The 57671-nt window shown below is 60.4% G+C and carries 49 protein-coding genes (1 of these 49 running past the window's edge); 30 read left to right on the top strand and 19 right to left on the bottom strand.

The window, feature by feature from the left end; all coding sequences use genetic code 11:
• Positions 1-558 carry the 5' portion of an acetate--CoA ligase gene (acs, locus tag BM438_RS38165; protein WP_093645381.1) on the bottom strand. It extends 1416 nt beyond the left edge of the window, so 558 of the gene's 1974 nt are visible here — the first part of the coding sequence; it begins with the start codon at positions 556-558; its stop codon lies beyond the left edge, outside the window.
• 519 nt (positions 559-1077) lie between these two features.
• Here acs and BM438_RS38160 point away from each other — a divergent pair.
• The 6 genes from BM438_RS38160 (at position 1078) to BM438_RS46430 (ending at position 8338) form a co-directional block, all read left to right on the top strand.
• Positions 1078-1428, top strand: a complete 351-nt coding sequence (locus BM438_RS38160; protein WP_093645379.1) for a DUF4148 domain-containing protein — start codon at positions 1078-1080, stop codon at positions 1426-1428.
• Positions 1429-2048: 620 nt separating this feature from the next.
• Positions 2049-3812: a S53 family peptidase gene (locus BM438_RS38155; RefSeq protein ID WP_093645376.1), complete on the top strand. Its 1764-nt coding sequence runs from the start codon at positions 2049-2051 to the stop codon at positions 3810-3812.
• A gap of 392 nt (positions 3813-4204) precedes the next feature.
• A complete protein-coding gene (locus tag BM438_RS38150; protein ID WP_093645374.1) occupies positions 4205-6550 on the top strand; it encodes a TonB-dependent receptor in 2346 nt (781 codons plus the stop codon).
• A 27-nt stretch (positions 6551-6577) separates the two neighbouring features.
• A complete protein-coding gene (locus tag BM438_RS38145; RefSeq protein ID WP_093645372.1) occupies positions 6578-7231 on the top strand; it encodes a MotA/TolQ/ExbB proton channel family protein in 654 nt (217 codons plus the stop codon).
• Positions 7228-7626, top strand: coding sequence for an ExbD/TolR family protein (locus BM438_RS38140; protein WP_093645370.1), 399 nt, complete (start codon positions 7228-7230; stop codon positions 7624-7626). The genes BM438_RS38145 and BM438_RS38140 overlap by 4 nt, the downstream gene beginning before the upstream one ends.
• A gap of 262 nt (positions 7627-7888) precedes the next feature.
• On the top strand, positions 7889-8338 hold the full coding sequence (locus BM438_RS46430) for a TonB family protein (protein WP_244179543.1): 450 nt from the start codon (positions 7889-7891) through the stop codon (positions 8336-8338).
• Positions 8339-8379: 41 nt separating this feature from the next.
• Here the strand turns inward: BM438_RS46430 and BM438_RS38130 are convergent, their stop codons facing one another.
• The 5 genes from BM438_RS38130 to BM438_RS38110 all read right to left on the bottom strand — a co-directional run bounded on the left by BM438_RS38130 (position 8380) and on the right by BM438_RS38110 (position 14944).
• Positions 8380-9231 (bottom strand): carbohydrate ABC transporter permease, encoded by an 852-nt coding sequence (locus tag BM438_RS38130; protein ID WP_054039020.1) that lies wholly within the window; start codon positions 9229-9231, stop codon positions 8380-8382.
• Between the two features lie 10 nt (positions 9232-9241).
• Positions 9242-10234: a carbohydrate ABC transporter permease gene (locus tag BM438_RS38125; RefSeq protein WP_208620745.1), complete on the bottom strand. Its 993-nt coding sequence runs from the start codon at positions 10232-10234 to the stop codon at positions 9242-9244.
• A 224-nt stretch (positions 10235-10458) separates the two neighbouring features.
• Entirely contained in the window at positions 10459-11712 is a 1254-nt protein-coding gene (locus BM438_RS38120) for an ABC transporter substrate-binding protein (protein WP_093645364.1), read from the bottom strand.
• A 74-nt stretch (positions 11713-11786) separates the two neighbouring features.
• A complete protein-coding gene (locus BM438_RS38115) occupies positions 11787-13775 on the bottom strand; it encodes a beta-galactosidase (RefSeq protein WP_093645362.1) in 1989 nt (662 codons plus the stop codon).
• Between the two features lie 11 nt (positions 13776-13786).
• Positions 13787-14944, bottom strand: a complete 1158-nt coding sequence (locus tag BM438_RS38110; RefSeq protein ID WP_093645360.1) for an ABC transporter ATP-binding protein — start codon at positions 14942-14944, stop codon at positions 13787-13789.
• Between the two features lie 196 nt (positions 14945-15140).
• Here BM438_RS38110 and BM438_RS38105 point away from each other — a divergent pair, with 196 nt between their 5' ends.
• The 6 genes from BM438_RS38105 (at position 15141) to BM438_RS38080 (ending at position 21888) form a co-directional block, all read left to right on the top strand.
• The gene (locus tag BM438_RS38105; RefSeq protein WP_093645358.1) at positions 15141-16175 is read left to right on the top strand and encodes a LacI family DNA-binding transcriptional regulator; all 1035 of its coding nucleotides are present in this window, start codon (positions 15141-15143) and stop codon (positions 16173-16175) included.
• A 251-nt stretch (positions 16176-16426) separates the two neighbouring features.
• Complete coding sequence (locus BM438_RS38100; RefSeq protein ID WP_093645356.1) at positions 16427-17191, top strand: flagellar brake protein; 765 nt, start codon at positions 16427-16429, stop codon at positions 17189-17191.
• Between the two features lie 469 nt (positions 17192-17660).
• Positions 17661-18665 carry a sugar ABC transporter substrate-binding protein gene (locus BM438_RS38095; protein ID WP_093645354.1) on the top strand — a complete coding sequence of 335 codons (1005 nt, stop codon included), beginning with the start codon at positions 17661-17663 and terminating at the stop codon, positions 18663-18665.
• A 162-nt stretch (positions 18666-18827) separates the two neighbouring features.
• Positions 18828-19814: an ABC transporter permease gene (locus BM438_RS38090; RefSeq protein WP_093645352.1), complete on the top strand. Its 987-nt coding sequence runs from the start codon at positions 18828-18830 to the stop codon at positions 19812-19814.
• 19 nt (positions 19815-19833) lie between these two features.
• A complete protein-coding gene (locus BM438_RS38085) occupies positions 19834-20631 on the top strand; it encodes an ATP-binding cassette domain-containing protein (protein WP_093645350.1) in 798 nt (265 codons plus the stop codon).
• Positions 20632-20661: 30 nt separating this feature from the next.
• Positions 20662-21888, top strand: a complete 1227-nt coding sequence (locus tag BM438_RS38080; RefSeq protein WP_093645348.1) for an ROK family transcriptional regulator — start codon at positions 20662-20664, stop codon at positions 21886-21888.
• Positions 21889-21898: 10 nt separating this feature from the next.
• On the opposite strand, the gene BM438_RS38075 is transcribed toward BM438_RS38080, so the two are convergent.
• Both BM438_RS38075 and BM438_RS38070 read right to left on the bottom strand, forming a co-directional pair.
• Positions 21899-24979: a transglycosylase domain-containing protein gene (locus BM438_RS38075; protein WP_093645346.1), complete on the bottom strand. Its 3081-nt coding sequence runs from the start codon at positions 24977-24979 to the stop codon at positions 21899-21901.
• Positions 24980-25174: 195 nt separating this feature from the next.
• A complete protein-coding gene (locus tag BM438_RS38070; protein ID WP_093645413.1) occupies positions 25175-26146 on the bottom strand; it encodes a LysR family transcriptional regulator in 972 nt (323 codons plus the stop codon).
• A 172-nt stretch (positions 26147-26318) separates the two neighbouring features.
• On the opposite strand from BM438_RS38070, the gene BM438_RS38065 reads away from it, so the two are divergent.
• The 5 genes from BM438_RS38065 to BM438_RS38045 all read left to right on the top strand — a co-directional run bounded on the left by BM438_RS38065 (position 26319) and on the right by BM438_RS38045 (position 30942).
• Positions 26319-27251 (top strand): dihydrodipicolinate synthase family protein, encoded by a 933-nt coding sequence (locus tag BM438_RS38065; RefSeq protein WP_093645343.1) that lies wholly within the window; start codon positions 26319-26321, stop codon positions 27249-27251.
• A 196-nt stretch (positions 27252-27447) separates the two neighbouring features.
• Entirely contained in the window at positions 27448-28017 is a 570-nt protein-coding gene (locus tag BM438_RS38060) for an RNA polymerase sigma factor (RefSeq protein WP_093645341.1), read from the top strand.
• Entirely contained in the window at positions 28017-28811 is a 795-nt protein-coding gene (locus tag BM438_RS38055) for an anti-sigma factor (RefSeq protein ID WP_093645339.1), read from the top strand. The genes BM438_RS38060 and BM438_RS38055 overlap by 1 nt, the downstream gene beginning before the upstream one ends.
• 15 nt (positions 28812-28826) lie before the next feature.
• Positions 28827-30143, top strand: a complete 1317-nt coding sequence (locus BM438_RS38050) for an NAD(P)/FAD-dependent oxidoreductase (RefSeq protein ID WP_093645337.1) — start codon at positions 28827-28829, stop codon at positions 30141-30143.
• A gap of 118 nt (positions 30144-30261) precedes the next feature.
• Entirely contained in the window at positions 30262-30942 is a 681-nt protein-coding gene (locus BM438_RS38045; protein WP_093645335.1) for a TetR/AcrR family transcriptional regulator, read from the top strand.
• Positions 30943-31032: 90 nt separating this feature from the next.
• On the opposite strand, the gene BM438_RS38040 is transcribed toward BM438_RS38045, so the two are convergent.
• Genes BM438_RS38040 through aroQ form a run of 3 tightly spaced genes read right to left on the bottom strand, consistent with a single transcriptional unit; the run spans position 31033 to position 33807 of the window.
• Positions 31033-32403 (bottom strand): MFS transporter, encoded by a 1371-nt coding sequence (locus tag BM438_RS38040; RefSeq protein ID WP_093645333.1) that lies wholly within the window; start codon positions 32401-32403, stop codon positions 31033-31035.
• 46 nt (positions 32404-32449) lie between these two features.
• Positions 32450-33355, bottom strand: a complete 906-nt coding sequence (locus BM438_RS38035; protein WP_093645330.1) for a shikimate dehydrogenase — start codon at positions 33353-33355, stop codon at positions 32450-32452.
• Positions 33352-33807: a type II 3-dehydroquinate dehydratase gene (gene aroQ, locus BM438_RS38030; RefSeq protein WP_093645328.1), complete on the bottom strand. Its 456-nt coding sequence runs from the start codon at positions 33805-33807 to the stop codon at positions 33352-33354. The genes BM438_RS38035 and aroQ overlap by 4 nt, the downstream gene beginning before the upstream one ends.
• Before the next feature lie 320 nt (positions 33808-34127).
• Between aroQ and BM438_RS38025 the strand changes: the two genes are divergently transcribed.
• The 3 genes from BM438_RS38025 (at position 34128) to BM438_RS38015 (ending at position 36975) form a co-directional block, all read left to right on the top strand.
• Entirely contained in the window at positions 34128-36011 is a 1884-nt protein-coding gene (locus BM438_RS38025) for a bifunctional sugar phosphate isomerase/epimerase/4-hydroxyphenylpyruvate dioxygenase family protein (RefSeq protein ID WP_093645326.1), read from the top strand.
• A 214-nt stretch (positions 36012-36225) separates the two neighbouring features.
• Positions 36226-36558: a hypothetical protein gene (locus BM438_RS38020; protein WP_093645324.1), complete on the top strand. Its 333-nt coding sequence runs from the start codon at positions 36226-36228 to the stop codon at positions 36556-36558.
• 156 nt (positions 36559-36714) lie between these two features.
• Positions 36715-36975 (top strand): hypothetical protein, encoded by a 261-nt coding sequence (locus tag BM438_RS38015; protein WP_093645322.1) that lies wholly within the window; start codon positions 36715-36717, stop codon positions 36973-36975.
• 19 nt (positions 36976-36994) lie between these two features.
• On the opposite strand, the gene BM438_RS38010 is transcribed toward BM438_RS38015, so the two are convergent.
• The 6 genes from BM438_RS38010 to BM438_RS37985 all read right to left on the bottom strand — a co-directional run bounded on the left by BM438_RS38010 (position 36995) and on the right by BM438_RS37985 (position 41910).
• Positions 36995-37324 carry a hypothetical protein gene (locus tag BM438_RS38010; RefSeq protein ID WP_093645319.1) on the bottom strand — a complete coding sequence of 110 codons (330 nt, stop codon included), beginning with the start codon at positions 37322-37324 and terminating at the stop codon, positions 36995-36997.
• Between the two features lie 12 nt (positions 37325-37336).
• Complete coding sequence (locus tag BM438_RS38005) at positions 37337-38104, bottom strand: AraC family transcriptional regulator (RefSeq protein WP_093645317.1); 768 nt, start codon at positions 38102-38104, stop codon at positions 37337-37339.
• 141 nt (positions 38105-38245) lie between these two features.
• Positions 38246-39526 carry an FAD-dependent oxidoreductase gene (locus BM438_RS38000; protein ID WP_093645315.1) on the bottom strand — a complete coding sequence of 427 codons (1281 nt, stop codon included), beginning with the start codon at positions 39524-39526 and terminating at the stop codon, positions 38246-38248.
• The gene (locus BM438_RS37995; RefSeq protein ID WP_093645313.1) at positions 39523-39837 is read right to left on the bottom strand and encodes a 2Fe-2S iron-sulfur cluster-binding protein; all 315 of its coding nucleotides are present in this window, start codon (positions 39835-39837) and stop codon (positions 39523-39525) included. Before BM438_RS37995 ends, BM438_RS38000 begins: the two co-directional genes overlap by 4 nt.
• Positions 39830-40957, bottom strand: coding sequence for an NAD(P)/FAD-dependent oxidoreductase (locus BM438_RS37990; RefSeq protein WP_093645408.1), 1128 nt, complete (start codon positions 40955-40957; stop codon positions 39830-39832). The genes BM438_RS37995 and BM438_RS37990 overlap by 8 nt, the downstream gene beginning before the upstream one ends.
• Positions 40954-41910 (bottom strand): 4-hydroxyproline epimerase, encoded by a 957-nt coding sequence (locus BM438_RS37985; protein WP_093645411.1) that lies wholly within the window; start codon positions 41908-41910, stop codon positions 40954-40956. The genes BM438_RS37990 and BM438_RS37985 overlap by 4 nt, the downstream gene beginning before the upstream one ends.
• A 347-nt stretch (positions 41911-42257) precedes the next feature.
• Between BM438_RS37985 and BM438_RS37980 the strand changes: the two genes are divergently transcribed.
• On the top strand, positions 42258-43163 hold the full coding sequence (locus BM438_RS37980; protein ID WP_093645311.1) for a dihydrodipicolinate synthase family protein: 906 nt from the start codon (positions 42258-42260) through the stop codon (positions 43161-43163).
• 79 nt (positions 43164-43242) lie between these two features.
• On the opposite strand, the gene BM438_RS37975 is transcribed toward BM438_RS37980, so the two are convergent.
• Positions 43243-43962: a response regulator transcription factor gene (locus tag BM438_RS37975; protein WP_093645309.1), complete on the bottom strand. Its 720-nt coding sequence runs from the start codon at positions 43960-43962 to the stop codon at positions 43243-43245.
• Positions 43963-44369: 407 nt separating this feature from the next.
• Here BM438_RS37975 and BM438_RS37970 point away from each other — a divergent pair, with 407 nt between their 5' ends.
• From BM438_RS37970 to BM438_RS37930, 9 genes are all read left to right on the top strand, one after another.
• The gene (locus BM438_RS37970; protein WP_093645307.1) at positions 44370-45671 is read left to right on the top strand and encodes an MFS transporter; all 1302 of its coding nucleotides are present in this window, start codon (positions 44370-44372) and stop codon (positions 45669-45671) included.
• Between the two features lie 868 nt (positions 45672-46539).
• The gene (locus tag BM438_RS37965) at positions 46540-47655 is read left to right on the top strand and encodes a hypothetical protein (RefSeq protein WP_093645305.1); all 1116 of its coding nucleotides are present in this window, start codon (positions 46540-46542) and stop codon (positions 47653-47655) included.
• Between the two features lie 1183 nt (positions 47656-48838).
• Positions 48839-49312, top strand: coding sequence for a hypothetical protein (locus BM438_RS37955; protein WP_093645301.1), 474 nt, complete (start codon positions 48839-48841; stop codon positions 49310-49312).
• 279 nt (positions 49313-49591) lie between these two features.
• A complete protein-coding gene (locus tag BM438_RS37950; protein ID WP_143131831.1) occupies positions 49592-50191 on the top strand; it encodes a hypothetical protein in 600 nt (199 codons plus the stop codon).
• 221 nt (positions 50192-50412) lie between these two features.
• Positions 50413-51150, top strand: coding sequence for a hypothetical protein (locus BM438_RS37945; RefSeq protein WP_143131830.1), 738 nt, complete (start codon positions 50413-50415; stop codon positions 51148-51150).
• Between the two features lie 941 nt (positions 51151-52091).
• Positions 52092-52226, top strand: a complete 135-nt coding sequence (locus BM438_RS46790) for a hypothetical protein (RefSeq protein WP_279630577.1) — start codon at positions 52092-52094, stop codon at positions 52224-52226.
• Positions 52227-52639: 413 nt separating this feature from the next.
• Positions 52640-54367 carry an SIR2 family protein gene (locus BM438_RS37940; protein WP_093645295.1) on the top strand — a complete coding sequence of 576 codons (1728 nt, stop codon included), beginning with the start codon at positions 52640-52642 and terminating at the stop codon, positions 54365-54367.
• A 616-nt stretch (positions 54368-54983) separates the two neighbouring features.
• Complete coding sequence (locus tag BM438_RS37935) at positions 54984-55616, top strand: hypothetical protein (RefSeq protein ID WP_143131829.1); 633 nt, start codon at positions 54984-54986, stop codon at positions 55614-55616.
• Between the two features lie 222 nt (positions 55617-55838).
• Entirely contained in the window at positions 55839-56420 is a 582-nt protein-coding gene (locus BM438_RS37930) for a helix-turn-helix domain-containing protein (protein ID WP_093645291.1), read from the top strand.
• 549 nt (positions 56421-56969) lie between these two features.
• Here the strand turns inward: BM438_RS37930 and BM438_RS37920 are convergent.
• Positions 56970-57179 carry a hypothetical protein gene (locus tag BM438_RS37920; RefSeq protein ID WP_093645287.1) on the bottom strand — a complete coding sequence of 70 codons (210 nt, stop codon included), beginning with the start codon at positions 57177-57179 and terminating at the stop codon, positions 56970-56972.
• Between the last annotated feature and the right edge of the window lie 492 nt (positions 57180-57671).

Genomic DNA, 57671 nt, shown 5'->3' with positions numbered 1-57671 from the left:
CGCGCCCACGTTGACGATCCGTTCATTGAGCGATTTCGACGAAAAGCCGCCGAACACAACAGAGTGCGTCGCGCCAATGCGCGCGCACGCCTGCATCGCCACGATGCCTTCAATCGACATTGGCATGTAGATCACCACGCGGTCGCCTTTCTTCACGCCGCGCGTTCGCAAAGCGTTGGCAAAGCGGCTCACTCGTTCGAGCAATTGCTGGTAGGTGACGTGCGTGACGGTGCCGTCGTCGGCTTCGAAGATCACCGCAACATGCTCACCGTTGCCGGCTTCGACGTGACGGTCGAGGCAGTTGTAGGACGCATTGAGGGTGCCATCGTTGAACCATTCATAGAACGGCGCACGCGATTCATCGAGAACCGTAGAAAACGGCTTTTTCCACTCGAGCGTTTCGCGCGCGAGACGCGCCCAGAATCCTGTGTAATCGCGCTCAGCTTCGGCGACCAACGCGCGGTAGGCATCCATGCCGGAGATCGCGGCGTAAGCCGCCACGCTGGCGTGAGGAAGGAAGGCTTGCGGCTCCTCCAGAATCGAATCGCTGGTTGACATTTTGTGTCCCTTGCACGCTTTCGTGCGTGCTTGATAGATGTGTTGCGCTCGTGGCGGCGCCCCTGCTGCGCCGGGCGTGACATGGCATTCCGCGTGATCGGTTCGATCAAGCGGTTGGCCGCTCCGGGCGAAATGGGGATGGCGCACAAATCGGTCAGGGAAGCCTTGTCACACGAAACTGTTTCGATCCGCGGTGACGGAGAAAAGCAGAGGGCTTGTAACGACGGTGCTCGCGTAGGAGGGGGAAGTCGGTACGGTGGCGTACAGGGTTTCGTCTGCGCCTTCAGGCAAATGTAAGTTTTGTACCATTCCACCGGGGCTGCAGAAAAAATCTGGAATAAGCCGCCCGGCGATGTGTTTGCCCTTATGTGGACGGCAGCAAACAGACGGTCTACGAGCGAAAGCAGAAACGCTTCTGCGCAGCTTCAGCAGTACGTAGATCACATTGGTGGACAGGTAAAGACGTAGTTCTCAATCACATAGATCGTTAGATTCAACCAACCTTAATTAGGCATCCAAATGAAGCTCAATCTTGCAGTGACCCTTTCGATGATCCTCCTTGCGTCGGCCGGCGCAGTCACCCATGCATCGGCGCAGGAAAAGACCCGCGCGGAAGTGCGTCAGGAACTGGTTCAGGCAGAAGCTAACGGCTCGAACCTCGTGACCGACACGTCGTATCCCGAGATCAACCCGATCTTCGCGCAGCAGGCCACACGCCTGAAGATGAACACGAGTGGCGAAGGTCCGGCGATGTCGGGTTCGACGGCGGCAGGCCAACGCTCGTCCAGCACACCCGCTCGTTCAGCAGGCGCGGCGATGCCGGCGTGTGTCGGCCCCGTAAGCTTCTGCTCGCCGTACTTCGGCAGCTAACCGCTGACGATGCGCTTCTGGAAGTGGTTTGGGATTCAACGAATGACTGGCTGGCTGTCGAATGCCTATGCCGGGGGCGAGCGGACGGTGGCCTTATGAGGCGTCCGTCCGTTCTAACAACCCGGTCACAGGCCGCATCGCTTTTTGATTTCCCTTTGACGATACAGCCCAATTAATTCCAATTTAACAGACATGCCTTTTAATTGAAAATTACTCAAATCCCGACGCATCATTATCGAATTAGCATAAAGAAATGATTTTGTAATTAATGACTAAGCGGCAGCGTCATTAAATCAATTAGAGTCCTACCTCCATTGCAGCACGCCATGCACTTAGGTTTGTCGAACAATCAACGGCTCCATAACCGACTGATAATAATAATATTTTCAAGCAACCACCCTCGTTCAGTCGCGACTTCCCCTCCCTCTCAACTATCTATTCTGATAGGTACCGATAATCTGTAATGAACGGTAATTTGGCGGCGCTCACGGATTTAACTGAGTGCCCCTATTAACCGTTCAGAACAGCGCTTCCAGACGAAATTCCTATTTATTTGACTCGACCGGAAACAGCCACCGGAAGATTCGGCGTCTCGTTGCGCTGTTATCTCAGGAGGTCACATGAAGTCGTCAGCCGCAAAACAGACGGTCCTATGTCTAAACCGTTACGCGGTCGTTGCTTTGCCTCTCGCTATTGCTTCGTTCGCCGCATTCGGCGCCTCACCCGCGTCCACGCTGTGGGCGCCCACCGACACGAAGGCGTTTGTGACGCCCTCCCAGGTCGAGGCGCGCAGTGCGACGCCGCTGCTCGAACTCGCCGCCGGCGAGACCGCACATGTCGTGGTCAGTCTCAAGCTTCGCGATGAGACGCAGTTGAAGCAACTTGCGCAGGCAGTCAATCAGCCGGGCAACGCGCAGTTCGGCAAATTCATCAAGCGTCAGCAATTCCTCTCGCAGTACGCGCCGACCGAAGCGCAAGTGCAGGCCGTCGTCGCGCATTTGCGGAAGAACGGCTTCGTTAACATTCACGTCGCGCCGAACCGTCTGCTGATTTCCGCCGACGGCAGCGCCGGTGCAGTCAAAGCGGCCTTCAATACGCCGCTGGTTCGCTACCAGTTGAACGGCAAGGCCGGCTACGCGAACACGGCGCCGGCACAAGTGCCGCAGGATCTCGGCGAAATAGTCGGTTCGGTGCTCGGCTTGCAGAACGTCGCGCGAGCCCATCCGATGCTGAAGGTCGGCGAGCGTTCCGCCGCGAAGACGCTGGCCGCCGGTACGGCCAAGGGCCACAATCCGACCGAATTCCCGACGATCTACGACGCCAGCAGCGCGCCCACCGCGGCGAACACGACGGTCGGCATCATCACGATCGGCGGCGTCTCGCAGACGCTGCAGGATCTCCAGCAGTTCACCAGCGCGAACGGTCTCGCGCCCGTCAACACACAGACGATCCAGACCGGGTCGTCGAATGGCGACTACAGCGACGATCAGGACGGCCAGGGTGAATGGGACCTCGACAGCCAGTCGATTGTCGGTTCCGCAGGCGGCGCCGTGCAGCAACTACTGTTTTATATGGCCGATCAAAGCGCGTCCGGCAACACCGGCCTCACGCAGGCGTTCAATCAGGCGGTGTCCGATAACGTCGCGAAGGTGATCAACGTGTCGCTCGGCTGGTGTGAAGCCGATGCCAACGCGGACGGCACGCTGCAGGCCGAAGACCGCATCTTCTCGACGGCGGCTGCACAAGGGCAAACCTTCTCGGTGTCGTCCGGCGATGAGGGCGTGTACGAGTGCAACAACCGCGGCTACCCGGACGGCAGCACCTATTCGGTATCGTGGCCGGCCTCGTCGCCGAATGTGATCGCCGTCGGCGGCACGACGCTTTACACGACGTCAGCAGGCGCCTACTCGAGCGAAACCGTCTGGAATGAAGGGCTCGACAGCAACGGCAAGCTCTGGGCGACCGGCGGCGGCTACAGCGTGTACGAGGCGAAGCCGTCGTGGCAATCGGCGGTGAGCGGCACGCCGAGCCAGCGCCTGCTGCCCGACATCTCCTTCGACGCGGCGCAGAGCACCGGTGCACTGATTTACAACTACGGTCAGCTGCAGCAGATTGGCGGGACGAGCCTCGCTTCGCCGATCTTCGTCGGACTGTGGGCACGTTTGCAGACCGCGAATTCGAACAGCCTGGGCTTCCCCGCAGCCAGCTTTTACAGCGCCATTAGCTCGACGCCTTCGCTGGTGCACGACGTGAAATCGGGTAACAACGGCTACGGCGGCTATGGTTACAAGGCGGGAACCGGTTGGGACTATCCGACCGGATGGGGCAGTCTGGATATCGCGAAACTGTCCGCCTATATCAAGAGCAATGGCTTCGCACATTAAGTCCGCTGGCCGATTGATGTGAACGCCTGAACGCTCGCCGATGACTTCGCGACACGCGGGTCATCGGCGGCTACGGGTAAACCGTTCGTCGAAACCACCGCGCGCGAGCGTCCCTCCCCTCGCGCCGAACGATTGCGGCGGTCCGAATCCGAGCCGCCCCTCACGCGTAAAACGCCCCTCCTCGCTTTCCCCAATCGCTCGCCGTGCCCTCCATTGGGTTGTCATTTTTGTTTTGCGATGTAATGATATAACATTCCTCGTGACGAATGACGACAAGGTGCCCGCTTGATCGGGACCGGTCGGCGCACGCTTGGTCATCCGTATTTCGTCCTGGAAAAACGGCGGCAAGACAGAAAACACATCCACCCAGTGCTCACCCTGAATAAATAACGATGAAAAACCGCACGCGTGTCTCCCATGCAGCCCTGCTGCTGTTCGCTATCGCCGCTCACGCCCATGCCGCGCCCGACGAAGGTTCGGTAACAGGCGCCGTCACCGACGCAGCAGGCAAGCCCGTCCGGAACGCGACCGTGAGCGTTCAGAACGCAAGCGGCGCCGCGGTCAATGAGGCAAAGACGGATGCGGACGGCCGTTTTGCGATCGGCCATGTGACGCCGGGCACTTACGCGATCGTGGTTACGGCACCGGGATTTGCGAGCGGCAGCAGCGTGACGACCACGACAGCAGGTGCAGAAAGCGCAGTAAGCGTCAAACTCGCTCAAAGCGACACGCTCGACGTTCAGGTGAACGCAAAGCGTCTCGATCGAGCCCGCAACGGACTACTGCCGGAAACCGGCAGCAGCGTGTACCGTTTCAGCCAGGCCGATATCAATGCGCTGCCCGCGGGGCAAGACACGCCGTTGAACCAGGTGTTGCTCCAGGCGCCCGGCGTGGCGAGCGACTCGTACGGACAACTGCACGTGCGCGGTGATCACGCGAATCTGCAGTACCGCATCAACGGCATCATCATTCCCGAGCCAATCAGCGGTTTCGGCCAGGCACTCGACACTCGCATCATCGACCAAGTGAACCTGCTCACCGGCGCGTTACCGGCGCAGTACGGCTACCGCACGGCAGGCGTGGTTGACATCCGCACGAAGACAGGCGATGCCGGCAACGGCGGGTCCATCGACGTGTTCGGCGGCAGCCATCAGACGATCAAGACCAGCGCGGATGTATTCGGCAGTGAAGGGCCGTTCAGCTACTACTTCAGCGGTTCGCTCGGCATGAACAACCTCGGGATCGAGAATCCCACTGCGAGTGCCAACGCGATTCACGATCACACCCGTCAAGGCGACGCGTTCGGTTACATGTCGTACATCATCAACCCGCTCACCCGCGTGAGCGTGATGTTCGGCACGACGAGCAACCAGTTCGAGATTCCCAACACACCCGGCTTGCCGACCAACTTCACACTCAACGGCAGCAACACGTTCGATTCGAGCCAACTGAACGAAACGCAATCGGAGTTGAACAACTTCGCGGTGGTGGCCCTCCAGGGCACCAATGGCGGCGCACTCGACTATCAGGTTGCCCTGTTCACTCGCTACACGCGGACGCAATTCAATCCCGATCCGGTCGGCGATCTGCTCTTTAACGGCGTGGCGTCGCAGGATTTTCACAGCAACTCGGCCAATGGCGCACAGGTGGACACGACCTGGCGGCTGAACGATAAGCATACGGTGCGGGCGGGTATCTTCTTCCAGCAAGAACATGCCGTGTTCAACGACAGCGTCAACGTATTCGCGACGGACAGCAACGGCAACCAACTTTCCGATCAGCCCTTCAATATTCAGGACTCCAGCAGCAAGACCGGTTATCTGTACAGCGCCTACGTACAGGACGAGTGGAAAATCACGGACAAGCTCACGCTGAACTATGGTCTGCGCTACGACAAGATGGACGAATATGTCAGCGCAAGCCAGCTTAGTCCACGCATCGGTCTCGTCTATGCGCTGACGCCGGCGACGACGCTCCATGCCGGTTACGCGCGCTATTTCACACCGCCTGCGTTCGAACTGGTGTCCGGCTCGACCATCAGCCGCTTCAATGGCACGACCAACCAGAGTCCATCGAATCAGAACGACCAGGTGCAACCGGAACGCAGCCATTATTTCGATCTCGGTGTGACGCAGCGTCTTGGATCGAACGTGACGGTCGGGCTCGACGCTTACTACAAGAAGTCGGCGAACCTGCTCGATGAAGGACAGTTCGGCTCAGCGCTTATCTTCACGCCGTTCAACTACAGGGAGGGGCGCGTGTATGGCGTCGAGTTCACGGCCAACTACAAACAGGACAACGTATCTGCGTATATGAATCTCGCGTGGAGCCGCGCGCAGGGCACGCAGATCGATTCCGCGCAGTTCAATTTCGATCCGGCGGAACTCGCCTATATCAACAATCACTGGGTCTATCTGGATCACGACCAACGCATCACCGCGTCGTTCGGCGGGACCTACGATCTCGGCAGAACGACCTTCACGTTCGACGGACTCGTCGGAAGCGGTTTGCGCAGCGGCTTTGCGAACACGGATCGACTGCCGCTCTATGCGCAAGTCAATCTCGGGGTGATACAGCACTTTAATCAACCGCTCATCGGCAAATTCGATGCGCGCCTCGTCGTAGTCAACGCATTCAACCGCGTCTATGAGTTGCGCGACGGGTCGGGTATCGGCGTCGGCGCCCCGCAGTACGGCCCGCATTTCGCCGTCTACGCCGGCGTCACCAAGCATTTTTGATTCCGTCCAGCTACGAAGAGGTAGAGCATGCAAGATTGGACAAGCGTTCTAGCGGCGGTACGCGTAGGCGGATGGGTCATCTATCCGCTGACGATACTCGCCATTCTGGCAGTCGCCATTGCCCTCGACCGGGCCTATGTGTTTCTGCGTTTTGGCCGGTTGTCGGGCACGCTGCGCGGCACACACGAGATTGCGGCACCCGGCCCGGCCCTCGATTGGGCCGGCAGATTGAAGGACGTCTCCAGTCAGAACGCATTCAGACGGATGAGCGCGCCGTGGGCGCCTGATCCTTCTGTACCGCTGTGGCTACGCGAGGCGAAAGCGCAATCGGTCGCCGCGCAAATCGAACGCGACATGAGCAAAGGTTTCTGGGTGCTGGAAACCATCGTGACGGCGGCGCCTCTGTTGGGTCTGTTGGGCACCATCGTCGGCATGATGCATTCGTTCCAGTTGTTCGGTGGCGATGGTCTCGTCGATCCAGGTGGCGTGACCGGCGGCGTGGCACAGTCGTTGGTGGCAACCGCGATCGGTCTCGTCGTCGCGCTGTTCGCGCTCTTTGCGTTCAACTATTTTTCCCGCCGGCTCGAACGACTCATGGATGAACTCGAGTCGTTCGCGAATGCGCGGCTCAGCGAAATCCGCCTTGCCGTTGCTGACACGTCCGTGGGAGCGCAGCCGTGAAGTTCAAGCGCTCGCGCGCGGCTAAGCGCGGTCGCATCGAAATCATTCCGATGATCGATGTGATGTTCTTTCTGCTGGCGACCTTCATGCTCGCATCGCTTGCGATGCAGCGGCTCGATGCACTCAAGGTCAATCTCCCTGCCGGCAGCGCGCAAAAGATGGCGGCACATGAACCACTTACCATTTCAGTGGACAGCAGCAACGAGGTATTTGTGAATCATCAGTCCGTCCATCTTGATCAGGTCGAGCCGACGGTAAAACGCCTGCTGCAAGCGGACGGCAACGTGGTGATCGCTGCTGACGACACAGCGGGCCACGGCGTGGTCGTTCAGGCGATGCTGGCCGCGCGCCGCGCGGGCGCTGAGCGGTTTTTGATCGCCGTGCGTCGTGAGTAGCCGGATGCGATTCGCGGACACTGTGGACGATTCTCCGCGGATGCGGATTGCGCTAGCGGTGCTGGTCGCGCTAGTCGTATGGATTGGGTTTTTGTTTCAGCTGGGGAGTTGGTTGGGTACAACGCCGTCTATGCATACGCCTGATAAGCCACTCGAGATGCGGGTGGTAGAACTCGATCCTCCGCAGGCTCCGGTTGCGCACACTACGCCTGCTCCGATCGCACCGGCAAAGTCACAACAGCCTGCCGATCCGCGCCCTCACGTGTCAGCACAAGTACGCACGACACTACCTGTCCCATCGAAGCCGGATGTGCGATCGGTACAAAGCGTTGCACCTGCTCAGTCGGCGCCCACAGTTCAAGAGCCGAAGCCGGCAGCCGAGCCGCCTGCCGGTCCCTCTTCCGAAGAAAGAGCAAACTCAACACCATCAGCCACCTCGTCCGGCGACGCAACCGCGCGCGCCATTGCTAAACCGTTGCCGGAACTCCCTGATGATTTACGTGACCAGGCGTATCAAACCGTCGCGATCGCTCGTTTCGCCATTCACGTTGACGGCTCGGTCGATGTCGAACTCATCAAGCCAACCGCCAATCCGCGCCTCAATCAAATCCTGCTCGAAACGCTCCGTAAATGGCGGTTCTTTCCGGCGATGCAAGCGGGACATCCGGTCGAAAGCCGACAGGACATCCGCGTGCATTTCAATGTGAGCTAGCCCGGTGAAGGTTGCGCGTTGGGTTTCTACCAACGCCTACCTCACCCCTTCGTCGCCCCAAACGTCAGCCCCGCCACAAAATGCTTCTGCATCGCAAAGAACATCGCGACCGACGGCAACGCGGCAAGAATCGACCCCGCCGAAACCAGATTCCACGCCGTGGTCCACTGCCCTTTCAACGCCGCGACACCTACGGTAATCGGCGCGGCATCGTCACCTTGCGTCAGACACAGCGCCCAGAAGTAGTCATTCCACACGAACGTGAACACGAGAATCGCCAGCGCCGCCAGCGCGGGACGAATCAACGGCAATACGATCTTGAAGAACACGGTCCACTCATTGGCGCCCTCGATCCGCGCCGCCTCGACCAGTTCAAACGGCAACTGCTTGATGAAGTTCCGCAGAAACAGCGCACAAAATCCAGTCTGAAACGACACATGGAACAGAATCAGTGCGCTCACTGTATTGAACAGACCGAGCTGCAAGGACAGATCCCGCACCGGAATCATCAACACCTGCACCGGCACGAAATTGCCCGCAACAAAGGTCGCGAACAAGGTCGAATTTCCGCGAAACCGATAGATAGCCAGCGCGAACCCTGCCATCGCCGCAAGTGCAATCGAACCCACCACAGCGGGCACCGTAATCAGCACGCTGTTCCAGAAGTAATGCAGCATCGGCGAAGTCGTCAATGCCTCGCGATAGTTATCGAACATCGCGAAGTGCTTTGGCCAGCCCCAATAGTTGCCTTCGCTCAATTCTTCCGTCGAGCGCACCGACGTCACGAGCACCGCGATCATCGGCAGCAACCAGATCAGCAGCGCGAGCGGCAAGGTCAGTTTGTACGCGCGGCGCGTCACCGGCTTCCATTTGTCGATCGGGATTGGAAACATGATCGGCTCCTTATTGCTCGGTGCGCAGCATGCGGCGCAGGTGATAGACGATGTACACCAGCATGATGGCGAACAGCACAACTGCCACCGCCGCGGAGTAGCCGATGCGGTAGTACTTGATCGCCTGGTCGTACATGTAGTACGCGAGCACGGTCGAACTTTCGAACGGTCCGCCGCTTGTCATCACCGAAATCAGATCGAAGCTGCGCAACGCGCCGATCACCGTGACGACGATTGCCATAAACGTGGTCGGCCGCAATTGCGGCAGGATCACGTGCCACAACATCGACCAGCCGCGCGCGCCTTCCATGCGCGCCGCCTCGATCTGCTCGGCGTTCAGCGACGTCAGACCGGTTAGATAAAGAATCATGCAATACGCGGTTTGCGGCCACAGCGCGGCGAACACGATCCCGAGGGTCGCGTACCGCGGGTCGCCGAGTACCGGCACGCCGTGCCCGAGAATCACTGCAAGCAAGCCGAAGGTCGGGTCGTAGAACCACGAAAAGATCAGGCCAACCACCACGCCCGACAGCACGAACGGCGCGAAGAACAGCGATTTGACGATGCGGATGCCGGCCACGGCCTGGTTCAGATAGAGCGCGACGGCGAGCCCCATCGGCGGCGCAAGCAGGAACAGCAGCAGCCAGATGAGGTTGTTCTTCAGCGCCGTGTAGAACGTCGGCGTATGGAACAACTCGATGTAGTTTGCGAGGCCGACGAAGGATGGGTCAGTCATCCCATCCCAGTTGAAAAAACTCAGGCGCATGGTCGAAATGATCGGCCACACGACGTAGATCGCCACCATCACGCAGGCCGGCGCGAGAAACAGGAAAGCGGCTCGCCGCTGCCGACGCGCGGTCGGCGACGGACGGCGCCGGCGCGCCGCGCCAGGCGGCCCGCCGCGCAATGCACCGCCCGAGGCCGGCACGCCCGAACCGGGCAAGCCAGGACCGCCCGGTTCGGCAGGGCCGCCGACGGTGTGACGGGTGACGGAATGCGACACAATCAATCTCCTGTCGACCAGAGTTCGCGCTTTAGCGCGTTACTCTGGTCCCATGCAAAGCTGTCGACCAGAGTTCGCGCTTTAGCGCGTTACTCTGGTCCCATGCAAAGCTGTCGACCAGGGTTCGCGCTTTGGCGCGCTACGCTGGTCCCATGCAACATAGTTGCCAGTCTGATGCAACAAGTAGCGGCCCAAGCCTGGACCTACGACCGAGCCGCTACCGCTCACTTCTTATAGATCCGCTTACGCGTCTGCTCGAGTTGCGCGAGCACCTCGTCGAGCTTCGAAGGATCGGAGATGAATTGCTGCATCCCCTTCATCCCTTCATCGGCCATTTCCTTAGTCATGTCGCGATCGTAGAACTGCGCAATGCCGCCCTTCGTATTCGCGAGAATCTGGAAGCCGATCTTCGAAATCGGATCCTCAGGTTCCGGCGATTTGCTGTTCGCCGACAAGGAGCCGAGCCCGGCCGCCAGCTTCGCGCCATTTTCCGGCGTCTGGACGAACGCCAGGAAGGCATGCGCATCCGCCTTGTTCTTCGCCTTCGACGGAATATGCAGCGATTCGACCGGACCGTCTTCGGCGGTCGGCACGTTCGCGTCGATGATCGGGAACTGGAAGTAGCCCATTTCCGGCTTGACGTTCGGCGGGAAACCGCCGGTGATGAAGGTGCCCATCAGCATCATCGCGGCCTTGCCCTGGAACAGGAACGGCTGCACCGCATCCAGATCGTAGGAAAGCGAATTGTCGATGAAATAGCCGGCGTCGATCAGTTGCTTCCACGTCGTGTAGACCTTCTTCACACGCGGATCGGTGTACGCGATATCGCCCGCCATCAGTTTCTGATGGAACGCGTTGCCGTTCAGGCGCAGGTCGAGATAATCGAACCAGCCGGCGAGCGTCCATGAATCACGGCCAGCCACGGCAATCGGCGTAATGCCTGCCGCTTTCAGCTTCTTGCAGTCGTCGAGAAACTGATCCCACGTTTTCGGTTCGCCGGTAATGCCGACCTTCTGGAACAGGTCCTTGCGATAGAACATGCCCCACGAGTAATACACGGTCGGAGCGGCGTACTGCTTGCCCTTATACGACGACGCTTCCTTCGTCGAAGCATACATGTCGTTCCAGCCGTTCTTCGCCCAGTCGCCGCTCAGATCCTCGAACAGCCCGCGCTGCGCGTAATACGCCATCCGCTCACCGTCATGCCAGTTCACGATATCGGGCGCGACGGTGGAGAGCCAACCGGGCAACTGGACCTTGTACGCTTCCTCATCGACGAACGACACCTTCACGTCGGTGCCAGGATGCGTTTTCTTGAAGTCGTCGATGATCGACTGCCAGACGGCGCGTTGACTTGCGCCCTTGAATGCGATGTTGACCGCGAGCGTGCCGGCCTGCGCGGTGCTGACGACGGACACGCCTGCGGCGGCCGCGGCCAGCGCGAGTGCCAGCAGAATCTTGCGAGGTTTCAGTGCCATGTTGCTGTCTCCTTTAAGCCTTGATTTTGCGTCGTTGTTGTTACTGCATGGAATCCTTCGTTCAGCCCACCAGATCATTTGCCCGATCGATAGACGGCCACACCCTGCGGTTCGACGGCGCGTGAGCCGATCACGAAAGCGTCGTCGGCGACATTGGCCAGCGTGTGCGTCTGATCGCCGTAGTTCAACACGTAGGTCAGCGCACCACGACGGCTAAAGCGCACAGTGTCGCCGAGCGATGTCGTTTCAACGCCCGCTTCTTCAGCGATCTGCTTCAGAAGGCGGACCGTAAGCGCATCGTCGAACAGGCTCGCGAAGTAATGAAACGCGCCGCTTTTCACATAAGCAGGATGACCGTCAGCGAAACGGGCACGCACGTCGAGCGAATCCGCTGTATCGCTGTCGATGAAATCACGCCAGTGGCGCGCCACGCCGTCCTCCGCGCTCGAGTTCCGGTTATTCACGAGCACCACAGCTTCGGTCACATTCGGCCGCATCGATTCGACACGCCACACACGCAGCGGCAACACAGAAGCGAGCGCGCCCGGCGGCAGGTTCGCCGGAATCTGCACGTCCGCCGTCTTCGAACCGGTGCGAGGACCCAGCACGACCTGCGCGCCCGAGCTCGCCAGCCGGGCGGCGAAATCCGCAGGCACAACCGGCAGCGGCGGCACGACGATCAAACGATAGCCGTCGAGGGCTGCATCGACCGGCACGATATCGACATCCAGCCCGAGCGAGCGCAGCGCCGAGTAATACTCGAATGCGAAACGCGGATAGTGAAAGTCCGCGCCCTGCGGATGAATCTCGAAGAGCCATTTCGCTTCGTAGTCGTAGACGAGCGCAACCTTCGAGCGGATCGCTGCGTTAGCGTCGGCGTTCGCGGCGAGCACCGCGCGAATTTCGTCGGCAACCTGCGCCGCTTCGTTGCCGCCCACATCGAGCCGGTTGTCGGGCGTATTCAAACCAGCGTGCATCTGCTCCTGCGCAAACGGCGCCTGGCGCCAGCGGAAATACGACACGCAACCCGCACCGTGCGCAAACGCCTCCCAGCTCCACAGCCGCACCATGCCGGGCAGCGGTGCCGGATTCCACTGCGCCCAGTTCACCGGGCCCGGCTGCTGCTCCATCACCCAGAACGGCAGCTTCGACATACCGCGGTACACGTCATGATTGAATGACGCGAAGTCGGGATGCCCGCTGCGCAACCAGCGCGCTTTCACGTCCGGTGCAAACCACTGCTCTTCGAGCGCGCCGAGCGGATAGCTGTCCCATGCGGCAATGTCGAGATCGGCCGACACCTTGTAATGATCGAACTCGGTAAAGAGCTGCATGAAGTTGTGCGCGACCGGCCGCCCCGGCGAATGCGCACGGATAATCTCGACCTGCATGCGGTTGTAGCGCGCCACTTCGTCGGAGGCGAAGCGCCGGTAATCGAGCCGGTGCGACGGATGCGCTTCGGTGACGGTCGCCACCGGCGCGTCGATCTCGTCGAAGCTACGGTATTCCATGCTCCAGAATACCGTGCCCCACGCACGGTTCAGCGCATCGATCGTTTGATAGCGCGTCTTGAGCCACTCGCGAAAGCGCCCCACTGCCGCCGGCGAATAGCTGACCACCGTGTGATGGCAGCCGAATTCGTTATCGGTCTGCCAGTAGGCAACGGCCGGGTGCTTGCCGTAACGCTCCGCAACTGCCGTACAGATTCGCTGCGACGCGGTGAAATACGAAGGCGATGAGAAATCGTAATGACGGCGTGAGCCGAAGGCGCGCGGACGGCCATCGGCACCGATCGGCAGAATGTCCGGATGACGGTCGATCAGCCACTTGGGCGGCGTCGCGGTGGGCGTGCACATGACAACTTGCAAACCGGCCGCGCCGAGTACGTCGACCGCGCGATCGAGCCAGCCCCAGTCGTACTCGCCAGGCGTTGGCTCCATCCGGCTCCACGCAAATTCGGCGATACGCACCTGCTCGATGCCAAGTGCTTTCATGCGGCGAGCGTCGTCTTCCCACATCGACTCCGGCCAGTGTTCCGGGTAATAACAGACTCCAAGGCGCATCCGAATGTCCTCTATGCGTAGTGTTCGACGGATTCGAGCGAAGCGGCGGCAAAGCCGTCTTCGGTAAACAAGTGGCAAGCGCGGCTGGGGACGCGCAAGCTCGCGCGGTCGCCCGGCGCGAGGCGTGTGTCGCCGGGCGCCTTGGCGATCAGCGTGGCGCCGCCGGGCTGATCGAGGTGGACATAGCTGTGCTCGCCGAGCTGTTCGACGAGGGATACAGTGCGGGTCAGAACGGCGTCCTGTGGGTTGTCAGAAGCTGTCGCGTCGATGAATTCGAGGTGTTCCGGGCGCACGCCGAGCGTGACCGGTTGCGCCGCCTGGAGTCCATCGCCGCTGACGGGCACGCGCACGTTTTCATCAGTGTGATCGAGCGTAACAACCACGCCCTGCGGATCAATCGACGCCACCCGCCCCGGCAAAAAATTCATCCGCGGCGAGCCGATAAAACCGGCAACGAAGCGGCTCTTCGGCCGGTGATATAACTCGAGCGGCGCGCCGATCTGCGCGATGCTGCCATAGCGCTCCGTGTCCTTGCCCGCATGCAGCAGCACGATCTTGTCGGCGAGTGTCATCGCTTCGATCTGGTCGTGCGTGACGTACACCACGCTGGCTTTGGCGAACTGCTTATGCAGCCGCGCGATTTCGATACGGGTCTGGCCGCGCAGCGTCGCGTCGAGATTGGAAAGCGGTTCGTCGAACAGAAACACGCCCGGCTCGCGCACGATGGCCCGGCCAATCGCCACACGTTGCCGCTGGCCGCCGGACAGTGCTTTGGGCCGGCGCTCGAGCAGCGCCTCAAGTTGCAGGATGCGCGCGGCTTCCCGCACCTTGCGGTCGATTTCTTCCCTGGGGGTTTTAGCGAGCTTGAGGCCGAAGGCCATGTTCTCGAACACGGTCATATGCGGAAACAGCGCATAGCTCTGGAACACCATCGCCACACCGCGTTGCGCCGCCGGGACGTCGTTGACGAGGCGGCCGGCGATCGACAGGTCGCCGTCGGTCACGTCTTCGAGGCCGGCGATCATCCGCAGCAAGGTGGATTTACCGCAGCCGGACGGACCGAGAAACACGCAGAACTCGTTCTCGCCTATTTCCAGATCGACATCGCGGATCACTAGCGCGCCGTCGCCATACGCCTTCTGCACGCCCCTCAATGAAATGCTCGCCATCGCATCGACTCCGTGATTTAATCGGCTCGACGTCGGAGATTAAGCGCTTAATCAGTAGGGCCGAAAAAAATCGATCGCTACCGATCGTTGGGGCCTTACCTGTCTCCGATATCGTTTTGTCTGTGCGGCAAATGGTGCCGCGCCTTGGGCTGTGATGCAAATGTCGGACACCCATCCCAAATATTGAATAAGCATTATGACAACCCTTAGCGAAGTCGCGCGTCACGCCGGCGTCACCCCTGCCACGGTGTCGAACGTGCTGCGCAATCGCGGCCGGGTCGGCGCGAGCACCCGGCAGCGGGTGCTCGACGCCGTCGACGCGCTCGGCTACCGCCCGCATCTGGCCGCCCGCGCGCTCGCCGAGGGCCGCGCGCCGACGTTGGCGTTGATGGTGTCGAGCATTGCCAATCCGTTCTATCCGGAGTTCGCGCTCGCGGTCGAACACGCGGCGCGCAGCAGCGGCCACTTCGTGATCATCTGCAATACGAACGAAGATCCGCTGACCGGGCGCGCCTATCTCGACCAGATCGCAGGGACGCTTTCCGAAGGCGTGCTCGTCACCAATGCGAACCTGGACTTTGCAGACCTTCATACGACCGAATCACGCGGCACGCCCGTCGTGCTGTGCATGTGGGAACGGCCCAATGAGCCGCCGGGGCTGCCATGTGTCGCGGTCGATTTTCGTCTGGCTGGCGAATTGGCCGGCACGCATCTGCTGACGCTCGGGCACCGGCGGATCGGCGCGATTGTCGGCAGCAAGGCTTCAGGTATTCACGCCGCTCGTTACGAAGGTTTTGTCGATGCGCTGCATTCGGCCGGCGCGCCGAAAGGAAAGGTCAAGCATGCGCCCGATACGATACAAGGCGGCTACGCCGCGGCGCGGGCGCTACTGGAAGCCGATCCGAAACTCACCGCGATCTTCGCGACCAACGATCTGCCGGCGCTCGGCGCGATGCACGCCGCCGCCGATCTTGGCCTGAACGTGCCGGGTGATCTGTCCGTGATCGGCATTACCGATATTCAACTGGCGCGCGAATCGCGGCCCGCGTTGACCACAGTCGCCGTGCCGACTGTCGAAGTCGCCGACCTGGCGGTGTCGCTGCTGCGCGAGTTGATCGAATCGTCGTATGGGCAAGCAGGTCATCAACCAGCGGCAAGCGTGCCGATGCGGATTTCCTCGGCGCCGAAACTGGTTGTGCGCGCGTCGACTGGGGTGCCGCGCCCGAGGTAACGTGGCCGTAACAACATCGGGGACGTTACGTAGCGAACCCTGGCTACGGTCGTCCCCAACTCCCGGGCCGCCGTCCGCAAACGCCCGTATCAAGCGGTTCCACGGCAAAAACACCGTTTCAATCAGTCCATCCATGCAGTTGGCACGGTCCCTGCAATAAAGCAGGAAAAGGCTGAGCGCCGGCATGACTTACATGCCGCCCGCGCTCCCCAACCGGCCAGGCCAAGGCCATAACAAGCATGGATACTCAAATGAATGCCGCTCTTCTGCTGGACGCCGATCTCGCCGAACAGACCACCGACGCAGACTCGACCTTCGCGCAGCGCCATCCCTTGCAAATCGCAGTTTGTCTTCGCAAGCTGATGGCCGGACAGGACTTCGTGACGGTGGAATTCAACGGCCGCCAGATCGTGACGCAGATACTCGAGGTCGATTCGCGCAATGCGCGCTTTATCTTCGACGCCGGCAGTACGCAGTTGGACAATTACGCGCTGCCGTCTGCCCGCCAGTTGATCTTTCGCAGTTTGCCGGGCGGCATTCGCACGGAGTTCACGACGCTTAACGCAGACCCGATCATGTTCGAAGGACGCCCGGCTTTCGAGGCCGCTTTCCCTTCGCTCCTGTATTACGTTCAGCGCCGCGAATTCTTCCGCGTGCAAACGCCCGTGCTGGATCCGTATATCGCTAGCGGGCCGTATGTGGACGGCGGTTCGTTCAGGCTCGAACTGCAGGATCTTTCATTGGGTGGCGTGGCGTTGAACACTGCCGATGCACGTTTCGGCTCGCTTGAAAGCGGCACCGTATTGCGCGACGTCACGCTGCAACTCGGCAGCTTCGGCACGCTTCTCCTCGATCTGGAAATCGTCGCGCCGCGGCAATTGACTACGCCGAAGGGCGATCTGCGCTTCGTGATCGGCTGCAAGTTCGTGACGACGCCGGGGCCGGCTGAACGGATCTTGCAGCGCGTTGTCACGCAACTCGAAACGAAGCGTCAAAGGCTCACGCCGCGAGGGTGAGTTCCTGCGGGTACGCTTGCTACGATTCTCACGGCGTGGATAAAGTCTGCAGTCATCGCCGCTGAGAATCGCTGCTTCTGGCCGCCGCCTCATACCTTCGCGACGACAGTCAAACCCGTCGCCACGCATCAATTAATATTTCAACCAGCTTTCAATCGAGCCAGGACTTTCCCGAAGTACCGGCGCTCGATCTTGCATCGCACCACTCCCGCAAAGCCCCGTCACGTAAGGCCTGCCGCCCTGGCGGCCGCTTTGACATGTCGACGCCCCTCCCGATCGCTTCCTTGACGAGCGTCCTCGCGCCTGCTGTACTAAATCAACTAAAGTGATTTAAGCAGCCAGTTTCGCATTGCATTGGAATCGCATCAGCTTCGAAACCAGATCGCAAGCAGGCGGCAAGCGCGCAGCGTTCGCGTGTGCAATCACCCGCAGTTCACAACGTCGTGACCAATAACCGGAGGAGCGTCCCATGAATCTGAATTCCCGCAGGCATCCTGTCGCCAGGAAAATCGTGTCGATGTGCGTCGCGGCATCGGCCGTGTGGTGTGCGAGCGCGAGCCAGGCGGCCGACCAGCCTGTCGTCGGCCTCATCACCAAGACCGACACCAACCCGTTCTTCGTGAAGATGAAACAGGGCGCTGAAGCAGCGGCATCGAAAGACGGCGCCAAACTGCTCACCGCCGCCGGCAAGTTCGACGGCGACAACGCGAGCCAGGTCACCGCCATCGAAAACATGATGACGGCCGGCGCGAAAGCGATTCTGATCACGCCGAGCGACACCAAGGCGATCGTGCCGAGCATCAAGAAAGCGCGCGCCGCCGGTGTGATGGTGGTCGCGCTCGACACGCCGACCGATCCGCAAGACGCCACGGACGCCCTCTTCGCCACCGACAACTTCAAGGCCGGCGTGCTGATCGGCAAGTACGCGAAAGCCGCCATGAACGGCAAGCCCGCGAAGATCGCCACGCTCGATCTTGCGCCAGGCGTCTCGGTCGGCGTGCTGCGTCATAACGGCTTCCTGGAAGGCTTCGGTGTGAAGGAAGGCGATCCGTCGGTCGTCTGCAGCCAGGACACGCGCGGTGATCAGTCGAAGGGCCAGACGGCGATGGAAAATTGCCTGCAGAAATCGCCGGATATCAACGTGGTCTACACGATCAACGAACCGGCTGCGGCGGGTGCGTATCGCGCGCTCAAGGCAGCAGGCAAGGACAAGAGCGTGATGATCGTTTCCATCGACGGCGGCTGCGAAGGCGTGCGCAATGTGAAGGCCGGTGCGATTGCCGCGACCTCGCAGCAGTATCCGTTGAAGATGGCCTCGCTCGGCGTGACGGCGGGTGTCGAGTATGCGAAGACCGGCAAGAAGGTCTCCGGCTATCAGGACACGGGCGTGACGCTGATCACCGACAAGCCGATGTCCGGCGTCGACAGCAAGGATACAAAGTACGGCCTCGACAACTGCTGGGGCAACAAGTAACGCGCACTGAATGGCGGCCCACTTCGTGGGGCCGCTCACGGATTGCCAGCCACTGAACCGACGGCCGCGGGGTACACCGCGGATCGGCGGCCCACCAGATGGCCGGTCTCCGTATTTGCCACGTGGCCTGCCCGCCACGTTCATGCATCGAGGACACCTATCATGTCGACACCTTCCGCGCCCGCCGGCCACCCGCGCACCTTCACCGACCGCTTGCCATCGCTCGCTGAAATCGGACCGCTGATCGCCCTGCTGCTGGCCTGCGGCTTCTTCATTTCGCAGAGCAACCGCTTCCTGTCGTTCCAGAACCTCTCGCTGATCCTGCAGCAAACGATGGTGGTCGCCGTCATCGCCATCGGCCAGACGCTGATCGTGCTTACAGGCGGGATCGATCTGTCGTGCGGGATGGTGATGGCGTTCGGCTCGATCATCATGACCAAATTCGCGGTCACGCTCGGCGTGCCGCCGGTTCTCGCGATTCTGTGCGGCATCGCCGCGAGCGCGTTGTTCGGCGCGCTCAACGGCGTGCTGATCACGCGGATCAAACTGCCCGCCTTCATCGTCACGCTCGGTACGCTGAACATCGCATTCGCGCTCACGCAGATCTATTCGAACGCGGAGAGCGTCTCGAACCTGCCGGACGCGATCATGTTCCTCGGCAACACGTTCAAACTCGGCCCCGCGGATGTCACCTACGGCACGGTGCTGACGTTGCTGATGTATGGCGCGACGTGGTTCGTCTTGCGTGACACCGTGCCCGGCCGGCATCTGTACGCGCTCGGCAATAACCCCGAAGCCGCGCGCCTGATGGGCCTCTCGTCGCAAAAGATCCTGCTCACCGTGTATACGCTGGCCGGTGCGATTTATGGCATCGCCGCGCTGTTGTCTGTCTCGCGCACCGGGGTCGGCGATCCGCAGGCGGGGCAAACCGAGAACCTCGACAGTATTACGGCGGTGGTGCTGGGTGGTACGAGTCTATTCGGCGGACGTGGCTCGATTAGCGGAACGCTGCTCGGCGCGCTGATCGTCGGCGTGTTTCGTAATGGCCTGACGCTAATCGGTGTCTCTTCGGTCTACCAGGTGTTGATCACCGGCATGCTGGTGATTCTCGCGGTTGCCGCGGACAAACTTTCCCATCGTCGCGGTTGAACGCCCAAAGGAACCTGTCATGTCGACACCTACTTCCGCTTCTGCCGTGATGCCCGTTCTGCAGGCGCGCGGACTCATCAAACGCTACGGCAACGTCACCGCGCTCGACGGCTGCGATTTCGAAGTGCTGCCCGGCGAGATCCTCGCCGTGATCGGCGACAACGGCGCGGGCAAATCGTCGTTGATCAAGGCGCTGTCCGGCGCCACCATCCCCGATGAAGGCGAAATCCTGCTCGACGGCAAGCCGGTCAAATTCCGCAGCCCGCTGGATGCGCGCGCTCAAGGCATCGAAACCGTGTACCAGGAACTCGCGGTGGCGCCCGCCATGAGCATCGCCGAAAACCTGTTTCTCGCCCGTGAGCTCGTCAAACCGGGCTGGCGCGGTTCGATCTTCAAGATGATCGACAAGCGCCGCATGCTCGACGAAGCCACCGCGCACATGAAGGATCTGCAGATCGGCATCCGCTCGATGCGCCAGGCGGTCGAAACCTTGTCCGGCGGACAGCGTCAGGGCGTGGCTGTCGCGCGCAGCGCGGCGTTCGCGCGGCACGTGGTGATTCTCGACGAGCCCACCGCCGCACTCGGCGTCAAGGAAGGCAACATGGTGCTCGAATTGATCCGCCGCGTGCGTGATCGCGGCCTGCCGGTGATCCTGATCAGCCACAACATGCCGCATGTGTTCGAAGTCGCGGATCGTATTCATATCCAGCGGCTCGGCAGGCGTGCCGCGGTGGTCAATACCAAAGACATCCACATGTCGGAGGCCGTGGCGATCATGACGGGCGCGAAGCAGGCGGACGTCAAGGCGATTGCATGATGCACGCATCCCGCTGAGGGGCACACGACGATGGACACCACCGGTACACGTTCGCCTCTCAAACGCACGGTCGGCTCGAACCAGGTCGGCATGCGGCAGTTCAACGAACGGATCGTCCTGCAGGCGATCCGGTTGCATGGGCCGCTGCCGAAAGCCGATGTGGGCCGTCTCACGCGTCTGTCGATGCAGACCGTCTCGATGATCGTCGACCGTCTGATCGACGACGGCCTGCTCGAAAAGCAGGCGCGCGTGCGCGGCCGCATCGGTCAACCGTCGGTGCCGATCGCACTGCGTGCGGATGGCGCGTACACCATCGGCATCAAGGTGGGCAGACGCAGCCTCGACGTGCTGGCGATGGATTTCGCGGGCCACGTGGTGTGCCGCGATGTATTCGACTATGCCTATCCCGATCCGCGCACACTATTTCCCGCGCTCGAAAGCAAACTGGCGCGTGTGAATCAGACGCTCGGCGCAAAGGCGAACAAAGTGGTTGGCGTGGGCGTGGCGGCGCCGTTGTGGCTCGGCGGCTGGCGCGACTTTCTCGGCGCGCCGCAGGACGCGCTGGAAGCGTGGCACGAGATCGACTTGCGTAGTCGCATCGCGACGATGACGGGCTTGCCCGTCGAGTTCGCTAAAGACACCACTGCCGCCTGCGCGGCCGAACTCGTGATGGGCCAGGGCCGCGGAATTCACAATTTTCTCTATCTGTTCGTCGGTACGTTTATCGGCGGCGGCCTGGTGATCGACGGCCGTTTGCATGCCGGGCCACACGACAATGCTGGTGCGGTCGGCTCGATACCGCTGCGGGACGGCAGCGCGCGCAAACCGGCGCGGCAACTGCTACATGCAGCATCGGGTTTCGTTCTGGAACGGCTATTGAGCGATGCAGGCGTGCCGCCCGCCGCCGCGCACGATCATCGCGCGTTGTCGCCCGAACTGTGGCGGCAGACCGAACAATGGCTCGACACGGCGTGTCCTGCGATCGCCAATGCATTGACCAATGCGGCAGCCTTGCTCGACCTGGAAGCGGTGGTGATCGACGGCGAACTCGACCGGCAACTGGTCCGCGAAATCATCCGCCGAACCGAGCGCGTGCTCGATCGCTTCGAATGGGAAGGCATGGTGCGTCCGCAACTGCTGGAGGGCACCATCGGCGCCGATGCGCGAGCGATGGGCGGCGCAATTCTGCCGCTGTACGCGCATTTCGCACCGGTGCACGAGCTCTTCCTTAAGCCGGCGACGGACGCCGGCTATTAGGCGCCCTTGCTCATTGCGCGGCCACTTTCGCTATCGCAGCCGTTTTAGCCGGCGGATTTTGCAGCAAGGGCTGCAGCACCGGCGCCAGCGACTTCAGCAACTGCACCGAGAGCGCACTCGTGAACTCGTAATGCGCCGCATACGGCTCATGCACCCAGGCGGTCAGCGTGCCGTAGAAACGGTCTCCCATCACAAACACGAAGGTTGCGCTGCGGTTCACCTTGCGCGACTCGATCAGGCGTGCGCCTCTGGCCCACACATTGAAGCGCTGATCGCCGGTGCCGGTCTTGCCGTAAATTTCGAGTGTTTGACCATCGGGGAACGTCATGCCCTGCGCGAGACGCTTAGCCGTACCGCCTAATACGACATCACGCAACAGCCCTCTGACCACCCCGGCGATCTCCGGCGACAACTGCTGCTGCGGCGCCACTGCCGCGCGCTGGAAATGCGTTTCGTACGGCGTGTTTTTCGCGAAGTCGAGTTGCGTGAGACTTTCGGTCGGCACCTTGTTGCCGTTGTTGGCAATCACGCCTATCAGTTGCGCGAGCGCAGCCGGCCGGTCACCGGATGCTCCGATCGCCGCCGCATACGACGGCGTGAGCGTCGCGAACGGATAGCCGAGCGCCTGCCACGATTTACCGATCGCATCGTAGGCGCGCAGTTCGACCATCCGCTTGATGCGGCGATCCTGGGTGGCGTGATAGCGGGTCTTGAAGAGCCACGAATAGGTCGACAGACGCACATCGCGGCTCGCATTCTGTATCTGGTCGAGCGTCGCGTCGGGATGGGCGCGCAGATAGTTGAGCGTCCACAGTTCCAACGGATGCACGCTCGAAATGTAGCCGCGATCGTTCAGATTGAAGCGGTCGATTGCATATTTGTCGTACAGGTTCGCGAGGTCCTCGTCGTCCAGGATGGAGGCAGCCGGCGTGTTCTTCAGCACCGCACGCATCTTCGCGTTGAACCACGCATTCGATTCATCCGGCGCGACACTGCGCAACACCGTCGCTACTTTGGGCGGCGATTTGCGCACACCTAGCAGCAGCAAGGCCAACTGCTGCTCGGGCGCCTTGCCGTGGTATTTCGTGTAGAAACGATTCATATACACGCGGCTTTCCTGATCGGCGAAACGCGTGAGATACATCTTGCGGATCGCAGGATCGCCCAGCCATTGCGCCGACGGTCCGGTGGTTTGTACCATCTCGTAGTGGACGATATCGCGCATCAGCCGCACGAACACCAGATTGACCGAATGCTGGAATGCACGGTGCACGGTGAGAATGCGGCTGTTGTCGTCCGATTCGAAGTTGTTGAAAGTCTGCGCGCCACCGCCCGTGTAAAACGTTTCGCCTGGACTTGCCGAGTATTTGCGTTCCACCGCCGCGTCGAGCATGGCTTGCAGTGAGCGGTTCGAGGTATGCGCCAGATAGTCCAGCGCCCAGCGCGTGAGCTGATCGTTCGGATCGTACTTCACGGCTTTCAGCTCCGCTGTGCTCAGCGGGGCATAACGCGCATGCAGCTCGGAGACGATCTGCAAATACGTCACCACGGTACGCATTTTCGCGGTCGAACCGAGATTCAGTCGCGCACCAGAATTAATGTCGAATGGCTGGTTCACGCTATCGGTTTGCACCCGCACCAGGTTCGCGCCGTCACGCCGTTCGAACAGCGTAAAGCTATAGGCGATTCTCGATGGATCGTCGGAGGCGCGCAGCATTTCATAGCCGACGAGCCCGGCGGCTTTTGCACCGTCGCGCGTCGCGGCGGCGGCAAGACGTTCACTCACGGCCTGCTGCACGGCGTTGTTGAGCGTGCCCGTTGCCTGCATGTCCAGCCGGTCGAGTTCATAGAAACTCGGAATGCCGAGCGCCGCCAACAGGTGCGAACGCATCGACGTCACAGCCTTGCGCGACACGAACGAGTCGGCGTTGTGCATTTTTTCCGGTGCGCGGCGCAGATCCACTTGCGCGGACAACGCGGCATCGCGCAGCGGGTTCGAAATAACACCACCGCTCGCCAGCAAGCGCAGATAACTATCCGTCAGACGTTCAAGTTCGGCATAGCCGTGATGCAGGAAATACGACGGCGCACGTTGCGCGATCATCAGCGAGAGCACCTGGCGAAACGCCACGCCCTGCTCAGCGAGATTCTCTTCTGTCGACGGCGCTTTGAGAATGCGGTTGATGTCGTTGAAATCGCGACTGTACCAGGCGGCCAGACCGTCGCCGATGCCATTGATCTCACCAATACCCGGCTGCGCGGCAAGCGGCACCGAGTTGAGATAGTGGACGACGATCTGCTGGCGCGCGGGCATGGTCTGCGGACCATTCAGATAGGCTCGGACCGAAGCGGATGCGATTTGCCGCAATTTCTCCGGCGGCGTTGCCGTGCGCCCGCCCGCCGAGTGGCGGAACTTCTCGATCTGCGTAGCGAGCGTGCTGCCGCCGGGCGTCGACTGATGCCGGTTGAACACGCGCGCGCCCTGGTCGACGAGCGCGTGACTAAAGCGTCCCCAGTCAATTGCCGGATTACGGTTCGGCTGATCCGGATCGAGCAGATAGCGGTCTTCGATAAACAGCAGCGAATTGACGATCAGCGGCGGGATCGAATCGAAGCTGTCATAAACGCGGCCCGGATACTGTGCACCAAAGAGCGGCGCGCCGGTACCGTCGAAGAGTTGCAACCCCGCCTGGTCTTTTTCGGCGTAGGGAATAAATAGACCGCTATCGGCCAGCGACAGCATTCGCTCGGAATCACGCGACTGTGCGCTGATTTCAAACCCGCGTTCGAGCAGGCGCTTCTGGAACGACGGCAGCAACGCGTAGCCGAGGCGGCTGTCGTAGGGGCCTTTGTCTGCTTGAGGGAAGCGGATGGAATGACTTGGACCGCTCTCGGCGGAGAAACCCACGTCGCGCGTGAGTTCGGAGAGATAGCGCGCCTGCAGTCGAGACGTTTCGATCTCGACCTGGACAAAGCGGGCCGCCAAAGCCAGCGCGAGCACGAAGCCCACTGCCAGCCCCCATTTAAGCCACTTCCTGACGGGCGCCGTGCCTGTCGCGCGAAGCGGTAACCGAATCAGTGGCCGATTCATGGCTGCTCTCCCCGAGCGTGCGCCATTCTCTTGATTCTGGCACACCTTCGATCAAGTGTAGCGCGGAACGCGAGCATGCAATCGGTTCGGATTTACCCCAAAGTGTCGCCGCAGCAACACCTTTTCGCCGGGCATGGCGCAGCGCCGATCGCCATGCGATATTGGGGGTCTTTCGCGCGTCAGAAGAAAGCAGATTCAGGCGTTTTTTTGCGCCGACGTCGCTCTCTCTTCCCCCTGCCCCATCGTCCGTCCCCGCAGTAACTCGATGAATTGCTCAGCCGGCGGCGACAGCACGCCGCCTTTGCGCGTCACAATCCCGAAGGTTTGTGAAGGCGACTTTAGTTTGACCGGCACGAAGCGCAACATTTTCTGCCGCACGAACAACTCCGCGATCGCGGTTGGCAACAACGAAACCAGATCGGCGCTACTTTGCAGTAATGCGACTGTCACGAAAGTGGAAGCAGTCGAGATCGGGTTGTCTGGCATCTCAAGTCCTGCCAGATCCATCTCCCGTTCGAGCAACGCATGCAAGGGCATATGTGACGGATACATGACCCAGCGATGGCCGGCAAGGTCACGTAGTTTCACTTCTTTCCTTGGCAATGGCGGATGGCCGTAACCCACCACCACGGATAACGGCTCGTCCCCAAGCGGACGGTAGTGATATTTCGACGGATCGGCGGCAACCGCCGCACGGCCGATCACCAGATCGAGCCGGCCTTCGTCGAGTTGCAGCAGCATGCGTGCGCTGGTGTCCTCCATCACTTCGATCGACAGGCCCGGCTGGCCGGCATGCAGATCGTTCAGCGCCGGCACGACGCACTCCGGAATCGCGCCCATGATCGCGCCGATCGCGAGCCGCCCGCCGCGCCCCGAGCGTATCTCGGCGACGTCCTGGCAGAGCGCGGTAAGGTCCGTCGCCACGAGCCGTGCGTAGCGGATCACGCAGTGGCCGAGCTGGTTCGGAATCATGCCGCTCTTCGAGCGCTCGAAAAGCGGCGCCTCGAGCATCGACTCCAACTCCTGCAACGCCTTGCTGGCAGCCGATTGCGTCATCGACATCGCGCCGGCGGCTTTGTGCAGCGACTTATGATCGTCGAGCGCGATCAGCAATTGCAGCTGCTTCATGCGCAGTCTCGACAGGAGGACGTTCAGGGTGTCTTTCATGAATTGCCGGGCAGCCGCGGGGTGAATCGCAAGGTGAGTCGCAAAAGCGATCACAAGATGGAAACAATTCAATATACCCGCCACGCACCCCGCCGTATAGTCAGCGACGGAGACATTCAAACACCCACGCCTCATCACGTCGTCACCTCACCTTGGCACAACGCACATCACCATGACCCATACCCACAACCCTGCTCCCATGCGCGGCGTGTTCCCCGTCGCGCCGACCATCTTCGACGAGGCCGGCGGGCTCGACCTGGAAGGCCAGAAACGCTGCATCGATTTCATGATCGACGCGGGCTCCAACGGCCTGTGCATTCTGGCGAACTTCTCCGAACAGTTCGCGCTGTCCGACGACGAGCGCAACACACTGATGCATGTGGTACTCGAACACGTTGCCGGCCGCGTGCCGGTGATCGTCACGACCACGCATTTCAGCTCGTACCAGTGCGCTGAACGCAGCCGAAGCGCGCAGGCTGCCGGCGCCGCGATGGTGATGATCATGCCGCCGTATCACGGCGCGACGATCCGTATCGGCGAGCGCGGTATCTATGAGTTCTATCGCACCGTGTCCGATGCAATCGGAATTCCGATCATGATCCAGGACGCGCCGGTCAGCGGCACGGCGCTATCCGCACCGTTTCTTGCCCGCATGGCGCGTGAACTGCAGAACGTGTCGTACTTCAAGATCGAAGTGCCGCAAGCGGCGAACAAGCTGCGCGAGCTGATCGAACTGGGTGGCGACGCCGTGGTAGGTCCATGGGATGGCGAAGAAGCGATCACGCTAATGGCCGATCTCGATGCGGGCGCAACCGGTTCGATGACCGGCGGCGGCTACGCGGACGGCATCCGCCTGATCGTCGACGCCTATGCGGCGGGCGACACCGAAGCGGCTGCCGCTCACTATCAGGAATGGCTGCCGCTCATCAACTATGAAAACCGCCAGGGCGGCCTCGCATCGTGCAAGGCCTTGATGAAAGAAGGCGGTGTGATTCGATCGGACGCAGTGCGCCATCCGCTGCCGCCGATGCATCCGGCCACACGCGCAGGCTTGTTGAAAGTCGCACGGCGACTCGATCCGCTGGTATTGCGCTGGGGCAGCTAAGCTCAACTCTCAACCTGGAGCAGTCCAAAGCAAAAAAATAAACGCCCACGCGCAACCCCCGGACGCAAACCCCGGGGTCCTGCATCCACATACGCGGCCATAAGCCCGGCGGATGCAGCACACGGGGGAAAAACCACATATAAGGTCGGAAGGAAATTGAGTAACATAGACCCGCAAGCTCACCACACCACTTTCCATGACCGCCGACCCTCGAGAACTGACGCCGGAAACCCTCGCCGAGTTGCTCGAACGCATTGCCAAAGAGGATGCTTCGGCACTACGCGAGCTATATGATCTCGCCGCCCCGAAACTGTTTGGTCTTGCGCTCCGTATATTGAGCAGGCACGAGTGGGCCGAGGAAGTATTGCAGGACAGCTTCGTCAACATCTGGCGCTTTGCGGGCGACTATCGGCGGGCACTCTCCGCCCCCATGACGTGGATGTCGGCAATCGTCCGGAACCGTGCTCTCGATCACCTGCGGCGGATCAACAAGCAGGAAACCGAATGGAGCGATGCGTTGGACGATCTTGTGGCAACCGGCGATCCGGATCCCGAAGCACTGAGCGCGGTCAGCCTGCAGGCACGTCTGCTGGCCGGCTGCATGCAGCAGCTGGAACCGGCGCAGCGTCAGGCGGTGGCTCTCGCCTACCTGCGTGACCAGAGCCATAGCGAGATCGCTGAAGCGCTGACGGTGCCGCTTGGCACCATCAAATCCTGGATCCGGCGCGGCCTTGCCAAGCTGAAGACCTGCCTGGGAGGTGAGTGATGAATCTCCATCGCTATCCTCAACTGGTCGATATGCTGGCCGCCGAGTACGCGCTCGGCACGCTGCGCGGCGGCGCCCGACGACGCTTCCAACGCTACGCGGATCACGATACGGTGATTCGTCAGGCTGTCGAAGAATGGCAGCGGAGAATCTCGCCGCTAGCCGAACTCGCCGAGCCGCGTATGCCGCCGGCTGCTGTCTGGGATGCTATCGAGCGGCGGCTCGGCCTGACGTCGGCGCGTGAGGCTGCGCGCGAGGCGCCACGACCGCGCACCGTGGTCGAAAAACCCGCGCGTCCGTCCGGCAGCATTTTCGAGAATCTCGCGTTCTGGCGCGGCTGGGCGATCGGCGTGACGGGGTTCGCCATAATCGCGGCAGTGGTTGCCGTGCGCTCACTGTTGCCGTCGGGCGTGACGCCGTCGACTGCGCCGACCGTCGCGCAACAGCCGGAAGCGGCCGTCTCGCATGTCGCGGTGCTGAACGACAAGGACGCGCATCCAGTCATGCTGGTCGCGTGGGACGAAGCCCGCTCGACCATGACGCTGCATCCGCTCGGCAAGGTCGACCTGCCGGCCGGCCGGGCGATGGAGTTGTGGGGCATCCCGGCCAGCGGCCATCCGGTGTCGCTCGGCATGCTGCCGGACAGCGCCAACGGCAAGGTCACGGCCGGTCAGCAGAAGCCGGAGAGCTACGCGGCGCTGGCGGTCTCGATCGAAGCGCCGGGCGGCTCGCCCGATCACAATGCGCCTACAGGTCCGGTGGTGTTCAGCGGCAAGCTGCTGCCGGTGTCCTGATCTACCCTTAGCCCTATGCAAAGCTTTTACGAAGCCACTGTCACCCGCGCTGCCGGGCCCTCGTCCGCTTACGCGCCGCTAACCGGCCGGCGCAGCGTCAACGTCTGCATCATGGGCGGCGGCCTTGCGGGCTTATCCACGGCATTGGGACTCGCCGAGCGGGGTGTCACCGACGTCGCCGTGCTCGAAGCCGAACAGGTAGGCTTCGGCGCCTCCGGCCGCAACGGCGGTTTCGTGTTCGGCGGATACAGCCTCGATTGCGCGGATCTCCTCAAAACCCTCGGGCCGGCCCGCGCCCGCGAACTCTATGCGCTGACAACCGACGCCGTCGATCTGATGAGGCAACGTATCCAGTGCTACCGCATCGATTGCGATGTAACCGATGCCGGTGTGATCCTCGCCAACTGGTTCGACGAACCTGCAAGGCTCGACACGCAGCGGCGTTTGATGCGGGATTCGTTCGGCGTTGAGTGGGAACCCGTGGCGCCCGCGGAGCTCGCCTCACAATTGAAGACCGACCGTTATCACGGCGGCCTGTTCGAGCGCAACGCGTTCCACTTTCATCCGCTCAAATATGTACTCGGTATCGCGGACGCAGCGGCCAACGCGGGCGTGCAGATTCACGAGAAGTCGCCCGTTGTGCGCTTACAGCGCAGCGGCGCCCGGCGCGACGGCGCCGGCTTCGTGGTGCACACGCCGCAGGGCGCGCTCGAAGCACGCCACGTGGTGATGGCCGGTGGCGGCTATGCGCGCAACGTCTATGCGCAGGTCGAACGCGCGGTGCTGCCAATCGCTACTTACGTAATGGCCACCGAGCCGCTCGGCGCCCGCCTGAAAGACGCGATGGACACCCGCGCCGCCGTCTACGACACCCGCTTCGCCTTCGACTATTACCGTCCGTTGCCCGACACACGCATCCTGTGGGGTGGCCGCATCTCGGTACGCGACCGCGCGCCCGACGTCATCGCGCGACTGCTACGGCGTGATCTGCTGAAGGTCTATCCGCAGTTGCATGACGTGCGGATCGAGCACGCCTGGGGCGGCCTGATGAGCTACGCGCGGCACAAGATGCCGCAAATCGGCCGCAATACGGACGGCATCTGGTACGCGGTCGGCTTCGGCGGCCACGGCATGGCGCCCACCACCGTCTCGGGCGAATTGCTGGCGGCGGCCATCTCCGGCGAACGGCCGGTGCCCGAGGCATTCGCGGCTTTCGGCCTGACGCGCACTTACGGCGCGCTCGGTCTCGCGGCCGCGCAACTCACCTACACCGCCATGCAGACGCGCGACGCACTCGCCGCCCGGCGCCCTTCGGCCCGGCCGGCGCCGTGACGCTACTCAGTAAGCGACCCGACAGCTGGCTCAATACGCCGCCGCTTATGCCCGAGACCCGCTCCGGAGGCTGGTTTCAGCGTGCTAGAATGCGCCGTCATCGCCGCTCGAATACACAATGAAAAAGGGAAGCAAGGCCGCCGAGCCTGATACCAACGGCATCGCGTCCGACACCCGACGCAAGTACGATCCCGAACAGACGAAGCGCAACATCCTCGACGTCGCGACGCAGGAGTTCTCCGCGATGGGATTGACCGGCGCACGCGTCGACGCAATCGCGGAGCGCACGAACACCACCAAGCGCATGCTGTACTACTACTTCGGCAGCAAGGAAGGGTTGTACCAGGCCGTGCTGGAAAAAGTGTATGGCGACATTCGCGCGCTCGAACAGGATCTGCACGTCAGTGAACTCGATCCAATCGAGGGCATGCGCGCGCTGGTCGAGTTTACATTTGACTATCACGATCGCCAGCGCGACTTCGTCCGCCTCATTACGATCGAGAACATTCACGGCGCGAAGTACGTCGAGCAGGTGAAGAGCTTCAAAGGCCGCAACGTCACCGTCATTCATACGATCGAAGATCTGCTCTCGCGCGGCATCGCAGCGGGACTGTTCCGCAGCGACGTCGATGCGATCGACCTGCATCTGATGATCAGCTCGCTGTGCTTTCACCGTGTCGGCAATCGCCATACCTTCGGTACAGCGTTCGGCCGCGATCCGTCGCACCCGCGCCTGCGCGCGCGCCATCGCGCGATGATCGTCGACGCCGTGCTGCGTTTCGTGCGCAAGGAAGACTAAGGCAAACCTGAAACAAAAAAGCGGGACCTGGTGTTAGCCAGGTCCCGCTTTTTTTTACTCAATGAAAGCCGTTCGAACGATATGTGCTGTTCAGTCCACCAGCACGATCCGCTTGATATCGCCGACGATAAAGATGTACGACAGCGCGCCAATCAAAGCGATCGCGCCGATGAACACCAGCGCGCCGACAAACGAACCGGTTGCCGCGACGATGAAACCCACCACCAGCGGCGTCACAATGCCGGCCAGATTGGCCGCAAAGTTGAAAATGCCGCCCGTCACGCCAAGCAGTCCATCCGGCGCAATATCCGACACCAGCGTCCAGCCCAGCGCCGCCATCCCCTGCGCGAAAAACGCCACCGACAGAATCGCGATCACCGCCACGTTGCTCTCGACATAGTTGGCGAGAATGATCGTCGAGGCGAGCAGCAAACCGGCGATGATCGGCAGCTTGCGCGCCACGTTCGGCGACTTGCCGCGGCGCAGCAGCCAATCCGAGAAGATGCCGCCGAACATCACGCCGATCGACGCGGCAATGAACGGCATGATCGCGAAGAAGCCGATCTTCAGCCATGCCATATGGCGCTCGGTGGCGAGATACGTCGGGAACCAGGTGAGGAAGAACACGAGCGTCGAGTTACCGGCGAACTGGCCAAGGCAGATGCCGGCCAATTGACGATGCTTGAGCAGGCGTCCGATGGTGCGCCATTCGAAGCCGCTCTTCGCCGATGCAGCCGGTGCGCCGGAAACATCGGCGTCCTTCTTGCTGTGCGTCAGACCGCCGCCTGCTTCGATATAGTCAAGCTCCGCCTGATTGACGGACGGATGATCGTGCGGTTCGCGATAGAACATCCACCAGATCACACCGAACACGAGACCCACGCCGCCCACCACGTAAAACAGCGAACGCCAGCCGAACGTGCCCATCAACATGAACAGAAACGGGCTGAAAAACGCGAGGCCGATATATTCGCCGACCGTGTAGGTGCCGGTCGCCATCGCGCGTTCGCTCTGTGGGAACCATGTGGCCACCACGCGGCTATTGGTCGGAAAACACGGCGCTTCCGAAACGCCGAGGCCGAGACGGAAGACGAACAAAGCGCCGATGCCATGCACGAGCCCTTGCGCAAGCGTGCACAGCGACCAGAACGTCATCGAGAGGAAATACGTGAGCTTGCTGCCGAAGCGGTCAAGAAACAGACCGCCCGGAATCTGCGAAGCCACATAGCTCCACGAGAATACGGAGAACAGCAAGCCCATGAGCGCGGCGTTGATGCCGAGCTCCTTGGTCAGCTGCGGCGCCGCGATACCGAGCACCGTGCGGTCCAGATAGTTGATCATTGTGCCGACCGCCAGCAGCGAAAGAATCTGATAGCGGGCTTTCGAGCGGCGCGCGGTGCTTACCGTGGCAGCCGTTTGGCGAGTTGCCTCGGCGGGCGTGGAATGAATGGGTTGTGGCATGGCGTCTCTGTCTCCTCGGTCGGGTTACGTACCGGATATGTATGGCTTATGTGTTACTGGCCTGGCGTTGCAACAAGGACTGGAAATGCGTGTACACGCGCTCGGCGTCGGGTTCGAGGCCCGTGAAGATACGCATCGCGTCGACCGCCTGATACACCGCCATCCCGCCGCCGCTCAGCGTGCGGCAGCCGAGTTCTTCGGCGGCCTGCAGCAGCGCGGTGCGGATCGGGAAATAGACGATGTCCGCCACCCATAAATCGCGGTGCAGCAATTCAACCGGCAGCGGCAAGCCAGGCAATTTCGCCATGCCGGTGGGCGTTGCGTGAATCAGGCCGTTAGCGGCGGCGAGCGATTCTGCGAGCGAGCTACCGGCACTGACGGTGGAGGCGGGGAAACGCTTCTGCAATTCCGCGGCGAGCGATGCGGCACGCTCGGCGTCCACGTCGAATAGCGTGAGCGTTTGCGCACCCATGGTCAGCGCGGCATGCGCGACCGCTGCGCCCGCGCCGCCCGCGCCCAGTTGTACGACGCGTTCCAGCGATACGTCCGGCAGGCCGCGTTGAAACGCGCGCGCAAAACCGGACCAATCGGTGTTGTGGCCGATACGTTTGCCGTTCTTGAACAGGACGGTGTTGACCGCGCCGAGTGCGCGCGCGTCGTCGGAGAGTTCGTCGAGCAGCGGAATCACGGCCTGTTTGCAGGGGTACGTGATGTTCAGCCCGTTGTAGCCCATGCGCTCGGCTGAAACGAGCAAATCGGAGAGCGCCGTGATGTCCAGCTTCAGCGCCTCCAGATCGACGCGCCGATATACATAGTGCAGGCCGAGTTTGCTGCCCTCTTCCTCATGCATCGCGGGGCTAAGGGATCCGCCGATGCCCGAACCGATCAGACCGACGAGAAACGATTGTGGGCTCGCCTGAGCGTTTGTCTGGGTATTCGCTTGTGCGTTCATTTGGCCGCCCTATTCTTAAGGATGACCGCCATCCGCTCCAGAGCGAGCACATACCCCTGCGTGCCGCAACCGACGATGATCGCCTCGGCCACCGCCGATACGTACGAGTGATGCCGGAACGCTTCGCGGCGATGCACGTTCGAGATATGCACCTCGATGACGGGCTTTTCGATCGCAGAGAGCGCGTCGGCAATCGCCACCGAGGTATGCGTGTAAGCCGCCGGATTGATCACGATGCCGTCAACCTTGCTGCGCGCCGCATGCAGCCAGTCGATGAGTTGATGTTCCGCATTCGATTGGCAGAAATCGACCGACAGATCCAGCCGCTCGCCCGCGTCGCGGCAGAGCCGCGCGACGTCGTCGAGCGTTTCCGAACCGTAGATGGCCGGCTCACGCGTGCCGAGCAGGTTGAGATTCGGTCCGTTGAGGACCAGCACTGAAGCAAAACTCATGACGACCACTCCTGCAAAAGTAAGGCATAAAGCGGGCCACAGCATGCGCCGTGGCTCTACAACGTAAGCGCAGTGTGCGCGCATTGCCCGCAATCGTCATTCGGGGTTTATACGAATTTGTACCATCTAGTTAGTTTGTATAGACTGTCGGGAAATTCCGCTAATATGGGTAGTTCTGGCCTGCGGCCTGCTGGTTGACAGTAACTAGCTAGACCATTTTGCGCATTGCAGCATAGCGGACCGCAAGACACGCGGACGCCGCACAGCGGCCGCTTCGCGCCGCCCCACCAGTCGTTTCATTGTTTTTGCAGGAGCCGTTCATGCAACGTTCGATTGCCACCGTGTCGATCAGCGGGACCCTCGTCGAAAAGCTGACCGCAATCCAGGCGGCGGGCTTCGAAGGCGTCGAAATCTTCGAGAACGACCTGCTGTATTTCGACGGCTCACCCGCCGACGTGCGGCGCATCGCCGAGGATCTCGGGCTGAAGATCATGCTGTTTCAGCCGTTCCGCGATTTCGACGGCGTAAGCCCGGAACGCCTCGAACGCAATCTGGATCGGGCGAAACGCAAGTTCGACGTGATGCACGAACTGGGTACGGACCGGATTCTGGTGTGCAGCAACGTTTCCCCCGACACCATCGGCGACGACTCGCTGATGACCGACCAGCTCGGCGCGCTGGCCCGCGCGGCCGCAGCGGCCGGCGTGATCGCCGGCTATGAGGCGCTTGCGTGGGGCAAGCACGTCAAGACCTACCGCCACGCGTGGAAACTCGTCAATGCGGTCAATCATCCGAATCTGGGGCTTGTGCTCGACAGTTTTCATACGCTGTCGCTGAACGATACGGTGGACGGGATCGCTGATATCCCGGGCGATCGCATCGCCTTCGTGCAGATTGCCGATGCGCCGAAGCTCGCCATGGACGTGCTGGAATGGAGCCGCCACTACCGCTGCTTCCCGGGCCAAGGCGATTTCGATCTGGCAGGCTTCACCGCCCAGGTCGTGAAAACCGGCTACTCCGGGCCGCTTTCGCTCGAAATCTTCAACGACGGTTTTCGCGCCGCGCCGACCGCCATCACCGCGGCGGACGGCCATCGCTCATTGCTGTTCCTCGAGGAACAGACCCGGGCGCTCCTTGAATCCACCCGGCAGCCGGTCGGCGAACTCTATCGATCGCCCGCTGCGCCCGCGCACGTCGGCTATCAGTTTCTCGAGTTCGCGGTCGACCACACGACCCGCGCGCATCTCGTCGACTGGCTCGGCAAGCTGTGCTTCCGTCAGGCCGGCCAGCATCGTTCGAAAGATGTGACGCTGTTTCAGCATGGCGCAGCGTCGATCGTGCTGAATGCCGAACCGGATTCATTCGCCAATGCTTTCTTCCAGCAGCATGGTTTGTCGCTGTGCGCGTCGGCCTTCCGCGTGGACGACGCCAATCAGGCGTTCGAGCGCGCCGCCGGGTTCGGCTACGCCCCGTTCTCGGGCCAGATCGGCCCGAACGAACGCGTGCTGCCGGCCGTGCAGGCGCCCGACGGCAGCCTGAACTATTTCGTCGACGAGACACCGGACCAGCCCACCCTGTTCGAAGCTGATTTCGTGCTCACCGACATTAATGGTCCGACCGAAGTGGGACCGCTCGCGCGCATCGACCATGTCTGCCTGTCGGTGCCGGCGCCTTCGCTGGATACATGGGTTCTGTTTCTGCGGACCGCGCTCGGCTTCCAGGCCGAGCCCGGCGTGCTGGTGCCCGACCCGTACGGGCTGGTGCGCAGCCGCGCGCTGCGCAGTCACGACGGTTCGGTGCGAATCGTACTGAACGCCTCCGTGGACCATCACACGGCGGTGGCCGAAGCCTTGCATACCTACCACGGCTCGGGCCTGAATCACGTCGCGTTCAGCACCGGCGACATTTTCAGCGCAGTTCCCGAATTCGTCGCCGACGGTCTGCCAGTGCTACGCATTCCGCGCAATTACTACGACGACCTCGCCGCCCGCTACGCGCTGCCGGACGAGACGCTCGAGGCGCTGCGCGCGCACAACATCCTGTATGACCGCGACGAACGCGGTGGCGAGTTCTTCCACGCTTACACCGAACAACTCGATCAGCGCTTTTTCCTGGAGATTGTCGAACGGCGCGGCGGCTACGACGGTTATGGCGCGGCCAATGCAGCCGTACGGCTCGCAGCGCAGGCTCAGCGACGCAAGTAGGGGTTTGCGGCCGGCAATGCTGGTGGACGGTGGTTTGCGGTTCGCGGCCCTCCACCCGCGAATTCACGCAGATCGGGCACGGCGCATGCTCCATCGGCTCAAGCGGGCGCGCCGCACCGATATAATGGCGTTTGATCCGCGGCCAGTGCCGCGCGCACCCTGCCCCATACGGGTGTGGCGCGTACCGTCAGCCGAATGAAACGCCAGGAGAGATATGAAGAAGTTTGCCGTAGTCCTGTCAGTTCCCCTGCTTCTCAGCGCTTGCGCGTACTTCCAGAAGAATCCGGATGCCGGCGAGCCCGTCACGGACACCACCACGCAACGCTCGGTCAGCGACGTAGTCGCCTGCCTGACGCAAGTGGCGACCAGCCACAACGCCGCGTTCAAATCGACCGCGATTCCGCAGGGTCAGATGCTCGATTTCGGCGATTCGAATATCGTCAAGGTCCGTAGCGACAACGGCGCGACGACTTATCGCTTCTACGCGGGCAAACGCCACGTGAACAATCTGTGGATAGAATCGGCGAGCAAAACTTGCGCGCCGTAAGGTAAGCAGACGCAATAATCGGCCAGGTGTAACGGTCGGTAACTTGTTCCGGCGCAATCATAGTGTCACGGTGTTACATCACAATGGTGTCTTAAGAATCGTTTAAGACTTCATCCGCATGATCCATCCGACACTAATCCGCACAAGGTGCGCTTCATGAACCAGCCCGATCACAACACGAACGACTCGCCCGCACCGGCGAAAAAGCCCACGATTCTGCGTCGCTTGCTGAGCCATCACGAACTGGCAACGCTGCTGCTGTTGCTGCACGCGCCGATCGACGCATCCGCGAAACCCGAGATTCCGCAGCTTCACGAAGCCGGCCTGATCGAAACGGTCTCCGGCGACGCCGGCGCCTCGCATATCCGTCTGACGCCCGAAGGCAATGCAGTGTTGCGCGGACTCGGTGTGAAATAAGGCGCGTTGTAGATTTTAGTTACGCCTGCCAGACGCCGTACCCCGCCTCCCGTAGTCCAATCGCCAATTCCACTTCCATATCCTGTGCGCCGCGGTAAGGCATCGGATTGTAAACTTCATACAATTCGGGCATGAGGCGCAGGCCGTAATCGCGCACATAGCGATTTGCCTGAATGCCGGCCTTGTGCCGGTCGAATCTCAGATCCGGGTCCAATCCCGTCATTCCCACATACACGCACGGCTTGTCGAACCGGTAATCCGGATTCGCGCGGCGAAAGCGCGCCTCGTTCCAGACGGTGTCGTCCAGTGCGACGACATAGACGTAGTAATGATGCTTGCGACGAACCATGTGCGCGGCGGCTCAGCTTCGCGAGGTTCCGTGCAGCAGCATCCGGTACTCGGTCGGCGTGACGCCGACGGTCGCCTTGAATTGACGCGTAAAGGCGCTGTGGTCGGTGTAGCCGCAGAGTGCGGCCACGTCGGTGACCTTGTCGTGTGAAACCAGCAAGGCGGTAGCGGCGTCTAGCCGCGTTTTTAGCAACACCTGGCGCGGCGTCAAATGAAACACTTTGTGAAAGTAACGCTCCAGTTGCGCCACCGACATATCCGCCATTGCAGCAAGCTGTTTCAGATTCAGCGGCTGCACGTAATTTTCCTGAATGGACTGCACCACTTCAGCCAGCCGGCTGTAAGCAGGATGACTGCTTTCGTCCGCTTTCAGGTCGCGGGAGATGCCGGCAAGGCCGACCACCTTCCCCGCCGGATCGCGCAACGGCTGCTTGCAGGTCAGGCACCATCCCGGCTGACGGCCGGGATACAGGTGCAGCTCCAGCTGATCGATCATCTGGCTGCCAACGTTGATGATTGCTTTGTCCTGGGCGGTGTAGATGCGACCGAAACGGTGCGGGAAGACGTCCTCGGCGGTCTTGCCGAGCAGCGCGGACTTTTCCTTGAAGCCACAGCGCGAAGCCAACGTGCGATTGACCAGCGCATAGCGGGCATGCGCGTCCTTGACGAAGAACACCACGTCCGGCATCGCATCGAACACGGGCTCAAGTAGCGTGAAATGCGACAGCATGCCGGACAGCGTTGCGTCGTCCGGTTCGAGCGGATGAGCCAGCGTGTTCATCGTGCGGGTTCCGTGGTCGGTGCGGTTGTGCGTTGAGTGCCGTTGGTGCGTTCATCCGCGCGACTGCACGGGGTGGCGCTTGCGGTCGATTATAGGGCCACGCGCTATTGAAAATATCCAGCGGACGAATGGACGGCTGTTTCACTCAGCGGGCAACGGCTCCTCGCTGATTGCCATCAACGTGCCGATTTGCGCCGGACTGAACGGCGGGCGCGGCGCTGCAGCTTGCCAGCCTAAATACAGCGAAGCCGCGGCGCCACAGATTCGGCCCTGGCATGCACCCATCCCGCAGCGGGTATGCAGCTTGGCCTCGCGCCAATCCGGATAGGCGCGTACCTCGCCGAAGCTGACGTCTTCGCAACGGCAGAGCAGCGTGGCGTCGTCGGGTGGCGTGCGCGCGGCGGTCTGCAAGGCAAAGGCCGTTTCGACGCGCCTTGCGAAACGCCGCCATCGGGCTCGTTGCGCTTGCAATGCGGTGCGGTTTGCCGAGACGCCGCTCGCGGCCAGCCCGGCAATCTCGCCTTCCACACCCGCCAGTTCCGCGCCGCCGACGCCCGTGCATTCGCCTGCTGCCAGCACGCCGTCGACCGAAGTCCGCTGTTCGTCGTCGACGACGATCTCGCCCGCTTCGGTGATCGCACAGCCGAGCGCTTGCGCAAGCGTGATATTCGGCACGAGTCCATAGCCGCAGGCGATGCGGTCGCAGTCGAGCGTCGACTCATGCTCGCCGCGCCGGATCGTCACGCGCTCGACGCGGCCATCGCCATGAGCTTTCCGGACAATGCTGCCGGTCCAGTAACGCACGCCCGCGAAGCCGCGCGTCATGGTAAAGGCTTGCCGTAACTTCGCCGGCTCGCCCAGCAATGAGGCTCCGAAGCGGGCGACCTCAAATGCCGAGGCCTGCTCCACGACCGCCAGCACGCGCCCCCCCGCCGCACGCGCGGTGGCAAGCGCCGCGATCAGCAAGGGACCGCTGCCTGCAATCACGATCCGTTCGCCGCGTACCGGCATGCCGCCTTTGATGAGTGCCTGCAGCGCGCCCGCACCGGTCACGCCAGGCAACGTCCAGCCGGCGAATGGCAATAGCCGCTCGCGCGCGCCGGTCGCGAGAATCAATCGATCGTAGCTGATCGACACGCCACCGTGCTCAGCCGACTCGAGCAGCAAACCTCGCGGACTCAAAGGCGCGATTACGCGAGTGGATGGCAAAAGGGTGACGTTGGTTTGCGTCTTCAAAACGGCGAGCAGGCCTTGTAGCGGCACTTGCGGCGGATGGCCGGGACCTTGCCGCCAGATTTGACCGCCGGCGCGCGGATTGTCGTCGAGCACCGCGACTGTGGCGCCCTCGCGCGCCGCTGCCTGCGCTGCGTTCAATCCGGCTGGACCGGCGCCTACCACGACGATGTCGAAATGCTGCTTCATCGGTTGGCCGTGGTGGTGGGGGCGTTGGTCACGTTGACTGCGTTGGCCACAGCCGCGGCAGTGCAAACCACCTGCCCATCGCGGCAAAGCGTCTGGCATGCCAATACATGCGCCCGACCGTCGATCGTGACGCGGCACTCCTGGCAGATACCCATCCCGCACAGCGCTGCACGCGGCTCGCCGCTGACCGACGTCCGCGTACGGCCCGCGCCCGCCATGGCAAGCGCCGCGGCCACGATCGTGCCGGCTTCGACCTCGACGCTTCTACCGTCGATCGTCAAGTGAAGGTATGTTGCATCGGCGTCAGCCATGGGCCACCTGTTGCGCAAAACGGACCGGCAAGTAAGGCTCGACGGGAATCGGTGCAGTGTTCCCAGTGATCTGTGCGGCGAGCAACTTTGCGGTTGCCAGCGAAGTCGTCACGCCAAGACCCTCATGTCCAACCGCAAGCCACACGCCGGGTGCAAAATCACCGGCCGGACCGATCAACGGCAGACCATCCGGCGACGCCGCACGGAACCCGGTCCACGCACGAATGCCATTGAGCGTCGGCAGGACCGGCAGATAACGTGCTGCGCGCTGCAGCATCTGCGCGAGCACCGGCATGTCGACGGCAGGATCGGTTGTATCGAACTGGCGCGACGAGCCGATCAACAACTGCCCTGTAGGCCGCGGCTGCGCATTGAACGCCACCGAGGTACCGGCCGCATGATGTGCGCTCTTGATGTAGCCCAGCTCGAGCAGCTGATGGCGAATGAGTCCGGGATAACGGTCGGTGATCAGCAGATGACCTTTCTTCGGTTGCAACGGCAGAGACGGCAGCAGTTGCTGAGCACCCAGACCATTGGCCACGATCACGTGCTCCGCGCTGACGCGCTCGCCGTCGGCCAGCGTCACGCCACGCGCGCTGATTGCGGTAACCCGCGTACCGAGCCGCACACGGATCTTCTCGACTCCTGACGATTGCGTCAGCAGCCACTCGGAAACCGTCGGCGCATACACGATGCTGTCGTGTTCGATCCGCAGGCCGCCCGCCATCGATGCCGCCAGCGCCGGCTCACACGCCCGCAACGCGGCCGCGTCGAGCAGTTGAGCGGTGACGCCCTGCGCTTCGAAGGCGGCATGCATGGCGCGGGCGGCTTGCGATTCCTCATCGTCGGCCGCGACCCACAAAGTGCCGCAGCGCGCGAACGCGTCGCGCGTGCGCAGCTGAGGCGCGAGCGCCAGCCACAAGTCGCGCGAATAGCGGCTCAACGCGAATTCCGCGGGCGAGTCGTTCATCACGACGATATGCCCCATGCCCGCCGCCGTCGCGCCGCCGCCGATGCCCTGCGCGTCGAGTACCTCAACGCGCATGCCCAGCGCGGCCAGCTCCGCCGCGCAAGCCGCGCCGACAATGCCGGCCCCGAGGATCAACGCATCCGCTGTCATGCCGTGCGGATGCCCCATGCGAACGGGTCACGCTCGTCGAAACACAAACGCCCTTCGGCCATGATGTGCGCATGGCCGGTGATGGTCGGAATCACCGAGACGCCATCGCCGGCGTCACGATAGCTCGCCTCGAATACGCTGCCGATGATGCTCTCCTGCCGCCACACCGCACCTTCGGGCAGCTTGCCGTCGGCGGCGAGGCAGGCGATTTTCGCGCTCGTGCCGGTACCGCACGGCGAGCGGTCATACGCGTTGCCGGGACAAAGGACGAAGCTGCGACTGTCGATGCCGTCTTGCGAGCCCGGTCCGAAGAGTTCGATGTGGTCGATCAAGGCGCCGTCCGCGCCGGTGATGCGCTGCGCGATCAGCGCATCGCGGATTGCCGTACTGAACGTGGTCAGCTCGGCGATACGCGCCGCCTCCAGCGAGTGCCCGTGATCAGCGACGAGAAAGAACCAGTTGCCGCCCCAGCCGATGTCGCCAGTCAACATGCCGTAGCCCGGCACGTCCACCTGCACGCCTTGCCTATAGCGATACGCCGGCACGTTGCGCACGGCCACGCTGCCGTCCTCGTTGAGCGTCGCTTCGACGACGCCGACCGGTGTCTCGATCCGATGAAGCCCCGGCCCGATCCGCCCCATGTGCGCGAGCGAGACGACGAGACCGATCGTGCCGTGCCCGCACATGCCGAGATAGCCCACGTTGTTGAAAAAGATCACGCCGGCCGCGCACGCGGCATCGTCCGGCTCGCACAGCAGCGCGCCGACCACCACGTCCGAGCCGCGCGGTTCGGTGACGATGCCTGCGCGCCAGTCGTCGAAATGCGTGCGAAACACGTCGAGACGCTGCGCCAGCGTGCCGCCGCCAAGCTCCGGGCCACCCGACACCACCAGGCGGGTCGGTTCACCGCCGGTGTGCGAGTCGATGATATCTAGGGTTTTCATGATGCACATGGTAGGAATGCCGGGCGCCGAAGTCTTGGTGTGCATAATCGTGGATTGTGACGATTTCAGCATATCTTATCTGTCCATCCGCGCAGGCGTCGACTATTGAAATCAGGCTGGTGCCGCGTCTTAACAACCTCTATCAAGCGAGCTCAGGAGCGCACGAGAGGCCCGGTCCATATGCTTTCGACGTATTTTGCATCCTGTGCTGAAATAGCCGGTCCGCTTGGCCTTGCTGGGCATACAGGCACAGCCGCTATGCTGAAATCGTCATCCGCCACGCGTGAATCACGCAAGACGGCAGCATTTTCCCTGCTTACACTGCGCTTCGACTCAACACACTCAGGAGAGCAGTCGTGGCGCATATCTGGGAAGGCGTATTGCCCGCAGTTACCACCAAGTTTCACGCGGATTTCAGCATAGACCGCGAATGGACTGGCAAGAATATCGAAGCGCAGATCGACGCGGGTGTGGACGGCATCATCGTGTGCGGATCGCTCGGCGAAGCATCGACGCTCTCGCTGGACGAGAAGCTGCAAGTGCTCGAGATCGCCGTTGAAGCGTCGCGCGGCCGTGTGCCCGTTTTGCTGACGATCGCCGAGAACAGCACGCTCGACGCATGCCGCCAGGCCGAAGCCGGCAGCCGGCATGGCGCGGCCGGATTCATGGTGCTGCCTGGGCTGCGCTATCTGTCCGACCGGCGCGAAACGCTGCACCACTTTCGCAGCGTCGCCGATGCGAGCGCGCTGCCGCTAATGATCTATAACAATCCGCTGGCCTATGGCGTCGACATGACGCCCGAGATGTTCGCGGAAATCGCCGACGAAAAGAAGATCGTCGCGATCAAGGAATCATGCGGCGACGTGCGGCGCGTGACCGATCTGATCAACGTGGTCGGCGACCGCTTCGCGATTCTGTGCGGGGTCGACAATCTCGCGATGGAAGCGATATTGATGGGCGCGCATGGCTGGGTGGCCGGTCTCGTGTGCGCGTTTCCGCGCGAGACGGTCGTGATTTACAAGTTGCTGAAGGCGGGCCGTCTTGAAGAAGCGCGCGCGATCTATCGCTGGTTCGCGCCCCTGCTCGCACTCGATGTTTCGTCGAAGCTGGTGCAGAACATCAAGCTGGCCGAGACGATCGTCGGGCTCGGCACGGAGCCGGTGCGGCCGCCACGTCTGCCGTTGGCCGGGGATGAGCGCAAAGCCGTTGAAGCGTTGATCCGCCAGTCGATTGAAAACCGGCCGACGCTGCCGCAGGTTTAAGTTGCGGTTTGAGTTGCAGCAAGTTGATGGGTAGCCGCTCCCGGCCGCAGAGCAGCGCGGCCGGTGAGATACCCGCTTGTCAGGCCGCCTGCTTTTCCGCGGCCACCTCACCTTGCCGCAAATGCAGCAGCCGATAGCCGCTCTTGTAAACGGGTTGCAGCCGGAAGTCGTTTTGCGGCTCGATCTCAAGCAGCAAACGCAAGCGCGACACATGGCTGTCGATCGTGCGGGTGAACTCGCGGAACTCACGGCCCCACACCATCGCGAAGATATGGTCGCGCGACATCACGCGGCCGATATTGGAAAAGAACAGCGACGCCAACCGGTATTGCGTACCCGATAGCGGCACCGGCTGACCGCGCAGCATAACGAGCTGGCGATGCGTATCGAAGTGATAGGGGCCGACATCGAAGCTCGCGGCGCTGAAACGGTCCGGATAGGCGCGGCGCAGTAAGGCCGCAACGCGCTCGCGGAACTCGCCCGGACGCAACGGCAGCCCGACATAGTCGTCTGCCCCGCTGACAAAGGCGCGCACCACGCTGTCCTCCGACGTCTCGGCCGAAGCGAACAGCACCGGCAGGCGGTCGCCACCAACGGCGCGCACCGACCTCAGAACTTCCGCACCGGAGAGACGGGTGCCTTGCCAGTCCAGCACCAGCAGATCCACGGTGGAACGGGCGAGCGCTTTCGACATGCTCAGACCGTCGTCGTAGACCATACAGGTATGGCCGGCACTCATGAGAATCTTTTCGATCGACTGACGTGTGACGGGGTCACGCTGAAGGATGGCAATGCGCATGGGATGACTCTTAACTGATAGCTCGGACGCGATTCTCGGAGGGACGCCCAAGCCATCCCATAGGAGCATTCCTAATTTGCGCGTCAATCGCCCCCTTCCGACTCGTGTGTGCTGCATTCCTACACGCGACCGCTGCGGCTCGCACGACACACAGGCAAGCCGTCCTGGCTGCCTTCGAAAAACCCCGTTTCGGGAACTTTTCCCAATCTAATTAAGCACTTCCCAAAGCGATCGGCTTTCATCCTGTAAAATCCCCGCCCTGGTCCCAGTCGTCATCGCGCTTGCCCTATCCGGGCCGGCGCGCCGGTGTCCCGTGCTCTACCCAGCGCTTGCCACACTTCTCGCCCGACGACCGCCGTATTTCCACGCGCCACGTGTGGTTTCCAATTCAAGACAAGACACAAGCAATGCAAGCGACAAATCTGGGTGGAGCGCAGGCTGTCACCCCACGCCCTCTTGGGCGAAGCGACTACAAGACGCTCGGCCTCGCCGCGCTCGGCGGGGCGCTGGAGTTTTACGACTTCATCATCTTCGTATTCTTTGCGCCGGCGATCGGCCAGCTGTTCTTCCCCGCCGCGATGCCGGACTGGCTGCGTCAGGTGCAGACCTTCGGCATCTTCGCGGCGGGTTATCTGGCCCGGCCGCTCGGCGGCATCATCATGGCGCACTTCGGCGACCTGTTCGGCCGCAAGCGCATGTTCACGCTGAGCGTGCTGCTGATGTCGGTGCCGACGCTGATGATGGGTCTGCTACCCACCTACGCCAGCATCGGCGTGATGGCGCCGGTCTTGCTGCTGCTGTTCCGCGTGATGCAGGGCGCGGCGGTCGGCGGCGAAGTGCCGGGTGCGTGGGTGTTCGTTTCCGAGCATGTGCCGCAGCGGCACATCGGCTATGCGTGCGGCACGCTGACGGCCGGCCTCACGGCGGGCATCCTGCTCGGCTCGCTGATCGCCTCGGCGGTGAACCGCAACTTTGCACCGGCGGAAATCTCCGCCTACGCATGGCGCATTCCGTTCCTGGTGGGTGGCGTATTCGGCATGTTCTCGGTTTATCTGCGCCGCTGGCTGCATGAGACGCCGGTGTTCGCCGAGCTCAAGCAACGCAAGGCAATCGCCGCGGAAGTGCCGCTCAAGGCCGTGCTGCGCGACCACGGTCGCGCCGTGATCGTATCGATGCTGCTCACGTGGATGCTGTCGGCTGCAATCGTCGTAGTGATTCTGATGACGCCGACGCTGCTGCAGAAGCAGTTTCATATCGCGCCGGCCACGGCGTTGCTGGCGAACTGCGTGGCGACGCTGTGTCTGACGATCGGCTGCGTGATGGCGGGCTCAATCGCCGGCCGCATCGGTGCGGGGCGCACGATTTTCATCGGCGGCCTCGCGCTGGCCGTGACGTACTACGTGATGTTCCAGCAACTTGCCGTCGATACGTCGGCACTGGTGCCGCTGTACGCGGTGGCCGGCCTGTTCGTCGGTGTGATCGGCGCGATTCCGTTCGTGCTGGTGAAGGCGTTCCCGCCGGTCGTGCGATTCTCAGGCATCTCGTTCTCGTATAACGTTGCCTACGCAGTGTTCGGCGGCCTCACACCGATCGCCGTTTCGCTGATGATGAAGTCAAACCCGATGGCCGCGCCGCTGTATGTTGGCGCGATCTGCATTGTCGGAGCATTGACCACACTGTTCATCAAAGACGCGCCGCAAGCGCGCTAATCGAGCTGTTTTGTAACGGCGCATCGCCTGGTGCGCCGTTGTTTCCATCGGCTTCACGCTCAGCCTCTCCGGCAATTCCGGCGACATCGACACTTCACGCCGGACCGAAACATCGTGCGCCGCATCGGCCTACGATGTACCTCATTGGTGACGCACAAACGAAACCTGATTTGAGCCAAACAAACCTGATTTGGGGGTTTTTGACAAACAAATCTGCTCCGTACGCACTAGCGAGGGCGCCCCCCTACGACAAAGAAATCTGACCTGGTGTTAACCGGTTGATTCGCTAGAAATTCCGAGGGACACCGCGTGACCTGTTCCGGTTGAGCGGCTTGCTGGCGCTCGTAGAGTTCCGGTTCTTCGGACGTGGAACGGAAAGCCACCAGGCAACTCTTGCGCAAAGCCTTAGGCATCGGACTAAGGCGAGATTCGCGACAAAGAAAACTGGTTTCGTCAAAACAAATAGCAAACAAATCTGGTCCCAACTCCTCGGCCCGAGGCTCCGGCGCACCTACACTGGCCGGGCGCGACCTGGCAACAATGCCGGGCGCCCTCACCTACGCAAATTATTTACAACAACGCTCGGTCTCTTCTGAGAGCCCGGTCAATCTCCTGCTGCTCATAGCATGCACGGCTAACATTCCTTCGTGAGGCAACGCGAACGGACTTCGTACTTGACGTTATCCAAGCAACTGCACGGGTCTCCGGCCGCTTACAGATAAAACCATGCCCTGGACGTCTTATATGATGAAGTTGAAGTGAAGGCTAAAGCGCCCTTGCAGAGCGACCAATCTTTCGCAGAATGGATGCACGCATCACGGCTAAAACTGAGTGCAATACCTGCTTTCATCCTTCATGAGAGAGACGCATGAGCACCAAAAAATCGAAATCGCGAAACGGCCTGCCTGCTTTGCAGGGCGCCGGTGCAGCCGGGCTTGTTCTTCCTAACTTTCGTCGAGACTTCGACGACGACTCGCTCATTCAGAATGCGATGGACTATGTCAGCAAACTGATTGACGTCTATGAGTCCGGCCCTCACTTCTACGCGAACCTTGACTCGACCATCCTCGAAAGATGGCTTTCCGAGGATTGGCCTGAGCTGATTGAAGCCTTGACTGAAGAGGCCACTCTGGAAGCCTTCCGCCGAAACCTCATAGACTACTGCAGCCGACTATCGGCTGCCGGTGCTATCGCCGACTCCTTTCTGGGTGAAACTCTCGACTACGAGCAAGGCGGGTACTGGGATTTCGATGTTGAGCGATTCTTCCCCGGACTTCATCGCCGGGTTCTATTCGGCAAAGTGAAAAAACTGGAGCAACTTCCGTCGATCATCGCTGTGCTCGTTGAAAAGTTTACCCGCAAATGCCACGTACGAATTTACGATAATAACAAGTATCCTCGTTATTCCCGCTTACCGTCCGAAGGATGGGACTGGTGCGACCTCGCACAAGTGAAGCATGCTGATGACAGGACCGCTTTTCTGCTTCGCAAAGAGCATTTTCCGATTCAGCTGGGTTGGGAGACCCACGAACGATACGCGCTCGTGCTGAACGCATCGCCAGGGACTAGCGCTTCTACACTCATTGACCATTCGTCCCCGTTTCACATTGCCCCACTGACAAATTCGTCAGGCAAGGTCATTGCCTGCTGTCGTCCGACCGAGGGCGTGACCGCGATACCATTTCTCGAAAATCACTCAACGCTTACGCTCTTTCGAAGGTTCATCCCGGTCATCTATTTATTGCCCAACGGGCCTTTACTTATCCAATATGAGTGGAGCATGATGGCGACCGGCAACTTGTACGTGAGAGAAGCGCGCGAAATCGAAGACCGCTATGCTTCCGATTCTCCAGCGAATGCAAACGACAACGCGGAAGCGCATATCACACAAATCCTCCCGATGCCGCTCGGAGCTGGACCTAAACCGAAGCCGCAGCACGCTGGACCGTGGAATGATGCATGGTCTGATTGCATACCATGCTAGCGCGCGTCGGGCGAACAGGCATGCCTACTACATGCTGGGACATATCAGCTAACCGCCACTTCGCTCGCAACGATGGCTATCGCCATCGTCGAGTGGCCAGCACGATGTCCCCATAGATCACTGCGAGCGGCGGCGTCAATCTGCCGCGTCGGTTCACCTCAGTTTATCGTAGCGATCCTCGTTACCGCTTCGAGCAATGGCTCGCTACTGTGTACTGACCCGCGTGATGAGATACATGTGTTCGTGTCAGCCTCCCCGCAGGTCAATTCATTTGACCGATTGCGACGGTCCATCCATGATTCCCGACATCCGTAGCCTTCCAAGTCTCGCCGCGAGTTGAAATCGCGCTGAACGCCTGTCGGTCTATGCCTGAATCCGCTTTAGGTTTGCGCCTACAAGCGAAGACTACGCGTTAAGTAGTTCGAGAATCTTGCCAACGCCTACCCGAGCGTCGTCGGGGAGCGGCTGGACATGGACATTCCTGAGTTTGCCGCGTCGATACTCGACGCCAATGCCGTATCAGACTACTTTGCCAATGAGTGGGGGTTTCTCACGGAAAAGGGAACCGGCGAACGCATCTGGGCAGCGGTAAGCTATCTAGTCCGTGCGCTTCTACTACGATGCCCAGATGAGCGCGAGGCTATCGAAATAGTGAGCAGATCGTGCGCGCAGGCGACGCGGATGAAGCTGATGTCTCGTCGGGCATCGTTGGTCTAGAGCATGATCCGACGACGCGAGGCAAAGGAAATTTGTAGCGACATACCCCGTAGTACCGCGCCTCAACTATTGCGGGGCCAATTCATACCATGGAAGTGACTTTCGCTTACTCATTGATTAATCAATAAAATCAGCGCGAAGATAAATATCTATACACTCGAAAAAATATACGACGTATAAATAATTGGATATTTTCCAATACCTATTTACAATTGAAAAACAACTCATTAATATGATTCCCATCACGAGAGCGAGGCGCAATAGATAGACACCCCATCGCCCGCTCACTATCGGTTTCGACCGGAATTCCAGTTCCACAATTTTTATATGTATTGATATGTCAAACCACCGTTATCCTGGTTTTCGCTCTGCTACGCTTGAATTCGATTCTGAAGATTTTAATCGACACGTTTTACAGAAAATTTGCAATGACGCAGACACGCGCCCCTCTTTCCATGGCTATGTTATGGCAGCCGATGACGTACTTGCTGATGCCGCAGAAATCTCTGGTGAGAACATCGTGGTCATCCGACTTCGTGGCCACAACTCGAATGAAATTGATCACAAGAACCCGGACATCTACAGCCAGGTTCATCCTCGACCCGATGGTGCGCGCATAGCGTGCATCATGCTCGCCGGCGGCACAGTAGCACTTACGCATATGGCTCCGCACTGGGCTGACGTGAGCCTTCACGACACGCTCAACGTTCTCTGGATTTTGGACGACGAGTCGGTGGTGTCGCAGTATTACTTCTCTGATGATCTCAACGAAAGCATGATGGTCACAAACGGCATCGAAGATGACCACAATCCGCTAACCCAAGAAGAAGTCAAGGCATGGCAGAAGGTCGCGGCAGAGGCGAGCCACATCGGCGTTTTTGAAGTGGTCGACCTGTTGCCCCCCACGACTCCTTTCCGAGAAGCCGCTTCGGCCGCCTGACCGCATGAGACGGCGCAAGGACACCGGAGTTATCGGAAGCAACAATGGCAGAACGAGGAGACTTCTCGGTTCGTTCCTATGCAAATCAAAGAAGCTTCTTCTATCCCAAAAAAACGGATGCGTCGGCCAACCTTTCACCTCTCGCGATGAGAAAGCCCGAAAAACCGCCTCTCGGCAAGCACTTCCCGGTCGTGTACTTCGTATCCCGCCGTCGCGAGCCGTAACCTCTAACACTAAGGCATGGCATGTATGGACAGGCCAAGCAAAACAACTACCCTTATGAAACATAGAAACCAGAACAATCTGGCTGAAATTCAACAATCCGCAATCAGCGGCGTAATTTCATACCTGACGCTTTGCGAAATTCCCGCTCACTTCATCAATCCTCGTCTGGTGCAGCTTGCGCTTGAGGCGTCGTACAAGCCGCAACCCCTATTCTGGCGCGCGCTGGACCGCGCAACCATTTTGCGCGCACTCGAAGAGTATGCTCCAGGCTTTAAAGGCGCTCTATCTTTCGTTAAAAGAAATGCGTTCAAGATTCTCGTCGATCGGATTGATTTTATGCTTGAGCTCCGTCATAGAGACGAGCTGAACGCAGAAATCTTGCTCGCAGCGCCTGTCGACGCACGGCAAGCCGTCTTCGCGAATCCTCTTGAATATTTGGTTCTGCAACTTACCTCCCGAGGCGAAATCGAACTCGCTAAAGATGTGCTTGCAGACAAGGAAAAGGGACCAGATGCCGCGCTTGAACTGGTAGAGGCACAGCTTGCAGCCAAGGAAGGCCGCCCCTTTATGACTGAGTCGATGCGAGACGCCATGGTAACCAGCCATGCATTCATTTTCGACCGCCCCTTCGACGTTGATAACGACGAGGGATAATCAATGACACGGCATGGCGGCCGAGGCTTACCACAGCAATGTTAGCGCCTGACGCGCCGCCTCGTCGTGCGGCCGGTCGCGCTCGCGTGTCATCTTTGTCATGCTGGTGTTCTCACAGAGCACCCGGATGGCGTGAATGCGTGCTCAAGACACATCAGTACCGAGATGGCTAAAAACGTCCGCTACACCGTGTACCGCAACGTAGGCCATACCTGACCCAAATGAATAAATACCCTGCTTCACGCCACAACGCTGGCGCTACCGTCGAGCAAGCCCTCTCTTATGCTTTCCGACTCATCGGAAAAATGGAACAGTCCGCCGCAAGCAGCCAATTTATTTTTGTGGCTGAAGTCGTCATTTGGGCAATCGCGCGGCTCAATCCTTCTCTTGCGACGGCGCTCCGTGATGCAGGGCAATTCGGTGACTTTCGTCGCTGCCTTGCGCTATACGGCACATTACGGCCGTCGGCAGAGGAGCTTCGTTATCAGGCATACCTCGATGCCTGTGCGGAAGACTCGATGGCCTGGCCGGACGATGGCCACGTGACCGCTGAGGATATGCTGTGCGCACTGGAACATGGTTCAATCTGCGTTGCGGAAACTCCACAGCGAGCGTTATTTGAACGTGTCATTCGGGCTATTCCAAGGCGGCCGCAGCGCACGTTATCCCGGGAATCGGTGCGCGAACGTCTTCCCGCCGTCGTTCACTCATATGCCATCGAAAGCGAGTTAGAAGCTCACATGCCGGACTACGATGTGGCGCAAACGCCGTCATACATGGTGAAAGCCATGTTGCATGCCCGCCGCGAACTGATTCTGTTCGATGATGGCGCGCACCCGGAGTTCTGGGAGCAGACCTACCCGAGCATCGTCGGGGATTGGCTTGAGATGGACATACCGGAGGTCGCAGCGTCGATACTCAGCGCAGGTGAGGTGTCGGATTACTTTGCCGATGTGTAGGGGTTTCTCACGGAAATGAGGACCGTGGAACGCATCTGGGCCGGCGTAAGCTATCCAGTTCGTGCGCTTCTACTACGATGCCCAAACGAGCACGAGGCCATCGAAATAGTGAAGAAGATTGTACGCGCAGGCGACACGGCCGAAGCTGATGTACCTCGTCGGTCGTCGTTGGTCTGGAGCATGATTCGACGACGCGAGGCAAAGGTGTCACGGATCGGCATAAAGGCGCCATGCAAGCATCCTCCCGTCGCAAATCCAGCGGCGTGAGGTTTGGAAACATTGGAAAATCGATGATATGGCGCCCCGATTTGCCCCCAATGTCCAACTCCTCTGGGTCCAATTCTAGAAATGCAATGAGAAGCTTTAATTTCTGCGGCCTATTTATCCACCATATCGACCTACCTTTGTCAAGGTCTGCGATTTTGGCGCTGAGAGAGCGCGAACTCATCTCGCCGAACTCGTCGGCATATTGACCGACGAGTGTGCGAGACAGTTCTTCCGTAGATGGAAATCCCTTCGATTTACGTTGTGATGTGATTTTTCCCATCATTAACTGATTTCCACCCGTGCGCGAGTTCCCATCGTACATCGAACAATGCAGGTTGCTCAATCGCACCGAAAATTGCACCAGTGCAGCTCCGGTGCACAGTCGTTGCGTCGTTCTGCCCATATCCCTATATTCCAATCCAGGCGTCCGTCGGGCGACGGCGCGAGGTGCCAACTTATCTACACGCGATTCAAGGAGAATCACCATGTGGCCCGATTTACTGAAGACCATTATTGTCGCAGTTGTTACGGTTGTAGCCGAGAAGGTCGTTGAGGCAGTCAAGGAAGCCAGTTGAAAATCTTTTCTTGTCTGATTCCTGTCCTTCCCGTAACCACCTGCCGGGGCGACTGTTGCCTTGGCCGGAAAATGCAAATGCTTATAAGGAGAGCAACCCATGGCTAATCCAATCGAATTATTCGAATCTCTAACAGACAATGCTGCAGATTTGCTCGAAAAAGTTTCTACCCCTGGCTCCCGCGCCGGTTCGACCATAGAACGGGTGGGTACCCTTGCTGTAACAAATCCGTAGCACACGAAACCTCCCCTCTTACACCCTCAGCCGACTGTTCCGTGTCCCGGCTCGCGCTCGCTCATCCGACAAAAATCGGCCATAAGCCGACGGTCGAGGTCGCCCTCCAATTTGAATAGCCAACGTCTCGGCCCCTCCCGCTAAATGGCCGGTTTCCGACGAGCAAATTGCCGGTGGCAGCCCTCAACGCGACCGAAAGGCGACGGTCGCGATAAAATTCCAAAGCGGCTGCACGCGCGGCCGAGCGTTGAACGCGTGAGGAGTGCCTGTTTTTTTGACCGGCCCAACGCCGATGGCGGCTTGAATTCACGCAAAATTCTGACGACTGCGGCGTCCGTAATTGCTCTGCGACCGTCAACGTGGTACGCGGGGCGAGCAGTGACCAACCAAACAACCACAATCTGGAGAGGTACATGCTCGATCCCGTGAGCTCAATTGCGTTCGAAATGCAAGCTGGCAAAGGCATGTTTGCGCTGTTGCTGGGCTCGGGGGTGTCACGCTCTGCAAAAATACCCACTGGGTGGGACATCACGTTGGATCTGGTCCGGCGCGTCGCAGCTCTGAGAGGCGACGATGCGGGCGCTGATCCGGCCGCTTGGTACGCGTCGGCCTTCGGCAAAGCACCCGACTACTCGGAGCTTCTTGACGTCCTAGCTACGACGCAGACGCTGCGGCAGCAGGTCGTCCGGCCGTACATTGAACCCAGTGATGAGGAAAGGGCGCGCGGTGAAAAGCTTCCAACGGCCGCCCACCGAGCAATTGCGAACCTCATGGCCAAAGGCTACGTGCGCGTAGTATTGACCACAAACTTCGACCCGTTACTCGAACAGGCTCTCGCGGAGATCGGTGTCAACGTTACCGTAATCGCTTCCGCGGATCACGTTGCTGGCGCACTTCCTCTCGTACATGCCGGTCCGACCATCGTTAAGCTTCACGGCGACTACTTGGATACTCGCATCCGAAATACTTTAGTCGAACTTTCTGACTACGAGCCGGCCATTAACGACCTTCTTGATCAAATATTCGATCAGTTTGGCCTGATCATATGCGGATGGTCTGGTGAGTGGGACGTGGCATTAAAAGCCGCAATCGACCGCGCGCCGACTCGGCGTTTCCCCACGTATTGGGCGTCACGGGGTGCGCCGGCATCGGCCGCTCGAGCGCTTATCGAACGGCGTGGCGCGCGCGCCGTGCAGATAGATGGTGCGGACGGATTCTTCGACATGCTTGAGCAGCGAATTCAAGCAATTGAAGCGTTGCGGCGACCCCATCCACTCTCTACCGACATCGCGGTTGCCATGCTGAAGGAGTATCTGCCTGAGGAGCGTCATCAGATTCGGCTTCACGACTTGCTCACTGGCGAGTTTGGTCGCGCGCTGGATCGGCTTAACGGCCTGAACTTTTCAGTTGCCTCTTGGGACCCAAAGGAGTTTGCAAGACAAGCTGCTCAATACAGTGCCGCCACGGAGCCTCTACTACCGTTGGCCTTTACGGCGGGGATGTGGAGCAATGGGCGGCAGGCACAACTGTGGCAAGCGTTTATTGCGGAACTGGCTGAGCGTCGACACGGCTTTTCGGGAGTTACAGCCTTAGTTGATCTGCGCTCGTTTCCGGCGTCGTTGGTCTTCTACGCCTTCTGTTTTGGCGCCCTAGTGGGAGGTCACCTTCCACTGATTGGGGAACTCGCCAGAAAGATCGCGGACTTCGGTATAGGGAAGTTCGCGCTAGGCGACGCGTTGAATATTGCGTCAGTGATTACCGACGGGGGAGCTGATCGCTTCAAGCTCTTGACGGACTACGCTAACAAGCGCCTGCCGGGATCAGAACTGATTGCCAACACATTACGATCAGTATCGAAGCACGTACTGCGTGGATCGCGTGCCTTCGATGACGCCCTCGCGCGTTTGGAGATGGCGTTAGCGTTCGGATACGCAGAGCGTATGAACTCCGCGGAGAAGGGCTGGTTCTGGGCCCCGCCTGGTCGTTTTCTGTTCGATCGTGAGTTACGAGATTCGCTGATAAGTCTATGGCGCGCGGACTATGAGGCGCGAACGCTACAAAGCGACCTCTGTGTGATGGCAGGGTTGAAGCAGCCACCAAGGTTCGCCGAAGTACAAGAGCAGTGGAAGCTGCCTTTCTAAGTAACAGGTGAGCGTCCGTTTTCCAACTGGAGCCGACGTTTGAGTGACATTGCTCCACGTTTGTGAACGGCTGGAGTTGGCCGATTGGGTGAAGTCGCCAACGGCCGCTCATGCGCAGTCCGGTTCGCAAAAACTGGATTCCAGCTGACTGACCGCTTCGGAGAAGGTCATCTGACCGGGATGGGTCGATTGCCGCCGATTGCCGTCGGTCAGAGATCGGCCATTTGTTGTAGCTCGTCCCACTCCGTGAATCCGTCATCTGGACGACTGCTCCTCTTTTGAAACCCTCCGGACAGCCAACGAAAACATCGCTACTGGTTTGTTCTCGTCCTGCACATTGGCTCCGCCTATATTCTCGGTGGCGTCTGAGCTGCATCCGAATCCCGCAGACTCTGTACGCTCCTCGCACGTTTATCACAGAAATGCGAACTTTTAGTACGCGTCGCGCGAAGCGCAAGGAATCTTTGTGTGCTACCGAACATAAAGTCGATCAACGGCTCTGTCTGCGCTTATGAATGTCCTACCTTTGAGTCCACAACAGATGCCTCGTAGGAAGATCATTCGCTGAGAGGTTCGAGTGTTCTGATGAGTCATGCGAGGCCCCGAGGACCATAGTGTGGAGATCGACTTCATGACCCAGTGCCGGAGTTTGAATCTCGTATCGCTGGTTCTGATGGCTCTCGTCGCGTTCGGTGTGTCGGGCGAAGTCTATGCTCAGGATGCCACCATCGCGGCGGCGGCCGCAGCGGCCTCGGCGGCGCAATACGCGTCGGCGGCGTCAGCATCTGCTCTAGCTGCCTCGTCCGCGGCCGCCCCAGCAGCATCCGCACAGGTCGCCGACGTCCACAAGTCTGTTGTCACGTTGATAGTGGTGGGTTCCATTGCGTTCGGGATAGTTAGCATCGCTATCGTTTTGTGGCTTGCGTATCTGATACGCGCCATTTTCTGGATGGAGGCCGCGAAGGACAAATCGGACCGGTGGCGCAGATACCTGATGCGGCTGCCACTCGGTGCTCCCGAAGGGAGTGTGCGGGCGCTGATCACTGTGTTCATCGTCGTATTCGGCTTTGTCATGCTGGCATTGCAACACGACCTCCAGATCGACAACGCGAACGCCATAGCCGGTTTCGTCGGAACACGTCGTCGCCGCTCCAACATCCACCGTTCACACAACCGTTTTCTCCATTCGAGCTTTTACAAGACTGAAACCCCAGCAACAGCGTCGGCTACAGGCCCGCCTGTCATCTGATCTGGGATAACGGCAGGAATGACACACCTCTTCAGTGTTTACTTAAATATTCCTCCGAGGCCGCCGTTCTGTCAAGCCAACATACGGACTTAGGAAAGTCTTCGCTCCTGAGTGAGACGCACGATTAGAAGACCAGTGTGTGCGCAGTGCCGGTTCGAATTTTTCGAGTTATTCGCTTTGTGTCACAATCGGCGGAACACCTCGAAGCTTTGGCGAAAAATCATGCTTCCCGATCCCGCGTTCCACCTGTTTGAGCCCAAAGCCGTCGAGGGGCTGTACCAATCGGCCCTCGACGGAATGGCGCGGGTGCTCGCTGAAAAACTCAACGAATTCACGGATGCTAATCCTGGTGTGAAGCCCGACCACTTCCAGCTGCACGACATGCTGAAGGTCGCGCTTGACGACGCCGTCTTTGCGGGGCGGCGCGAGCATGCCGTTTCGGCCAGAGGCGCGCGTGCAGCACTGTTGTTGCTCCTCAGCGCCAGCAATATCTCAACGCAGATTTTTGACGCAGCGAGACCCTCCCTCACGGAGGACCGGATGTTGTCCACCGAGAACGTTGCGCAGATTCTCAATGTGTCTCGCCCCTACGTCGTCAAGCTAGCGGATTCTGGCAAGCTTGGTGCGATCGAGAAAACGGAGGGCGGGCAACGCCGAATTCCGGCTGCCGCAGTAGAAGCCTATCGCAGCGAGCGACAAGCCAAAAGTCGCAAGGCGCTGGAGGACCTCGCAGCAACCTCGGAAGAAGGCCGCCTCTACGATGCGACGGCAGGCCAAATCGACGGAAAGGATGAGGCGACGTGATCGCGGTTATGCTAGCGCTGACGCCGACCAATACCCAGCAGAGCTGACCTAACGCCTCACTCACTGACGACTGTCAATGAACAGTCACGTCAGCCGGCCGTGAAAACTTCGGTAGACGGGCAAGGTGTTCCAGGGACTGCTTCTTCGCGACCTTGGCCAGCCGGTCAGTCATGAGGATATTAACCAAAACGTGCTCAAGACGAACGCCCGGGATACCGGTTGTCGCGGTACGTTGGACGATACCGCTTTCAATCAACCTCACAGATGCCTGCATGAACTCCCACGCCTTCTCCTTACCGCACTCGCCGCGGAATTACTCCACGCCGTTCTGCGGACCTTCAATTTCCCATGGAAAGAAAGCAGCATTTCGCTCCTGAACAAGAGCAAAGCCTGCTTTGCTGCCCTTCTTCCAAGCGTCGATAGTTTTCCAGACTTCCGGGTCGCTCGCATCGAGCCAGCCAGTAAATCTGAAGCGTCCCTACCTGCAGCAGCATCTTAAGCAGGGTGCAATCATCTGCCTGAAAGCGGCCTAGGCCGAAGCTACCCGCCTCACCGAATAGTCGAACGTGGCCGAACGTTGTAGCCCAGTTTCTGTAGATGAGCCCCCTTCTTGCGAAGCTCAGCCTGCTCGTCGCTATCTTGCTTCTCGCATACTCGACTGATTTCGGCAAGATCAATAAGGATTGAAAAGCCTAAGCTCGTACCCACGCTCAGCTTCGAACCAGCGCCTTTATCCGATTTTTCTAGCTTTGAATTCATTGCTTTCTCCTTTTCCGTAGATGGAAAGTGTAGCGACACGGTCCAGCTTGGCTGGTAAGCCCGCGCTTGGCACTATTTTCATGCCACCGCTATCAGGAGATTCGTACGCAAGCAAAGTGGCGTCATAAACCAATGCCAGTGAGTTAGAGACGTCAGCGCTTATCATGCTGATTGTTTTGATTTCCGCAATCCGTCTCGAAGATGAGATCTCGGCCACCCATAGATACCCTGGCCAAGCCATCGATGAAATTTGCCTTACTACTTCCAGAGGCGCCCCCTCTACTGAGTTTAAGAGATGGGACTATTCGAGATGAGCAACATAGTATTTAAGCCAGTTTAAATATTTATGCAAATAACACCCGCCTCTCGCCCGCTGTGGAAATCAGCGACATCTCTCGGCCGAGGCCGTGTAAAAACGCGTGAGCCGGCGGTCTGTCGAGCGACTGGTGAGGCCGCGCCTTCGCAGCTTCCTGTCTTCCTGTTGTCTACGAC

Origin of the sequence: Paraburkholderia aspalathi (assembly GCF_900116445.1) — a bacterium.
Taxonomy (GTDB): domain Bacteria; phylum Pseudomonadota; class Gammaproteobacteria; order Burkholderiales; family Burkholderiaceae; genus Paraburkholderia; species Paraburkholderia aspalathi.
The sequence above is the reverse complement of the archived record's forward strand: the minus strand, read 5'-3'. Positions and strand labels throughout refer to the sequence as shown.

What these genes read in the sequence shown, in the direction of transcription:
- BM438_RS38160 (WP_093645379.1), top strand. Translation starts at nt 1,078, where the DNA reads ATGAAGCTCAATCTTGCAGTGACCCTTTCGATGATCCTCCTTGCGTCG.
- BM438_RS38155 (WP_093645376.1), top strand. Translation starts at nt 2,049, where the DNA reads ATGAAGTCGTCAGCCGCAAAACAGACGGTCCTATGTCTAAACCGTTAC.
- BM438_RS38150 (WP_093645374.1), top strand. Translation starts at nt 4,205, where the DNA reads ATGAAAAACCGCACGCGTGTCTCCCATGCAGCCCTGCTGCTGTTCGCT.
- BM438_RS38145 (WP_093645372.1), top strand. Translation starts at nt 6,578, where the DNA reads ATGCAAGATTGGACAAGCGTTCTAGCGGCGGTACGCGTAGGCGGATGG.
- BM438_RS38130 (WP_054039020.1), bottom strand. Translation starts at nt 9,231, where the DNA reads ATGTTTCCAATCCCGATCGACAAATGGAAGCCGGTGACGCGCCGCGCG.
- BM438_RS38120 (WP_093645364.1), bottom strand. Translation starts at nt 11,712, where the DNA reads ATGGCACTGAAACCTCGCAAGATTCTGCTGGCACTCGCGCTGGCCGCG.
- BM438_RS38115 (WP_093645362.1), bottom strand. Translation starts at nt 13,775, where the DNA reads ATGCGCCTTGGAGTCTGTTATTACCCGGAACACTGGCCGGAGTCGATG.
- BM438_RS38110 (WP_093645360.1), bottom strand. Translation starts at nt 14,944, where the DNA reads ATGGCGAGCATTTCATTGAGGGGCGTGCAGAAGGCGTATGGCGACGGC.
- BM438_RS38105 (WP_093645358.1), top strand. Translation starts at nt 15,141, where the DNA reads ATGACAACCCTTAGCGAAGTCGCGCGTCACGCCGGCGTCACCCCTGCC.
- BM438_RS38100 (WP_093645356.1), top strand. Translation starts at nt 16,427, where the DNA reads ATGAATGCCGCTCTTCTGCTGGACGCCGATCTCGCCGAACAGACCACC.
- BM438_RS38095 (WP_093645354.1), top strand. Translation starts at nt 17,661, where the DNA reads ATGAATCTGAATTCCCGCAGGCATCCTGTCGCCAGGAAAATCGTGTCG.
- BM438_RS38090 (WP_093645352.1), top strand. Translation starts at nt 18,828, where the DNA reads ATGTCGACACCTTCCGCGCCCGCCGGCCACCCGCGCACCTTCACCGAC.
- BM438_RS38085 (WP_093645350.1), top strand. Translation starts at nt 19,834, where the DNA reads ATGTCGACACCTACTTCCGCTTCTGCCGTGATGCCCGTTCTGCAGGCG.
- BM438_RS38080 (WP_093645348.1), top strand. Translation starts at nt 20,662, where the DNA reads ATGGACACCACCGGTACACGTTCGCCTCTCAAACGCACGGTCGGCTCG.
- BM438_RS38075 (WP_093645346.1), bottom strand. Translation starts at nt 24,979, where the DNA reads ATGAATCGGCCACTGATTCGGTTACCGCTTCGCGCGACAGGCACGGCG.
- BM438_RS38070 (WP_093645413.1), bottom strand. Translation starts at nt 26,146, where the DNA reads ATGAAAGACACCCTGAACGTCCTCCTGTCGAGACTGCGCATGAAGCAG.
- BM438_RS38065 (WP_093645343.1), top strand. Translation starts at nt 26,319, where the DNA reads ATGACCCATACCCACAACCCTGCTCCCATGCGCGGCGTGTTCCCCGTC.
- BM438_RS38060 (WP_093645341.1), top strand. Translation starts at nt 27,448, where the DNA reads ATGACCGCCGACCCTCGAGAACTGACGCCGGAAACCCTCGCCGAGTTG.
- BM438_RS38055 (WP_093645339.1), top strand. Translation starts at nt 28,017, where the DNA reads ATGAATCTCCATCGCTATCCTCAACTGGTCGATATGCTGGCCGCCGAG.
- BM438_RS38050 (WP_093645337.1), top strand. Translation starts at nt 28,827, where the DNA reads ATGCAAAGCTTTTACGAAGCCACTGTCACCCGCGCTGCCGGGCCCTCG.
- BM438_RS38045 (WP_093645335.1), top strand. Translation starts at nt 30,262, where the DNA reads ATGAAAAAGGGAAGCAAGGCCGCCGAGCCTGATACCAACGGCATCGCG.
- BM438_RS38040 (WP_093645333.1), bottom strand. Translation starts at nt 32,403, where the DNA reads ATGCCACAACCCATTCATTCCACGCCCGCCGAGGCAACTCGCCAAACG.
- BM438_RS38035 (WP_093645330.1), bottom strand. Translation starts at nt 33,355, where the DNA reads ATGAACGCACAAGCGAATACCCAGACAAACGCTCAGGCGAGCCCACAA.
- aroQ (WP_093645328.1), bottom strand. Translation starts at nt 33,807, where the DNA reads ATGAGTTTTGCTTCAGTGCTGGTCCTCAACGGACCGAATCTCAACCTG.
- BM438_RS38025 (WP_093645326.1), top strand. Translation starts at nt 34,128, where the DNA reads ATGCAACGTTCGATTGCCACCGTGTCGATCAGCGGGACCCTCGTCGAA.
- BM438_RS38020 (WP_093645324.1), top strand. Translation starts at nt 36,226, where the DNA reads ATGAAGAAGTTTGCCGTAGTCCTGTCAGTTCCCCTGCTTCTCAGCGCT.
- BM438_RS38015 (WP_093645322.1), top strand. Translation starts at nt 36,715, where the DNA reads ATGAACCAGCCCGATCACAACACGAACGACTCGCCCGCACCGGCGAAA.
- BM438_RS38010 (WP_093645319.1), bottom strand. Translation starts at nt 37,324, where the DNA reads ATGGTTCGTCGCAAGCATCATTACTACGTCTATGTCGTCGCACTGGAC.
- BM438_RS38005 (WP_093645317.1), bottom strand. Translation starts at nt 38,104, where the DNA reads ATGAACACGCTGGCTCATCCGCTCGAACCGGACGACGCAACGCTGTCC.
- BM438_RS38000 (WP_093645315.1), bottom strand. Translation starts at nt 39,526, where the DNA reads ATGAAGCAGCATTTCGACATCGTCGTGGTAGGCGCCGGTCCAGCCGGA.
- BM438_RS37995 (WP_093645313.1), bottom strand. Translation starts at nt 39,837, where the DNA reads ATGGCTGACGCCGATGCAACATACCTTCACTTGACGATCGACGGTAGA.
- BM438_RS37990 (WP_093645408.1), bottom strand. Translation starts at nt 40,957, where the DNA reads ATGACAGCGGATGCGTTGATCCTCGGGGCCGGCATTGTCGGCGCGGCT.
- BM438_RS37985 (WP_093645411.1), bottom strand. Translation starts at nt 41,910, where the DNA reads ATGTGCATCATGAAAACCCTAGATATCATCGACTCGCACACCGGCGGT.
- BM438_RS37975 (WP_093645309.1), bottom strand. Translation starts at nt 43,962, where the DNA reads ATGCGCATTGCCATCCTTCAGCGTGACCCCGTCACACGTCAGTCGATC.
- BM438_RS37970 (WP_093645307.1), top strand. Translation starts at nt 44,370, where the DNA reads ATGCAAGCGACAAATCTGGGTGGAGCGCAGGCTGTCACCCCACGCCCT.
- BM438_RS37965 (WP_093645305.1), top strand. Translation starts at nt 46,540, where the DNA reads ATGAGCACCAAAAAATCGAAATCGCGAAACGGCCTGCCTGCTTTGCAG.
- BM438_RS37955 (WP_093645301.1), top strand. Translation starts at nt 48,839, where the DNA reads ATGGCAGCCGATGACGTACTTGCTGATGCCGCAGAAATCTCTGGTGAG.
- BM438_RS37950 (WP_143131831.1), top strand. Translation starts at nt 49,592, where the DNA reads ATGAAACATAGAAACCAGAACAATCTGGCTGAAATTCAACAATCCGCA.
- BM438_RS37945 (WP_143131830.1), top strand. Translation starts at nt 50,413, where the DNA reads ATGAATAAATACCCTGCTTCACGCCACAACGCTGGCGCTACCGTCGAG.
- BM438_RS46790 (WP_279630577.1), top strand. Translation starts at nt 52,092, where the DNA reads ATGGCTAATCCAATCGAATTATTCGAATCTCTAACAGACAATGCTGCA.
- BM438_RS37940 (WP_093645295.1), top strand. Translation starts at nt 52,640, where the DNA reads ATGCTCGATCCCGTGAGCTCAATTGCGTTCGAAATGCAAGCTGGCAAA.
- BM438_RS37930 (WP_093645291.1), top strand. Translation starts at nt 55,839, where the DNA reads ATGCTTCCCGATCCCGCGTTCCACCTGTTTGAGCCCAAAGCCGTCGAG.
- BM438_RS37920 (WP_093645287.1), bottom strand. Translation starts at nt 57,179, where the DNA reads ATGAATTCAAAGCTAGAAAAATCGGATAAAGGCGCTGGTTCGAAGCTG.